Annotated in this window: 29 protein-coding genes and 16 tRNA genes; 15 read left to right on the top strand and 30 right to left on the bottom strand. The window is 38.7% G+C overall.

What is annotated here, in order from left to right:
• Nucleotides 1-29: 29 nt before the first annotated feature.
• From GQR45_RS19585 to GQR45_RS19635, 11 genes are all read right to left on the bottom strand, one after another.
• Nucleotides 30-1,270 (bottom strand): IS3 family transposase gene (locus GQR45_RS19585; protein ID WP_240920078.1). Its coding sequence is split into 2 segments (ribosomal slippage): nt 30-907 and nt 907-1,270, totalling 1,242 coding nucleotides; the frame shifts between segments, so codons are not numbered across the junction.
• 99 nt (nt 1,271-1,369) lie between these two features.
• Nucleotides 1,370-4,102 (bottom strand): poly(beta-D-mannuronate) lyase, encoded by a 2,733-nt coding sequence (locus GQR45_RS19590; RefSeq protein ID WP_165726817.1) that lies wholly within the window; start codon nt 4,100-4,102, stop codon nt 1,370-1,372.
• A 462-nt stretch (nt 4,103-4,564) separates the two neighbouring features.
• On the bottom strand, nt 4,565-5,527 hold the full coding sequence (locus GQR45_RS19595) for a class 1 fructose-bisphosphatase (protein ID WP_165726818.1): 963 nt from the start codon (nt 5,525-5,527) through the stop codon (nt 4,565-4,567).
• Entirely contained in the window at nt 5,524-6,606 is a 1,083-nt protein-coding gene (gene fbaA, locus GQR45_RS19600) for a class II fructose-bisphosphate aldolase (protein WP_007585332.1), read from the bottom strand. The genes GQR45_RS19595 and fbaA overlap by 4 nt, the downstream gene beginning before the upstream one ends.
• Nucleotides 6,607-6,620: 14 nt before the next feature.
• Nucleotides 6,621-7,238: a bifunctional 4-hydroxy-2-oxoglutarate aldolase/2-dehydro-3-deoxy-phosphogluconate aldolase gene (eda, locus tag GQR45_RS19605; protein ID WP_165726819.1), complete on the bottom strand. Its 618-nt coding sequence runs from the start codon at nt 7,236-7,238 to the stop codon at nt 6,621-6,623.
• Nucleotides 7,239-7,467: 229 nt separating this feature from the next.
• On the bottom strand, nt 7,468-8,400 hold the full coding sequence (locus GQR45_RS19610; protein ID WP_165726820.1) for a sugar kinase: 933 nt from the start codon (nt 8,398-8,400) through the stop codon (nt 7,468-7,470).
• A gap of 74 nt (nt 8,401-8,474) precedes the next feature.
• On the bottom strand, nt 8,475-9,782 hold the full coding sequence (locus GQR45_RS19615) for an MFS transporter (RefSeq protein ID WP_165726821.1): 1,308 nt from the start codon (nt 9,780-9,782) through the stop codon (nt 8,475-8,477).
• Nucleotides 9,783-9,784: 2 nt separating this feature from the next.
• Nucleotides 9,785-10,129, bottom strand: coding sequence for a cupin domain-containing protein (locus GQR45_RS19620; RefSeq protein WP_002962963.1), 345 nt, complete (start codon nt 10,127-10,129; stop codon nt 9,785-9,787).
• 5 nt (nt 10,130-10,134) lie between these two features.
• Nucleotides 10,135-12,345: a heparinase II/III family protein gene (locus GQR45_RS19625; protein WP_165726822.1), complete on the bottom strand. Its 2,211-nt coding sequence runs from the start codon at nt 12,343-12,345 to the stop codon at nt 10,135-10,137.
• A gap of 5 nt (nt 12,346-12,350) precedes the next feature.
• Nucleotides 12,351-14,609: a polysaccharide lyase 6 family protein gene (locus tag GQR45_RS19630; protein WP_165726823.1), complete on the bottom strand. Its 2,259-nt coding sequence runs from the start codon at nt 14,607-14,609 to the stop codon at nt 12,351-12,353.
• A gap of 148 nt (nt 14,610-14,757) precedes the next feature.
• On the bottom strand, nt 14,758-15,636 hold the full coding sequence (locus tag GQR45_RS19635; protein ID WP_007585320.1) for an NAD(P)-dependent oxidoreductase: 879 nt from the start codon (nt 15,634-15,636) through the stop codon (nt 14,758-14,760).
• A 647-nt stretch (nt 15,637-16,283) separates the two neighbouring features.
• On the opposite strand from GQR45_RS19635, the gene gloA reads away from it, so the two are divergent.
• Nucleotides 16,284-16,685, top strand: a complete 402-nt coding sequence (gloA, locus tag GQR45_RS19640; protein ID WP_165726824.1) for a lactoylglutathione lyase — start codon at nt 16,284-16,286, stop codon at nt 16,683-16,685.
• Nucleotides 16,686-16,969: 284 nt separating this feature from the next.
• Here the strand turns inward: gloA and GQR45_RS19645 are convergent, their stop codons facing one another.
• From GQR45_RS19645 to GQR45_RS19680, 8 genes are all read right to left on the bottom strand, one after another.
• Complete coding sequence (locus tag GQR45_RS19645; RefSeq protein ID WP_024591534.1) at nt 16,970-17,236, bottom strand: DksA/TraR family C4-type zinc finger protein; 267 nt, start codon at nt 17,234-17,236, stop codon at nt 16,970-16,972.
• A 249-nt stretch (nt 17,237-17,485) separates the two neighbouring features.
• Complete coding sequence (locus GQR45_RS19650) at nt 17,486-20,353, bottom strand: pitrilysin family protein (RefSeq protein ID WP_165726825.1); 2,868 nt, start codon at nt 20,351-20,353, stop codon at nt 17,486-17,488.
• Between the two features lie 282 nt (nt 20,354-20,635).
• Nucleotides 20,636-20,711, bottom strand: a tRNA-Glu gene (locus GQR45_RS19655).
• A 182-nt stretch (nt 20,712-20,893) separates the two neighbouring features.
• A tRNA-Glu gene (locus GQR45_RS19660) sits at nt 20,894-20,969 on the bottom strand.
• 182 nt (nt 20,970-21,151) lie between these two features.
• Nucleotides 21,152-21,227 (bottom strand) — tRNA-Glu (locus GQR45_RS19665).
• Nucleotides 21,228-21,320: 93 nt separating this feature from the next.
• Nucleotides 21,321-21,396 (bottom strand) — tRNA-Glu (locus tag GQR45_RS19670).
• 144 nt (nt 21,397-21,540) lie between these two features.
• Nucleotides 21,541-21,616, bottom strand: a tRNA-Glu gene (locus tag GQR45_RS19675).
• 37 nt (nt 21,617-21,653) lie between these two features.
• Nucleotides 21,654-21,729: transfer RNA gene (locus tag GQR45_RS19680), tRNA-Ala, on the bottom strand.
• 1,169 nt (nt 21,730-22,898) lie between these two features.
• Here GQR45_RS19680 and GQR45_RS19685 point away from each other — a divergent pair.
• From GQR45_RS19685 to GQR45_RS19735, 11 genes are all read left to right on the top strand, one after another.
• Nucleotides 22,899-22,974 (top strand) — tRNA-Val (locus tag GQR45_RS19685).
• Between the two features lie 152 nt (nt 22,975-23,126).
• Nucleotides 23,127-23,202, top strand: a tRNA-Val gene (locus GQR45_RS19690).
• Nucleotides 23,203-23,357: 155 nt separating this feature from the next.
• Nucleotides 23,358-23,433, top strand: a tRNA-Val gene (locus GQR45_RS19695).
• 153 nt (nt 23,434-23,586) lie between these two features.
• Nucleotides 23,587-23,662 (top strand) — tRNA-Val (locus GQR45_RS19700).
• Nucleotides 23,663-23,710: 48 nt separating this feature from the next.
• Nucleotides 23,711-23,786 (top strand) — tRNA-Val (locus tag GQR45_RS19705).
• A gap of 152 nt (nt 23,787-23,938) precedes the next feature.
• Nucleotides 23,939-24,014, top strand: a tRNA-Val gene (locus tag GQR45_RS19710).
• A gap of 62 nt (nt 24,015-24,076) precedes the next feature.
• Nucleotides 24,077-24,152 (top strand) — tRNA-Val (locus GQR45_RS19715).
• Nucleotides 24,153-24,285: 133 nt separating this feature from the next.
• A tRNA-Val gene (locus tag GQR45_RS19720) sits at nt 24,286-24,361 on the top strand.
• Between the two features lie 32 nt (nt 24,362-24,393).
• A tRNA-Val gene (locus GQR45_RS19725) sits at nt 24,394-24,469 on the top strand.
• A 62-nt stretch (nt 24,470-24,531) separates the two neighbouring features.
• Nucleotides 24,532-24,607: transfer RNA gene (locus GQR45_RS19730), tRNA-Val, on the top strand.
• A gap of 500 nt (nt 24,608-25,107) precedes the next feature.
• Entirely contained in the window at nt 25,108-26,754 is a 1,647-nt protein-coding gene (locus GQR45_RS19735) for a tetratricopeptide repeat-containing response regulator (protein WP_165726826.1), read from the top strand.
• A 4-nt stretch (nt 26,755-26,758) separates the two neighbouring features.
• Here the strand turns inward: GQR45_RS19735 and msrB are convergent, their stop codons facing one another.
• The 10 genes from msrB to GQR45_RS19785 all read right to left on the bottom strand — a co-directional run bounded on the left by msrB (nt 26,759) and on the right by GQR45_RS19785 (nt 38,654).
• Nucleotides 26,759-27,199, bottom strand: a complete 441-nt coding sequence (msrB, locus tag GQR45_RS19740) for a peptide-methionine (R)-S-oxide reductase MsrB (RefSeq protein WP_165726827.1) — start codon at nt 27,197-27,199, stop codon at nt 26,759-26,761.
• Nucleotides 27,200-27,346: 147 nt separating this feature from the next.
• The gene (locus GQR45_RS19745) at nt 27,347-27,787 is read right to left on the bottom strand and encodes a hypothetical protein (RefSeq protein WP_165726828.1); all 441 of its coding nucleotides are present in this window, start codon (nt 27,785-27,787) and stop codon (nt 27,347-27,349) included.
• Nucleotides 27,788-27,789: 2 nt separating this feature from the next.
• Complete coding sequence (locus GQR45_RS19750) at nt 27,790-28,308, bottom strand: DUF2919 domain-containing protein (RefSeq protein ID WP_007584017.1); 519 nt, start codon at nt 28,306-28,308, stop codon at nt 27,790-27,792.
• Nucleotides 28,309-28,318: 10 nt separating this feature from the next.
• The gene (gene ligA, locus GQR45_RS19755) at nt 28,319-30,337 is read right to left on the bottom strand and encodes an NAD-dependent DNA ligase LigA (RefSeq protein ID WP_165726829.1); all 2,019 of its coding nucleotides are present in this window, start codon (nt 30,335-30,337) and stop codon (nt 28,319-28,321) included.
• 80 nt (nt 30,338-30,417) lie between these two features.
• Nucleotides 30,418-31,185: a cell division protein ZipA gene (gene zipA, locus GQR45_RS19760; RefSeq protein WP_007584012.1), complete on the bottom strand. Its 768-nt coding sequence runs from the start codon at nt 31,183-31,185 to the stop codon at nt 30,418-30,420.
• A 74-nt stretch (nt 31,186-31,259) separates the two neighbouring features.
• Entirely contained in the window at nt 31,260-34,661 is a 3,402-nt protein-coding gene (locus tag GQR45_RS19765; protein WP_165726830.1) for an AAA family ATPase, read from the bottom strand.
• A 68-nt stretch (nt 34,662-34,729) separates the two neighbouring features.
• Nucleotides 34,730-35,461 carry an RNA methyltransferase gene (locus tag GQR45_RS19770; protein WP_165726831.1) on the bottom strand — a complete coding sequence of 244 codons (732 nt, stop codon included), beginning with the start codon at nt 35,459-35,461 and terminating at the stop codon, nt 34,730-34,732.
• A 76-nt stretch (nt 35,462-35,537) separates the two neighbouring features.
• On the bottom strand, nt 35,538-37,574 hold the full coding sequence (locus GQR45_RS19775; RefSeq protein ID WP_165726832.1) for an FUSC family protein: 2,037 nt from the start codon (nt 37,572-37,574) through the stop codon (nt 35,538-35,540).
• A gap of 10 nt (nt 37,575-37,584) precedes the next feature.
• Entirely contained in the window at nt 37,585-38,445 is an 861-nt protein-coding gene (locus tag GQR45_RS19780; protein ID WP_165726833.1) for an HlyD family secretion protein, read from the bottom strand.
• A 5-nt stretch (nt 38,446-38,450) separates the two neighbouring features.
• Entirely contained in the window at nt 38,451-38,654 is a 204-nt protein-coding gene (locus GQR45_RS19785) for a DUF1656 domain-containing protein (protein ID WP_008171772.1), read from the bottom strand.
• Nucleotides 38,655-39,048: 394 nt separating this feature from the next.
• Here GQR45_RS19785 and GQR45_RS19790 point away from each other — a divergent pair, with 394 nt between their 5' ends.
• Genes GQR45_RS19790 through GQR45_RS19800 form a run of 3 tightly spaced genes read left to right on the top strand, consistent with a single transcriptional unit; the run spans nt 39,049 to nt 41,575 of the window.
• Nucleotides 39,049-40,158, top strand: coding sequence for a YjgN family protein (locus tag GQR45_RS19790; protein ID WP_165726834.1), 1,110 nt, complete (start codon nt 39,049-39,051; stop codon nt 40,156-40,158).
• A gap of 9 nt (nt 40,159-40,167) precedes the next feature.
• Nucleotides 40,168-41,190 (top strand): M48 family metallopeptidase, encoded by a 1,023-nt coding sequence (locus GQR45_RS19795; protein ID WP_165726835.1) that lies wholly within the window; start codon nt 40,168-40,170, stop codon nt 41,188-41,190.
• A complete protein-coding gene (locus GQR45_RS19800) occupies nt 41,177-41,575 on the top strand; it encodes a DoxX-like family protein (protein WP_165726836.1) in 399 nt (132 codons plus the stop codon). The genes GQR45_RS19795 and GQR45_RS19800 overlap by 14 nt, the downstream gene beginning before the upstream one ends.
• Nucleotides 41,576-41,609: 34 nt before the next feature.
• Here the strand turns inward: GQR45_RS19800 and GQR45_RS19805 are convergent, their stop codons facing one another.
• Complete coding sequence (locus GQR45_RS19805) at nt 41,610-42,875, bottom strand: IS4 family transposase (protein ID WP_165726837.1); 1,266 nt, start codon at nt 42,873-42,875, stop codon at nt 41,610-41,612.
• Nucleotides 42,876-42,968 lie beyond the last annotated feature (93 nt).

Below are 42,968 nucleotides of genomic sequence, written 5' to 3' on the forward strand. Positions count from 1 at the left end.
ATGTCCCGTCCTAAAATACGTTGACGGTTTTAATTGAAGGCCAGTAGCTTTTGCTCCTGGCTTTTTTTGTGCACTTGGTTTGGTGTTTTCATTCCCAAACTCAAATGCGGCCTCATTTCATTGTATATTAATATTGATTCTTCGACGAGTTCACGTAGCTCTTTTAGATTTTGGCATTTATAGAGTAAGAACTCCTGCTTCAATATGCCGTTAATACGCTCCGCCAGTGCATTTTGATAGCAGTCATAGCCATCGGTCATTGATGGAATAATGCCATTTTCATTAAGCTTTATTTGATATACCTGCGAGCAATACTGCAACCCTCTATCTGAATGATGAATCGTACTACATTGATACTGACGATTATTGATTGTCATATCTAATGCCTTAACAACATCTGTCGCCTTCATTTCATCACTGAGTTCATAACCCATAATTTTGCGACTATACGCATCAGTTACTAGCGATAGATAGTGAACACCTTGCTCTGATTGAACATAGGTTATATCGCTTACAAAAACCTCTTCTGGCCGCGATGGTTGCACATCTTTTAGCAAGTTAGGATGCTTTTTCATCCAATGTTTACTAAAAGTAGTTTTAATGTAACTACGCTTAGGTTTAACCAATAAACGTTCATTTTTCAAATAACTAAAAAAAGCGTCTCGACCTAAACTTATGCCTCGCTCTATGAATTTTGGTTTAAGTAAAAAATACAACTTTCTTCCACCTAAGCGCGGCATAAAACGTCGTATTTCCAATACCATCGCTTTAACTGGTGCTAGTTCAATAGCACGCAGTTTAGCTCTGCTCTCTCGTTGATATATCGCTTGTCTCGTTATACCAAGCAGCATGCAAGCACGTTCTAAGCTAACTATTTTTTGCTTTTGAAGGCTTCTTGCTCCTTGGCAATATACTTTTTTCGAAGGCTTGTTCCATGCTCAGCGTCAAGGATATTAACCACTTCATTGAGTAACAGGTTACGTAAGTGCTCATCTTCAAGCTCTCGCTCGAGGCGTTTTATTTTTTGAGCGGGACTTTCTTTGGCTTTAGGTGATGTAGGCATAGTTATCTTAGGTGATTGAGTCCAATCCATCTTACCGTGTTTTCTTAACCAAGTAAGCACGGTAGAACGACCTTGTATGCCATAAATTTTTTGGGCTTGTTTATAAGTCATATCGCCTTTTTCTACAGCGTCGACAACTTGTAATTTAAAGCCTAATGAATAATCTCGTTGTGTTCGTTTGATCGGTGTATTATTTGACTTGGTCATAATAAATCCTAAATGTGTAAACACATTTCAGGACGAGACATAAATAATAAAAAAGCCCCAAATTTGGGGCTTTTAAAAGTTAACTGATTAATTGGTTATTTAATCGTTTTGTATTTTCCATGTAGATCCAACACCGACTTCAGATGACTGAATATAATGAAGACCTTTAGCACCCGCCTCTGCCTGAAGGCCTGCAGGGTCAGTTTCTAATAACGTACTTGTTGCTGTAACGTACTCAAGTACTTCTTTGCCATTAGTTGCTGGGTCTTGGTCAATTGCACCATCAGTATCGAATGCGCCATTACCGTTTAGCTTTCTAATTTCAACCCAGTCACCGCTTGCATCGCCTGATACTCGACTATCCATATAACCAAAGTTGTTACTTAGCACCGAACTATCATGATTAATTAAGTCACAGTCATATTCAAAAGCATGGTCACTATCAAGTGTATTTGGGTAAAATAGGCCTTGAGTTGTAGCACTGCTGTTTATTGTATCTGCGTCTGTTTGATCGCCTAAACCGTTTGCAATTAAATTTCCATTAAAGTTGATAACAAACGCATTTTTGGTTAGGCCGTATAGTACCGGTGCATTCGCTGCGGTTAACTCATCACAGTCACCAACAGGAGCGCGAGAACCAATTTCCGTACTAAATACAATAGGTTGCTGTGAGTTCAAAACCGTATTGTTTGTTACATTTAGTGTAAAGTCGCCAGCGCTATCAAGCACAGCTTGGTTACCAGAATTTGGCACACCGCCGTCAGCTTGCGAAAATGGGTTAGCTGTGAATACAATACCGCCTGCTTCTTTATTACCAGAACGAATACCTGCAATATAGTTGTTACTCACGGTGTGACCAAGTGGTGTAATCATCACGCCAGCAGGTCTATCGCTTGAGCTTGCAATATCTGTAGTACGAATAATAATGTTGTCTGTAACACTATTAAATCCACCATCTTCTAATGAAATACCACCATTAGGATTTACGATTGTATTGCCTTTGATGGTTGCACCAGAAGTTTGTACACGCATTAAACGACGACCCGTTACAAAGTTTTCTACGCGGTTATACTGAATAGTAAAGTTTGCGTTATCAGCTGCACCGCTACCCGTTGTACTACCTGCATTGATTAAGTATAAACTTGATTGATCAAAGTTTGGATTATCACTGTCACTAAATAAATTATATTGAATAACGTGATCAGAGCTTGATGATGATATTTTTATCACAGACCCTTTTTCTGCTACATTTCGATTAGAGAATGTATTTCGCTCAACCAACGCGCTTTGACCTTTTATCATCAGCCAATGGTATTCAGAGTTATTGAGTGTAGCTTCTTCTCCATCCATCGTGTTTTGCGAAAAAGTAAAGTTATCGCCTTCTGAGTAAATAACAGCACCTTCTTCGGCTTCACAAAATGCACCCGTTTTAGTATCTATATTCTTAAAGGTAAGCCCTGTTAATCCAGCGCCATCTACTCCAGCAGCTACATGCACACATACTTCACCGCTAAGTACAGGAGTTTGACCTTCTACAGCGCGAAGCGTTACTGCACTGGTTAATAAAATTGCGTCCATATCAGCATAAACACCGGTGTTTAAGCCAATAACATCACCATCAGCTAAACCACCACTTATAGCACCAAGGAGTGCTTCAGGGTTACTAACTAATTGTGTGTAAACCAATGTATCAAGTGAGTTTGTAACCTCACTCGCAAAACCATCGTTATCTGTATACGTAGCTTTTACCGACATTATTGAGCCAGCGTAAGCAGAAGGTGTAAATGTTTTACTATTACTGTCGGCTACTTCAACGCCATCAGCAGACCAAGTATAAGTAACGTTTGCCTCTTCAACACCGTTGTTATCAGTTATCTCAGCGGTTAACTCGCCACTTGTCAAATAAGGCGCTACGCCCATAATGGCGACGCTACCGGCTTCGTCAACCGCAACAGCAGAAACAGCAATTGTTTCCTCTGATGTATTATCCTCGATAAATCCATTATCATCTGTGTAAGCAACTTGAACACTTATCTTTTGACCTAAAAGTGATGCATCAACTGTAAAGGTGCTTTGTGTTGCGCCATCTATCTCTTGTGCGTCAGCAAGCCATTGGTAAGTAATATCTCCTGTTGCCCCGTCGGTATCAGCAACTTCTGCTGTTAATATATTACCAACGGTTGGCGTGCCACTAATTGTAACTTCGCCTTCTGAGTTTGTTCGTGCTACAACCTCTGTACCCGTTGAAGTCACAGACTCGTTAAACCCACGGCTATCTTCAAAAGATGCACTAACTGTTATAACTGTACCAAACTGTGCGTTTGTTAACGTGAGCGTTAAAAGTGCTTCATCTGCAATCTCTATGTCATCAGCAAACCATTTATAAGTTACTGTATCGCCATCAAAGCCATTTTCGTCAGCTACATTGGCTGTTAGTTGCGAACCAACTAGAGCGTCGCCCGTAATAGTTAAACTTGCAGGGAATGCGATTGCGGCAACATCTGCGGTTGGATCTGTAATATGCGATTCATTGATACCGCCATCATCGGTATAAAGCCCTTGAACTGTAATTGGTAACCCTATCTGATCGTCAGTCAGTGTAAACGAAGCGCTATTTGCACCTGTAATTGCCTCACCATCTGCATACCAATAGTAAGTCACGTCACCTGAGATACCATCAGGGTCACTAACTTCAGCTGTTAATGTTTGTCCGCTTGTAACAGTTCCACTAAGAGCAATAGAGCCCAAGTTGTTGTCATTGTTGTTTGAGTTTGTGTCACAACCAACTATTGCAGCTGCAATAGCGCATAGCGCAAAATGTTTTAATTTCATGGTGGCTCTATTCTCCAAATTTATGGTTTTAATATTTGGTTATCTATTGTGTGTGTTACCAAATAAATCATGCGTTTATTACCAAATTCATTTAAATTGCAAATAAATTGTTAACCAACTTGGTAATATAACCATAATAAAATAACTTTTTCCACTATATCCACCCAATTAAATAACAACAAATAAACATAAAGTTAACCCTGTACTGTTATCGCAGGTCAAAAATTGAATTCAATCATGCACAATTACTGCGAAAATACATAACCTTAGAGTAAAAAATTGGTTTTACATGGGGTTAAGTAAATCAGATTTATTTAATATATATGAAGTATTCTTATTTGAAGACTATAAGAAAATTAAGAAATGAAGTGAATTTGTATAAAAAGGATTATTTACAGAGAGAATGAAAAATAAGGGTAAAAAAGGGGCTATTTTCTTGCCCCTTTTTTATTAAGTACTGGTTTATAAAATAGCGTTATTATAAAACTCTACAGGCTCATTTGAGCCCAAAGCAACAGGCACACGTTGATGCAAGCTAGTTGGCGCAATATCTAAAATACGCGTTCCTCTAGAGGTTGCTTTACCACCTGCGTTTTCAACTAAAAGCGCTAACGGGTTTGCTTCATAAAGCAGTCTTATTTTTCCGTTATCGTTACCACTGCGTTTATCTTGCGGATACAAAAATAACCCGCCTCGGCATAATATACGATGAACGTCGCCTACCATCGCTGCATTCCAACGCATTGAGCTTTTTTCAAAGCTTTCACAGGTGTAAAGCAATTTATCAAAATACACTTGTGTCGGTTCGTCCCAATAACGGTAGTTAGCCATATTAACGGCAAATTCACGACTCAGCTCTGGCACACTTAACTGCTTATTTGTCAGTAGATAACCGCCATGCGTTGAGTCTAATGTATAACAACGCGTTGGACCGCCAGTACTCATTACAAGTAATGATGAAGGGCCGTATAACACATAGCCTGCACATACTTGATTTACACCAGGCTGACTAAATTGCTCGTCGCTGTCGAAGGCAACATCATCACGGGCTAAGTAAATAGTAAATATAGTGCCTATTTGCCCATTAACATCAATATTAGAAGAGCCATCTAGTGGGTCAAAAGCAACAATAAACTTACCTTCAGGATGGCCACCTACCGCATGATCTTCTTCCTCTGATGCAACTGATCGAACGCTGCTGTCGTCAAGTAGTATGTCTTTAAGTAGTTGGTTTGCAATTACATCTAGCTTTTTTTGAACTTCACCTTGGATGTTTTCATTCAATGTTGAACCTAAAACACCGGCTAATTCACCTTGGCTTACTCGAAAAGCAATTTCTTTACTGGTCGCTAAAATTGTGCGAATAAGTAAAATAAGATCGGTATCTACACCGTCTTCTTTTAATACTGTATTTAGTCTTTTCATGCGCTATACCTATTTACACAATTTAGATCGTCAAAGCATTGCTCTAGTCTTGCAACCATACTTTGCTCTGAATGACGCAACCATACGCGAGGGTCATAGTATTTTTTGTTTGGCTTATCATCCCCATCAGGGTTACCAATTTGCTCTTGTAGGTATGCTTGGTTATCTTTGTAGTAGTCTAAAATACCTGTCCAACACGCCCATTGCGTATCGGTATCAATATTCATTTTAACTACACCATAGGTTAAAGACTCTGCAATTTTATCGTACTCAGAACCACTACCACCATGAAATACAAAGTTAATTGAGTTGCTTGGTAGATTAAATTTTTCTGATACGTAAGCTTGTGAATCTTTTAAAATAGTTGGTGTAAGAACAACGTTTCCTGGCTTATATACACCGTGAACATTGCCAAAAGACGCTGCAATTATAAAGTTAGGGCTAATACGACTTAAACGTTCGTAAGCAAATGCAACATCTTCAGGCTGAGTGTATAAAGAAGAGCTGTCTAGGTGTGAGTTATCAACACCGTCCTCTTCGCCGCCCGTGCAGCCAAGCTCAATTTCAAGCGTCATACCTATTTTTGCCATACGCGTTAAGTAACGTTCACAAATTTCGATATTTTCTTCCAAAGGCTCTTCTGACAAATCAATCATATGCGAGCTAAACAGTGGTTTGCCAGTCAGTTCAAAGTGTCTTTCACCTTCATCAAGCAAACCATCAATCCAAGGTAGTAGCTTTTTAGCTGCGTGATCAGTATGAAGCATTACTGCTACTTCATAATGTGCTGCCACTGAATGTACATATCTTGCAGCACTTACCGCCCCAAGCACTGCTGATTGTTGCTCTGGTAAAGATAAGCTTTTACCACAAAAAAATTGAGCTCCACCATTAGAAAGCTGAATAATAACGGGCGAGTTTTTCTTTTTAGCAGCTTCTAGCGTCGCATTTATAGATGTTGTACTAACAACATTTACCGCTGGCAACGCATATTGATTAGTACGCGCATGTTCATACACAGCACTTACTTCATCGCCAACGATTACGCCTGGCAGTATTGTTGGGGCTAAATAATTCATTTATGAAATCCTTTCTATTTTAAAGCCTGGATACAAGAATCAGTAATTGCTTGCCAACTTTCTTGTTCAACCCACTCTTTTTTCGCTATCCAAGTACCGCCAACGGCGAATACATTATTTAAAGAAAGATAGTCCATTTTGTTACTTTCGCTAACGCCGCCTGTAGGGCAAAAGCTGACTGCTCTAAATACTGACGACACAGCTGATACAAAAGGAGCGCCACCGGCAAGCGATGCTGGGAATAATTTTTGCTCTTCAAAGCCATATTCAAGCGCCATTAAAATATCACCGGTGTTTGATACACCAGGAAGTACCGGCACATTACATTTAGCAAGAGCAGTAAGTAGCGCAGGAGACACCGCTGGCGTTACAATAAAGTCAGAACCCGCTTCAAGTGCTTGCTCTAAAATGTCAGTATTTATGACTGTACCCGCACCGACTTTTAGCTCTGGCACTTGTGCCTTAATAGCTTTTAATGCTTCTAAAGAAGCCTCTGTTCTTAGTACTACTTCAACTAAAGTAAGGCCAGCGTTAGCCATAGCTTTCGCTATTTGAACACCTTGCTCTGGCGTATCAGCTTGAATTATAGGTAGCAGTGTTTGTCCTGACATAAGTTCAGAAAAGCGAGTCATAACGTTGTTCCTTTATAAAAAGTAATGCGGCCGAGGTATGGCGGCCTTTAATGTTTAATTATTTTGTTATACCAATTGCATTAAATTAATGAGCTATTATAGCGACAAGAAAATAGCTCAATAACAAGGCTAAAATTATGATACATAGTTGTTCTATATAAATAATTTTTAACGTAGTTAGTGAGTTATTTAATACGCTAAGGTGATCATGTTTTTAATAAAATTGGTATCAGATACCAGCTTCAACCATTGCTAGCTGAAATATATCTTTTGGAGCAATAGCGCCTGGCTGTTGTATAACCGCACCGGCGGCTTTTGCAGCAAGTTGTACAGCACTTGAAATTGATTTATCAGATAAACGAGCACCTAAATAAACACCGTTAAAGGCATCGCCTGCTGATGTTGTATCTACAACGTTTTTGACCGGTACAATAGTGTGGCTTTGAAGCGTATCGCCCTCTTTTGTCACTACCGATTCAGGGCCATTTTTAACAACAATTTCTTCAATTTGGTAAGGTTTTAAATATTCAACAACCGCTTCTACGCTATGAACGTCATAAAGTGTTGTTAAATCTTCAACGCCAGGTAGGGTAATATCTGCAAGCGTAAAGGCTAAATGATATTGCTCTTTAGTTTCCTCTACACTATTCCACAAACGCGCTCTGTAGTTAGGATCAAAAACTATTTTTACCCCAGCATCTTTGAGCTGCTCTACAACTTTCCAAAAATGCTCACGTGCACTTTCTTCAATTATTGCTAATGAAATTCCTGAAAAGAAAAACATATCACCTTGGCTAAGCTGCTCGAGTGCATCAGCATCTAAAAAATCGACAACCTTTTTAGCTGCAGAATCATTACGCCAATAAATAAAGCTACGCTCACCATGCTCATCGGTTTCTATGTAATACATGCCAGGTACTTTGGTATCGTGAGCAAATACGAGTTGTGTATTTATTTGTTCACTTTCAAAGCGTTCTAGCATTTTTTTACTTAAATTATCTTGACCTAAAGCCGTAACAACCGAAGTAGTAACCTGCGGGAAGCAACGTTTTAAATACACTGCAGAATTATAAACATCGCCTGCAAATGATTGGTGTAGTGTGGCTGCGCTCATAGCTCTAAGCTCGACCATGCATTCACCGATAAAGTAAATATTTTTCATCTTGGAAGTTACCCTATGTAGTTAACTGCTATGCGCTTATACAAAACATGTTGGCATAGCAGTTATTATCTAGATTATTGAGGCTTTTTAAGAGGTTCTATTTTTGGAATTAAAATCCAAACAGCTGCCATTGCTATAATGGCTAAAGAAGCACCAATAACAAATGCTGGCGTATAATTACCATCAGCAGTAAGAATAGGCACAAGCGATGTAAGGCCTACAGCACCAAGTTTTGCCGCCATACCAGAGAAACCTGATAATGTACCTACAGCTTTTTTGCCTAACAAATCACTTGGTAGTGTTTGCACGTTACCAATTGCAGTTTGAAAACCAAATAATATAACAGCCATAATTAGTACCGCTGTCGTTGGTCCGCCTGGATTTGCCATTGCAAGTAATGCAGGTAACATAATTAAACAGCCCAGCGTTATAGTTAGCTTACGTGTTTTATCTGTATTCCAACCGGCTTTGAGTCGGTTTTGAGCTAATAAGCCACCAAACCAAGCACCAAACATAGCGCCAACATAAGGTACCCAACCATATATACCAATAGACTTAACATCCATGCCGTATACTTCGTTTAGGTAAATAGGTATCCAAAAAACAAATAACCACCAAATAGGGTCAATCGCAGCAGAGGCAATAATTACACCCCAGCTTTGCTTACGAGAAAGTAACTCAGCAGTTGAAGGGTTATATTCTTCTTCTTCTTCGCCTGTTACATCGCCATTATCATCAACACGTCTTTGACCTGTTAAGATATATTCACGCTCTTCGGCAGTAAGCCAAGGATGAGAGCTAGGCGGCGCTTTAACCAAAATTAACCAAGGCACTAACCAAAGAAAACCTAATACGCCCACAAAAACAAACACCATTTGCCAGCTAAAGTAGATAGTTAAATAAGCAATTAAAGGAATAGCAATAATACCGCCAATAGCAGCGCCAGAGTTAAAAATACCCTGTGCTAAGGCACGCTCTTTAGTAGGAAACCATTCAGCATTACCTTTAGCTGCGCCCGGCCAGTTACCGGCTTCTGCTACACCTAAGATTGCGCGAAAAATACTAAGGCTAAGTACACCTTGTGCAAATGCATGTGCAACGGTTGCAATAGACCAAACACCTATCGATAAAACAAAACCGAAGCGTGTGCCTACCCAGTCAAATATTTTACCAAATATGGCTTGACCAAATGCATAAGCAAATACAAACACAATTGAAATATTAGCGTATATTTGTTTGCGTTCTAGCGCTGATTCATCAGGAAATAAATCTTCAACAATGTCCGGCCAAAGCACACTAAGTGCTTGACGGTCGATATAGTTAATAATGGTAGCTAGCGCAATTAGCGCTATAACCCACCAACGTAAGCCTTTAAGTTGCATAATTAATCCTCAAGAAAGTCTTCACGCGCTGGGCTAAAAGTATCAATCAGGATTCCGCCTGTTGGGCAGGTAGCTCCATGATCAGCAAATGGTGGGATTAAGCAGCTATCACCCGGTTTTAAGATTTTAGTTACGCCATCAATGTTAAAGTGGAACTCACCTTCAACAACATACGTTACTTGAGAATGTCTGTGAGCATGGTTATAACCAATAGCCCCTTTCTCAAACCAAATTTTAACAGCCATTAGCTCTTCGTTATAACCTAGCATTTGACGTTTTAGACCATTTCCTAAATCTTCAATTTCGGTCTCGTTGCCAAATGAAAAGTTTGCGCTTTGCTTTTGCATCCTATTTACTCCTGATTATTGTTCATCATATAAACGCCTAATCGGCCATTTAAAGTGAACTCTTTATTTTGATAATTGAATGTATTTTTAGCTGAGGTTGGTGCTTTATTAATAGCCACTAAATATGACTTGCCTTTAATATCAAGTTCAACAAGTGTTAAATCGCCCTGCTGACTATATTCAAGCTTTGTAACTCTACTAACAGCTTCTAACGTATATTCTTTACTTGGATTGTATTCACCGTGAGGCTCTAATACAGATATAAATTTATGATGCTTTTGACCCTCAACACGACGAATAAAACCGTTTTCGTTGCGTAAGTTAAAATCAGGGTCGTTTGCGCCTATTTGAGTAAACAAAAAAGACTCATCACCTTTAACCAAACTCGTTTGCGTATAAAAGCGACCATTTTCGTTTAACCACGTTACTTTAGCTAAACCACTTTGAGGTTGCGCTTGAGCTTTAAGCCATAGATGCTGGTAGCCATTTTTAGTACCTAATGCAGACAGTTGTGTTGCATTTGCTTTTAGCTCAAAGCTGGTATCTATAAGCTGACCTTTATAATGCAAAGGCAAATCAAGCTGATGTGCTTTATTTGCTGCAACATCAAATATATCAAGTGCAACTGTGCTTTGTAGTTCAGGTAAGTTAATAAGTGCAAGCGTACGCTCAAGATCAACGCCTATATAAGCTGTGCTTATTTCGCCGCTTGAAACCGTGCCGTATTGATTCGTTTCGAAAAAGTTAAGTGTAGGGTAATTACTATTTCCTACTTCAACATTTGCATTAAAATGCGTTGTTTCGTCAACCACTACCGTATTGTGCGCAACAGTGTGTTTAGCGTAAGTTTCGTTTTCAGGTAAATAACGACCGCCGTATTTAGCTTCTACATTTAAAAAACGTGCAGCGCCATAATCAGAGACAATTTCATTACCGTGGTCGTAAAACTGCCATGTTAGTTTATCAAAATGACCGTGACCTAAGCCTTGTGCAGCAGGTTTAAATAGCAGTGCTTGATCGCCACCTACCTGCGTTCTCATTACAACTAGAGCACCTTGTTTACCGTCATTACCATCGCCGAAGGCAACAGATTTAAACGAATAAGGTTTTGCCATGTTGTTATCAAGTGCTTGAGCTACTTTTAGTCCATCACCAGAGAGAATTATTTGGTCTTGTTGCTTAGCAATATCTAAATAACCCGCATCGTTGGTTAAGCCATATGCTGCCGTTACACCATTAACTAACTCAATGGTATCGATACCTTTACTTTTTATTGCATCGTTAATTGGGAAAAACAAACCGTTGTAGCTAAGTTGAATCGTCGTATCAATCGCTTTTAATAATATGCCATCGCGATATTCAAAGATTTTTCGTTGTGGTTCGTTGTTTTCAATCGCTTTAGCAAACGTAACAAAGGGTAATAGTGCAAAGCGTTGATAGTAAGGACCTTCGTTATAGTAACCTTGTGGTGAAAACAGCATCTCTAGCTGCTTAATAAAGCCACCTTTACCCGACTTTTCTAAATCGTATAATGATTTTTCTACCCACTCAGGTTCACCTAATACATACCCAGCCATGCCAACACCCGCTGTTGCCCATGTTCCATGGTTATGTACTTTATTAAATGTAGAGGGTTGGCCTACTGATGTGAACAACGAAACAGGACGTAGTAAGTCATCCTCGATTGTTTTAATGTTATCGGCATTTAACGAGTCATGAATTAGATCATAAGCTTGTATTGTGTACACAAGCCACATTGCTTCATTAAGACTTTGCCAAAAAAACTTACCTGGATTTTGCGAGTCCATTTTACGTTTTGGATGCAGACCAAGCGTTGGATATAATTTTGCATACTCAAGCAACATATCACGCACGTAATTTGCATATTTATCATCTTGGCTTAGTTGATAAATGATGCCTGCGTTATACATAAGCTGATAATTTTTTTTGTGGCGTTCATGTGTATAACCACCACCACCATCTTTTGGTACAGGTACCGCAATTGGTTGAGCTATTTGTTCGTCTACTTGCGCTTTTAATAGCTCAAACGCAGTAGAAAATTTACCTTCGCTGCCTATTGCTTGGCGCATATGACTTACGTCATCAGTAGTAATTACTAAGTTTGGGTGCGCTGCATGCGCACCCAATGATGTAAGTAATGTAAGTGCTGCTACAGCCGCTATTTTAAAACCTGTTTGGCATTTTAATAAGTACATAGTATTTACCCTGCCTTATTTAAAATGTTGTTATTTTTTAATACTGCTGTATGTGGGCCTTTAACTCTTAGTTCTTTAACACTTGGTGCTTTGGTTGCATCAAATGTATTGTCTGAGATTTCAGTTTTAGGCTCGCCTACTGTGTGCTCTGCAACAATAGGAGCAGATTTAACAAATTTATTATCTTTGATATTAGTAACCTGAACACCGTGAACATAAATGCTCGCTTGCTCTTTGTTACGCTTACCAAGGCCAACGTTATTAAGCGTGTTATTTGTCATTTCAAAATGAGGGCCAAATGTACTTTCATCAGTACCACCACGGTAAAGCTTAAGTACACCACCTTGCACATCATTAAATGTATTATTATTTACAATAACGTATTCCGCGTTATAGACACCTAAGTCTTCAATTTCAGTATTTAGACGTAAAATGTCACCGGTTACTGTATTAAAGGTATTACCTGTAATAATAATTTCGTCAGCCATTGCACCTTTACCAGTGATAAAGAAATGGAATGAATGATTAATATCTAAAGCATTTAACACTGAGTTGGTCATTACAAAGCGGTAATTATCAACCATACCCCATTTTTGCGTACGAACAATGCTGTTACCTATTGCATCTGGCGCGTTTTCACCTGAAATAGATAAACCATCTAGTTTTAAGCTGCCGCCATCATGTATTTCAAACAAGGTAGAGCGTTGAAAAGTAAGTTTAGACTTTGTGTTCTGCTTTGCTTTAATTGTCAACGTTTTATCAATTTTAACCAGTTTAGAAACATCATACTGGCCAGGCGCTAGTTCTAGAACATCGCCCGACTCTGCATTATCAATAGCGTCTAGTAATGCACTTACATCAGCTTTAACAGAATGTGTCTTACCAGAATCAAACTCAACAAGTGCTGGTACTTTTGCATACCAGCTAACACCGGTATCTTCTTTTTTAAGTACTTTTAAGTCGCGTTTTGCACCTACATTTAAACTTTTAGATGTTGGGTAAAGTAGACCATTACTTGCTTTTTTAAGCGTGATTTTTTCTTTTTTTACACCGTACGTTAACTCAGAAAGTACTTTTGTATCAGCAATGTTGTTACTTAGTACCAGCCCGCTTACATCATCAAATGTTGTAAATGGCTGTTCACCATCTTGATTTATGATTAAGTTGTTTTTCATTACGCTATCTTTAGGTGCAGCGCTACGCTCAGCATCGCTACCAGCGGCAAGTTGAATATGACGCACATTTATAAATGTGTTGTTTTCAATTGTCGTATTTTCAACTTGGTGATAACGATTTATAGATGAATTTGGTACGCCGTTCATCACAGTAAAGCCACTGCCAAAACGATACCCTGTTAGACCTTGTAGGTAGTTATTTCTTACAATTTGGTCTTTATTGATAACGCGAATACCACCTGTGTGGTCAACACCATTACCAATAAAAATATTTTCTTCTATAAGGTTACCGTTACCATGGCGCAGCGTTAATGTACCGCGCGCTTCATAAAATACGTTATTACGAAGAATGTTTTTGCCTGACTTAACCGAAACAATTTCTACTTCACCATTGGTGCGTTCAAAATAGTTATTTTCTACCAATGTATGTGAATCAGTTAATGAGTAATGGCTGGTGCCAATACGAAGGGTTTCACCACCGTTTGAACCAAAAGTTGGACGGTAGCCAAAATAGTTGTTGTCTATGCGGTGATAGTTTTCCTGACTTGCTTGAGTGTTTAAACGAACAGCAACTGTCACACCTTTATTTCGTTTGCCAACTAAATGACTATGATCAAAGCGGTTATGTTGTCCATATAATGCAACCCAATAATCAGACTCTCGTTTGTCTGGATTACTGTAATTATCGATTACTGTTTGAGTAACTCGTGAATTGTAGGCTAATTCATTTTTATTTTTACGAAACTCTATTACAGCTGAGCTCGGTGTGTAGCCGTCTTTAAATACTAAACCTGAGGCTTCAAGGTATTTACCTGCAAGTCTTAGGTTCGATTGACCCGATAAAATTACTTTACCGTTAGTTTCAGCGGTCAATAAAATAGGAGAGTTTTTTGTACCTTGGCCTTCAAGTAGGATTTCGAAGTCAGACCAAGTACCATTTTTAAGTACTACTTTGTCGCCAGCAACTAGATTAGCTGCGATATCATTAAAAGCTTGTTTACTTTCTACAAAATAATCTTTGGCCGCTATTTGTGTGGATATGCAACCGATGAGAACTAGACTAAGCTTTATTGTGTTAATCAAACGCATAGTTAACTCTTTTTCGTTGTGACTGAAAGTAGTGCTTCATCAGAATTTAAAAAAGCTGACATTGCACAAAGACTTTAGTCAATTGGTGTCATGTGTGTTAAAGCGCCTTAAGCCAAAAGCTTAAAGCGCTCAATAAGGTCGAGAAGTATTACTTTTCTAGCTTTTTGAAGTAATCAAAAATTTCAGGAACGTTACCTTGACCCATACCAGCGTCAAACGCTGCTTGTAGGTTAGCTGATGAACCTTCAGCGATTTTTGATTCAGTACCTAGGTCTTCTACCATTTGTAGGAAGTAGCCTAAATCTTTGTTTGCATTAGCAATCGAGAAACCAAGGTCGCTAACATTATCAACTGCATAGTTTTTACAAAATTGCATAAACGGTGAATTAGATGGACCAGTCGACATGATGTCAAAAAGTTGTTGACGGTCAACACCAGCAAGCTCTGCAACTGCAAATGCTTGTGACATAGCACATACTGTAGTCATGCCCATGAAGTTGTTGATAAGCTTAGTTGTATGACCTGCACCTAGCTCGCCAAGATGGAAAACGTTTTCACCTTGATCTTCTAGTACTGGTTTAACTTTATTGAATGTATCAATATCGCCTGCAGCCATGATGTTTAAAAGGCCGTCTTTAGCATGTGCTGGTGTACGACCAAGAGGAGCATCAATCATGCCTGCGCCTTTAGCTGCTAAATCAGCACCAATTTTTTTAGTAGATGATGGAATAGAAGTACCAAAATCAACTAGTACTGCACCTTCTTTAATACCCGCTAGGATACCGTCTTCTGCATAAATGATTTTTTCTACAACGGCAGAAGTTGTAAGACAAAACATAACAATATCTGAACCTTCAGCTAGCTCTTTAGCAGTGCTTGCTGTTTTTGCGCCTCTAGCGACACATGCTGCAACCGCATCTTTGCTAAGGTCCATAACAATTAGCTCATAGCCTTTGTTTTGTAAATTTTCGGCCATGTTGCCGCCCATTAAGCCTAAGCCGATGAAACCGATGACTGGTTTTGACATGAATAACTCCTAAATATGTGGCGCATACTTTTATAAGAACAAGTAAAATCTACTTTAAAATACGCTGTGTCTTTGTTTCAATTTGTAGAGTAACTTTAAGCTTGAGTTATTTATAAATTAACCTGTGCAAAACGTAACTCTGATTAATTACCAATACATTGTATTCACTCAAACCAAGCAACTTACCAATTGGTATGCAAAAACTGTATTACCATACGCCTTTTTTGTCAACCAATAAGTTAACCAAGTAAATCCCATATTTTTACAAATTACATACAAATGAATTTAATATCAATTAAAAACAAACAGTTAGATATCAAAAACCCAATCAGGCATAGGTTAACTTTTGTTGAACAATCAGTAACTTTTTTTATACTAATAGGTTGACCAATAATTGAGTGTTCTTTATTTAAATATGCAAAATTCAATAAAATGGTTCATTAATTGGTAATTTACAATTGATGTTATTGGTAAAATTATAAGGATCATACGTCAACAGCTTCCAACTCTAAATGGTATTGAGGTTGTGATTTGTACGTAACGCCTACATATATGGCTAATACATATAAAAACCACAAAATGCGCTTAATAATAGCGCTTAGTTAAAAATATACTGAACTTTGAAAAATCACTAAAGGAACTGAATAATGCGTTTATTACATACTATGCTGCGTGTTGCGGATTTAGATAAATCAATTGCTTTTTATACTGAAGTATTAGGTATGAAAGAATTACGCAGAGCTGATAACAGTGAATACAGATACACTCTTGCTTTTATTGGATATGGCGAGGAAGCAGATAATACAGTATTAGAGTTAACTTATAACTGGGACGAAGATAGCTACGACCTGGGTAATGGATATGGTCATATTGCCATTGAGTTTGATGATATTTACAAGGCCTGTGCTGATATTAGAGCAGTCGGTGGTAATGTTAGTCGTGAACCTGGATCAGTAAAAGGCGGCACTACTGAAATTGCTTTTGTAAAAGACCCTGATGGCTATGCAATTGAGCTAATTCAGAAAAAAGATGACATAAGTAAATTTTAAATTACCTACCAACTAATTCAAGTTATAACAATTTGCTTAATGCCAATCTGCTTATATATGGAGTCTATTTAACGTTAAGAAAATTACGCTAGGACTAGGCAAAAATTTTTGTATCTAGTTGTTCTAAATAAAAAATTTTTAACGACGTTATAGTGCAATTTAATTCGTTAAATTGATCAAAGATTTATGCTGGTTGGTATAACTATGGAGGGGTTTAATTTTATAAATTGTTCAAATATTTATGCAGATTGGTATTAAGTAAAAAGGTGCTTTTCAGCACCTTTTTAACGCAACTGACTATCTTTACTGCCACGTCTATTAAACGATTTAGCGCTAGCATCATTACCTTCTATTGCAGCTTGACATGCAACACAGTAGCGCACTCCTGGTAACGCGAGTCTTCGTGCTTGTGGGATTTTCTCATCGCACTCATCACATAGCTCTGCACTTGCGCCAGATATTAAATTGCTTCTTGCATACTGTACGGCGTCATTAACACTCGCATCAATTTGATCTTGAATTGCACCGTCTCGTGCCCATCCACTTGCCATAAATCCTCCTAATAAAGTTGGATGTTTAAATTCATGCTACCAAATCGAATCTTTATAAGTACTGAATAAAAGAGCTAGGAATGTGATGCCCTTTGAAGGTTTAAGCTACGAAACTATATTTTATATCTGGTGGAAAGATGCTGTAGTTGCTCCTTGTAATCTACTTCACAAAAAGTTCAACACTCTACAATTAGGCAAAAAAAAGCAGCTAAAAAAGCTGCTTTATAATTCCAATGATTTATTTAAATATTAAAGGCTGTAGTCAACAACCTTCATACCTAATTTTTCGAGCTCTGGACGAAGTGTTTTAGCATCACCCACTACTAAATAAATCATGTCTTTAGTATTTAAGTGTTTTTTAGCTAAGGCGTTAACTTCTTCTTTGCTAATATTGCTAACAATCTCATTTCTTTCTTTTACAAAGCTAGGTTTTAAATCGAACTCTAATATTTGTGCTAAAAAGCCAAGTTTTGCATTAGGCGTTTCGTATTTAAGCGCATCTTTTTGATTGATAGCCTTACGCATAAACATAAGCTCTTCGTCAGTGACACCGTTTTGAGCATAGTTATTAAGCTCATTAGTAAACTCTGTAATAGACGCTGCAGTAGAGTCGGCTCTCACCGCTGCAGAAGCGGTAAAGCCACCTGATGTTTTATCACCCCAGAAACGAGAGCGAGCACCGTAAGTGTAGCCTTTATCTTCTCGTAAATTTAAATTGATACGGCTGTTAAACGTGCCACCAAGTGCAAAGTTCATCAAGTTAGCTTTAAAGAACTCACCTGTAATATCTTCAACCATATCGCGTTTACCAATACGAATTTCTGATTGAGGAGCGTCTGGTTTATCAACCAAATAAATTACATTAGTTTCTACTTTAGGTTCACTGAAATCAACCGCTACTAAGCTCGATTTACCTTTCCAATTTGTAAGTGTAGCTTTAACTTTTGGTTCAATTGTTGACTCTTTTAAATCAGAAACAATAATTACTTGAGCGCCCTGCGGTTTAAAGTTTGCGCTATAAAAAGCTTTAACGTCAGCAAGTGTAATAGCCTCTATACTATTAAGCGTTCCAGTACTTGGAAGTGCAGCTATATTGTTGCCATATAGTAATTTACTATATGTATTAGATGCTAAATACCCAGCATCCTTCATTGAATGTTGAATATTTTGAATGATTTGCTTTTTATTACGCTCAAAGTCATCTGCATTAAATGCTGGTTTAAATAACTTTTCTTCGACAAGCTTTAGCGTTGCATCTACATTCTTGGTTAAGCTAGAAACATACACATTTGTATGTGTTTTATCTGAGTAGATACTTACCTGGCTACCTAGTTTTTCAAGCGCGTTACTCATCTGCTCTGTAGTGTAGTTTTGCGTTGACTCGCTCATTAACGATGCAGTTATTGATGATAAACCCACTTTACTAGCTTGCTCACTGTACAGGCCACCCGGAACTTTAATGAAAATAGCGGTAGTTGGCGTTTCTGTACTTTGAGTACCTAATATTTTAATACCGTTTTCGGTCTTAGTTTGCCAAAGAGTAGGAACATCAACAGCAGGATTTGCGCCGGCCTCTGGATGAGCACTTCGATCAAATGTATCAACAGCTCTTCGTGCCACTAAATCATCAGCTGAAGTTGTAGATGGACCTCCAAAATCATGCGATTTAGGCGTAAAGTTGTCTGGAGCAGCTATAAGTTGAGTTTGCCCTTCTGGTACAACACTCATAATAACGGCAGATTTACCTTTGATATATTGATTAAAAACACGCATAACATCAGCTTTTGTAACTTTGTTATAACGTGCAATCTCATCTTTAGCTGAATTTGGGTTACCTGTAAACGTTTCTGACGCGGCTAGTTGAGAGACTTTTCCTGATACGCTTTGCAGACCAAAAATTGCACCAGATTCTATTTTAGCTTTTACTTTATCTAAATCATCATGTGTAACGCCACGCTCTTCAAATTCAACAAATGAATCACGAATGATTTTTTCCATATCAGCTAACGTTTTCCCTGCTGTAGGATTTGGTAAAGCATAAAGACTAATTGAACACGCTAACTCTTGGCATGGATGATTTGCACTTGCTTGAACAGCAAGTTGAGTTTTAACTAAGTTTTTGTATAGTAGTGAATTATTACCACCACCCAATATTTCAGCAAGTATATCAAGAGGTGCTTCATCTTCAGAGCGAGCGTAAGTAGTTGGGAAACTCATACTTAATAAAGGTAAATGTACCTTATCTTCCATTGAAATATATCTATCAGCATCTAGTGTTACAGCTGTTTTTTCTACTGTAGGGATTTCAGGGCCTTTTGGAATTGGTGCAAAGTATTTAGTAACTAATGGCAGTATTTCATTAGCGTTGATATCGCCACCAATAGTAAGCGTTGCATTATTAGGACCATACCACTTTAAAAAGAATGCTTTTAAATCATTTACATTTACGCGATTAAGATCGTCCATAAAACCAATTACTGGCCATGAATATGGATGACCATCTGGATACATCGCTTGAGCAACACGTTCACCTAAACGACCATAAGGGCGATTATCAACACGTTGGCCGCGCTCATTTTTTACTGTTTCGCGTTGTACTTCAAATTTTTCTTGGGTTACAGCATCGAGTAAAAAGCCCATTCGATCAGCTTCTAGCCACAACATTTTTTCTAATTGATTTACAGGTACTGTTTCAAAATAATTTGTTCTATCTGAGTTAGTTGTACCATTTAAAGTACCGCCTGCTTCAGATATTATTTTAAAATGTTCCTCATCAGCAACATTCTCTGAACCTTGAAACATCATATGCTCAAAAAAGTGAGCAAAGCCTGACTTACCCAACTCTTCGCGAGCAGAACCAACGTGGTATGTTACATCAACGTGTACTAAGGGATCTGAATGATCCTCATGCACAATTACAGTTAAACCGTTATCTAGTTTATATTTTTTATACGGTATGTTGATTTCACCTGCATTAGATTTCACTGACTCAATAAGTGTAACGCCAGGAATTGATGTTTCTGTAACAATATTTTTATCAACAGCTTGAGTTGAGCTATTACATGCAGCCAACCCTGATGCAAGTAAAACAGCAAGTGCAATTTTTGTGAGTTTCATTTTTTAGTCCATATTTAAATTAACTCAATGAGTTTAAAGACTAATTAAAAGTACAACAAGGAATATGGAGCGATTATGGGTTTGGTTTTGTAACAAAGTGTAAATAGATTGATATAAAAATGAAGTGTGAAATGACGGTGTTAATTTGTGGTTTTATTCTAATAACACTGCACTTCCCTATCTAAGTAGTAAATGACATAGCTAAGAGATTGATACTCTTAATAACATCGTGCATATAGAGTGTTATGTAACACTGCTTTATACAATACTTAAAATAGTAAGTGGCGTCCCCAAGGGGATTCGAACCCCTGTTACCGCCGTGAAAGGGCGGTGTCCTAGGCCTCTAGACGATGGGGACACATAAATGTGTCACTAGGACAACTGAATTTTTAGACTCGTTTCAGGCGAGCTTTCTTAATAACACTTCACTTTCCTATTAAAAATAAGTAAGTGGCGTCCCCAAGAGATTAGTACTCTTGATAACGTCGTGCATAGAGAGTGCGGTGTCACACTGCTTTACACAATACTTAAAATAGTAAGTGGCGTCCCCAAGGGGATTCGAACCCCTGTTACCGCCGTGAAAGGGCGGTGTCCTAGGCCTCTAGACGATGGGGACACATAAATGTGTCACTAGGACAACTGAACTTTTAGACTCGTTTCAGACGAGCTTTCTTAATAACACTTCACTTCCCTATTAAAAATAAGTAAGTGGCGTCCCCAAGAGATTAGTACTCTTGATAACGTCGTGCATAGAGAGTGCGGTGTCACACTGCTTTACACAATACTTAAAATAGTAAGTGGCGTCCCCAAGGGGATTCGAACCCCTGTTACCGCCGTGAAAGGGCGGTGTCCTAGGCCTCTAGACGATGGGGACACATAAATGTGTCACTAGGACAACTGAATTTTTAGACTCGTTTCAGGCGAGCTTTCTTAATAACACTTCACTTTCCTATTAAAAATAAGTAAGTGGCGTCCCCAAGGGGATTCGAACCCCTGTTACCGCCGTGAAAGGGCGGTGTCCTAGGCCTCTAGACGATGGGGACACATAAATGTGTCACTAGGACAGTTGATAAGTTTAACTCACATCATGAGCTTTAAGGTAATTGCGTTTAATACAAGTAAAGACTCGAGCTTTAATTGTGACGCTATTTTCTCGGTAAAACCGCCTTTAACTAATAAAAGTTAAGTGGCGTCCCCAAGGGGATTCGAACCCCTGTTACCGCCGTGAAAGGGCGGTGTCCTAGGCCTCTAGACGATGGGGACACAGAAAACTGCTACCCTAGGACAAAACACTAATTTTTGGTGGAGCCATGCGGGATCGAACCGCAGACCTCTTCACTGCCAGCGAAGCGCTCTCCCAGCTGAGCTATGGCCCCAACTTAATCAATACCCGCCGTGATAAACACATCGTGTATCGCTTAGTGCGGGGCGCATTCTATGCACCACCCAAAATAAAGTCAACAGTTTTTTACCTAGCTTTATTTAAATGGTTTAATTTTCAACAAACTGGCTATCAAGCGTGCTAAAAAATACAATTTGAATAAGATTCTAGCCCTACTGCTTATAATAACATCACTATATCGCAGCGAATACTTAACAACACCCTACTCCCCTATTTAATGCAACAAAATTGCATCAAAGCAAAGGTATACATTTATATGCAAATTGAACTTATCTAAAAACTACCAATTAAGGCCCCGCCAATCGCCTTAATCTTTTAAAAGTTACAATTGCTTATAATAACCAAAACTTAAATGTGGATTTGAGAGTGCCCACTGCCTTTACTTGCTTAATAACCAGCGTAACTCGTACTCAAAAACTCGATTATTGTTTGAAGAACATTTTTTAAAGAGCATTGTAGCTTCGTAATGCTATGTACAAAACTTTAGGGCGTGTTGATCTTTGGTGGGTGAATTTGCAGCAGTATGTTTGGTTTTTAGGCAAGGCAGAGCCTATGTAGTTTGGTTATTACCCATGAATAGGCGATAACGCCGCATAAAGTCCAAACATGCGCTGCCCTTTGGGTTCAATCCTCAAAGGTCAACACGCACTAGTTATATGTGATCTATTTAGTCTTAATCCGAAGGCTATTAGTGAAGTATGAGTATTTACGATTTGGCTAGGTTGGCTTATAAAAATAAAGTAAGTACAAAAATAGAGTTTAGAATGCTGAAAATAGCATTTGTTTTGGGGAGTTTAGATTAAATTCATTTTTAAAGGACCGCTCTATTCACTAAATAACTCGCCCTAATATTAATCCATCTTGCTCATAATCATAAAAACGACTCCAGTAAAAAAAACAATAAGTATCGTGAAGCTAAATTTAAGATTAATAAAATACAATTCCCTACTCACTTTTAGGAGCTTATTAGGTGCTTAATTGAACTGCAATATCAAATTTGATGATAAAATAGACTTCAACCATATCCTATTGTTTATAAAACCTTCATTCAGCACATTTTTATCATTCAAGTGTTGACACATTTCCAACTCTATCTATAATAGCGCCCCACAACAACGCAGCAATGCAATGTTGTTTAGATGTGGGTGATTAGCTCAGTTGGGAGAGCATCGCCCTTACAAGGCGAGGGTCACTGGTTCAAGTCCAGTATCACCCACCACTTTTTAATTAAAGTGTTCACATCTAAATTCTATATGGGTCCTAAGCTCAATTAGAAAATAGAGAGCATTACCGCTACTTACAAGTAACGGCGATGTTCACTGGTTAAAGTCCAGTACTATTTTTTTAATAGTAGCGTTTTAATTTATATGTGGGTGATTAGCTCAGTTGGGAGAGCATCGCCCTTACAAGGCGAGGGTCACTGGTTCAAGTCCAGTATCACCCACCACATATAAAACCTATTATATAATAGTCGTGTTTTAAAATTGTAATATGGGTCGTTAGCTCAGTTACAAGAAAAGAGAGCATCACCGCATTTTATAAAAGATGGCGAAGTTCACTGGTTAAAGTCCAGTACTATCTATATGTAGTAGCATGTAATATGGGTCGTTAGCTCAGTTGGGAGAGCATCGCCCTTACAAGGCGAGGGTCACTGGTTCAAGTCCAGTACGACCCACCATTCTTAGAATGGTGCATATTACAAGAAAATCTAAATGGGTCGTTAGCTCAGTTAGAAAAAAGAGAACATTACCGCTATTTACAAGTAACGGCGAGGTTCACTGGTTAAAGTCCAGTACTATTTATTTCAATAGTAGCGTTTTAATTTATATGTGGGTGATTAGCTCAGTTGGGAGAGCATCGCCCTTACAAGGCGAGGGTCACTGGTTCAAGTCCAGTATCACCCACCACATATAAACCTATTATTATATCAATAGTCGCGTTTTAAAATTTAATATGGGTCGTTAGCTCAGTTGGGAGAGCATCGCCCTTACAAGGCGAGGGTCACTGGTTCAAGTCCAGTACCACCCACCACTTTTTAATTAAAGTGTTCACATCTAAATTCTATATGGGTCCTAAGCTCAATTAGAAAATAGAGAGCATTACCGCTACTTACAAGTAACGGCGATGTTCACTGGTTAAAGTCCAGTACTATTTTTTTAATAGTAGCGTTTTAATTTATATGTGGGTGATTAGCTCAGTTGGGAGAGCATCGCCCTTACAAGGCGAGGGTCACTGGTTCAAGTCCAGTATCACCCACCAAATTACATCAAGTGGTTAATTTGATAATAAAGAATTAAATAACAGGCATACCTATTATATGTGGGTGATTAGCTCAGTTGGGAGAGCATCGCCCTTACAAGGCGAGGGTCACTGGTTCAAGTCCAGTATCACCCACCACATATAAATACCATCAGACAACCTCTCTANGAGCATCGCCCTTACAAGGCGAGGGTCACTGGTTCAAGTCCAGTATCACCCACCACATATAAACCTATTATTATATCAATAGTCGCGTTTTAAAATTTAATATGGGTCGTTAGCTCAGTTGGGAGAGCATCGCCCTTACAAGGCGAGGGTCACTGGTTCAAGTCCAGTACGACCCACCATTCCTAGAATGGTGAATATTAAAATGTAATTTGGGTGATTAGCTCAGTTGGGAGAGCATCGCCCTTACAAGGCGAGGGTCACTGGTTCAAGTCCAGTATCACCCACCAAATTACATCAAGTGGTTAATTTGATAATAAAGAATTAAATAACAGGCATACCTATTATATGTGGGTGATTAGCTCAGTTGGGAGAGCATCGCCCTTACAAGGCGAGGGTCACTGGTTCAAGTCCAGTATCACCCACCACATATAAATACCATCAGACAACCTCTCTAGTAATAACTCTTTCTTCGCGTATTAAATACATTTAAGAACTTTATAAAAACTCAATATATAAATCGTATGTAATTAACTTAGCCGTAAGAAAAAGAGCATCGCCACCCTTTACAAATAATGGCGAGGGTCACTGGTATCAAGCCAAGTAATCAGACAACTCTTTAAATGACAACTTCTCTAGTAATAACTCTTTTCCCATATTAAATACGTTTAATTCCTCTTTTTACCTTAAATACATTTCATATTTTTATTAAAATCTAAATTTCCATATCAAAGCACTCATCAAATATAGCGTTATCAATTTTACTTATTTAGTTTTTAATTATGTTATTCGGCTCAGTACCTTCGTAGTTAGATAAACGTATTAGGCAAAGTTAAATACCTAATAAATACAGCTATCATTTAAATTCCCTTGTAAGGAGTTAAACTGTTGATTATAGTCTGTGTTAAATACAATTACGCTTAAGCCAATGCCAACTAAGATTTATTCAAAAGCCAAAATACTTATAGTAGAGGAGCAGCCACTTGCTCAAAGCTATATGAAACAATCGTTAGAAAGGCTTGGCTTTCGACAGTTGCGCTTTGCTGATCATGCAAATTCTGCAAAAGAGCAGTGTTTAAGTGAAGAATTTGATCTAATCGTTTGCTCATTCAACTTAAATAAACACCAAGATGGCTACCAGCTTTATGAAGAGCTACGTGTAAAGCAACTCATAAAAAGCTCGACTGGCTTTATTTTTATCTCAGCAGAAACAAGTGGCTCACTCGTTCATAGTGTTCTTGAGCTGCAACCAGATGACTTTTTAGTTAAACCTTTTACAGTACAAGAGCTTAAAATACGTATTGAACGAATCTTAAAGCGTAAACACGACTTACAAACAGTGTATTCATTAATTGATGATGGTAACGATTCAAAAGCTATTAAGTTTATTGATACCGCTCTGGATAAAAAAAATAATAATTACAGCCCTATCCTACTTCGCTTAAAAGGTGATGCCTTACTTCGCTTAAAGCGCGCTCAAGATGCGAAAGACTTTTTTAAGTCTGTTCTCGACATTCAAAAATTTGCTTGGGCAAAAGTAGGCTTAGTAGAAGCACTTATAGCGAATAACGAACATATTTTGGCGCAGCGAATGCTCAAAACAATGTTAGAGCGCCAAGAAACTCGTTTAGTAGCCCTTGATTTGTTGGGCAGATTAGAAATAAAGCTAAATCAGTTTGAGCTAGCACAAAGCTTTTTAAGCCAAGCTGCAGAAATTGCACCGCGAAATATTACACGCCAAAAATCGCTAAGTAATGTGTCGCTAATTAATCACGACTACGAAAAAAGCTATTTAACTCAAAAAGATATAGCCACCTTTGCAAAACACTCAATACACGACCACCCCGATGTATATTTGAATGCAGCACGTGCAGGTATCGACTTTGCGCTAACGACTGATCAAACCGATCAAATTCAACGAATTTCTAGGCAAACCAATCAGTACATTAATGATTTAAAAAAACAGTTTCCTAATAATACAAATCAAGCTCAAATTGATGTACTTAATGCACGACTCCATTACTTAAAAGACGAGCATCAAAAAGCGAAAAAGCTAATTGAACAACTTGATGATGACGATACTCATATCCGATCGGTTGATGGCGCACTTGATAAAGCAAAAGCATTTCATGAACTGGGGTTTCATCAAAAGGCGCAAACCTTATTCACACAAATAATTAGCCACTGTGAAAGACATCCCGCAGTTAGCGACACAACTTACTTACGTTATATTCAGCAGCAGCAAAGTGAGCGACGCGATATTAAAATGGGTCCAAAAGAGCTTAATAATCATGCTGTTAGTCAATTTAATAAAGGCCAATTAAATACTGCGTTGGAAGCTTTTACACAAGCGTTTAGAGTCATGCCTCGTAATCAAAGTATCGCACTTAATTTATTACAGTGCCTATTTGATTCAACTAAGCAATCTGGCAGCTCATTTAATATGGATCTTGCTAGAAGGTGCTACGCCCTTCTTGATAAAACTAAATTACAAGCAGATCAGGCGCAGCGTTTAGATAAGATTTTGCACATAGCAAAAGAAATGAATTTAGATATTCAAAGCGCTAGTAAATAAAATATTAGAGCCTTTTCATTGATGCGGCATTAACGCAATAACGTAAACCCGTTGGTAATGGACCATCTGGAAAAATATGACCTAAGTGCGAATCGCACACGTTACAAACCACCTCTATGCGCTCCATACCATGACTTGTATCGCTTACATAGCCAATCGCTTCAATTGTCGCAGGTTGCGTAAATGACGGCCAACCAGTACCACTATCAAACTTCTCATCAGCATCAAACAATAGATTATCACAGCAAATACACACATACTTTCCAGGTTCGAGTAATGTACAACTACCCGAGCTACCTGGGCGCTCTGTTCCCTTTTTACGTGTTACGTAATATTCATCTTCTGATAGTTGCATCCGCCACTGCTCGTCAGTTTTGACTACTTTTTTACTTGGGGTAGGATTGCCATTGGTGGCAAAGTTAATAACATCATTCCACTTCAACATAATAGCCTCATTGAATAGTTGATTAGCTATACTTTATAAAGTCATAAAAAGTACGGCTAATTGTTACGTTATTTAATACACTAAAGATCAGCTAAGGAGTGTTGACCGTTTAAGACTAAAACTCGTTCAATCTTAAAGGTAATTTTCTTAGCTAAAGGTAATGGTTTGCTTTTCTGAATCGCTAAGTATTCGTTTAATAAAACTATCTAGCTCTGCTTTTTTTACAGGTAAACTAACACTCATTTGGCGCTCGTTATTACTGTAAATTATTAGCTCATCATCCTTTGTCGTTATACGTTCAATACTCTCAATAACTAACCAATCTGGACCGTGCTTTTTATCAAAAAATCCCATCAAACTAAAAAGTAATAAGTGTTGGGCGTCTCGCTGAATAAAATCCTCTAACCTGTTTCTTGATTTAAATAAAGTCGTTAACCTATAAACGCTTGAGCAAAAAACAAATACCCATAACCCAAATAACACTTTAAACCACATAAACTCTAAAAGCTCAGTGCTAATCATTAAAATAATAAGCACAAAGCCTATTATCGATATAGCTATCGCTATTTTTTTATTTACGGCGTCCACAACTAATCCCTTTTAAGTCGCTTTTTTTCTTCTGATGCCTTTTCTGTCGGCTCAGGCCAATCATTAAAGAAAACAGTTAAATAGCGGCTTTTCACCAAATACCATAATACCCATAAAACAATCATCATTTGTACTGCTAAAAATGATGAAAATCGATAATGGCTATGCGCTGCTTGAACACTTAACCATGTTAAATCAACAACTGCACATAAAATAAGAGGCCAGCGCATATGTCGCCATATTCTTGCTAACCTGTTGCTTGCACTGTGTGAATCTCGTGGTCTGCGTAAACAAAATAAAATAGTCGGTATTATTGCAATACTTCCAATCGTTATTGCGATAAAAAAATCATTTTTATTTTTAAAAAATAACGACATTAAATCTAGTTCAGGCCTGCGGCTTAAAGCCGCAATAACCCAAATAAAATAACTGCGTAATAGCACAAGCACACTTAAATGAAATGCAATAGGCGTACGGTAACTTCCGTACTTATCCCAGTATTCTGGCCCATATCGGCTCATTGTCATTTTCCTAACCGTTATGCTTTATAAGCAACTCAATTAATTCATCTTCAGTTAGTATGTCTATGCCTAGGTCTTGTGCTTTTGTTAGTTTTGAACCTGCTTTTTCACCCGCCACTAACGCATCTGTTTTAGCCGATACGCTACCAGACACCTTGGCACCAAGTTGTTGTAATCGTGCTTTTGCATCATTGCGATTAAGTGTATTAAGCGTACCTGTAAGTACATATGTAAGCCCAGCGAGCGGCTGTTCTTCCTCAGAAGGTGCGCTCAACGCTGGCCAGTTTACACCTTGATCTATCAGCGCATTAACAACTGCTAAATTATGCTCTTCATCAAAAAAGCCACGAACATGAGCAGCGACTATTTCGCCTACATCACTTACTTGCGTTAAACTATCAATGCTGGCATTTATTACATTTTCAAGGGTTAGAAAGTGATTAGCTAAATTTTGTGCTGTCGCCTCCCCGGCTTCTCGAATACCTAATGAATATAAAAACTTAGCAAGCGTAGTGCCTTTAGCCTCTTCAAGTGCTGTTACTAAGTTTTTAGCTGACTTAGGTCCCATACGTTCAAGTGACTCAAAATGCCCCTGTTTTAAAATAAACAAATCAGCAGGCGTTTTTATAAGTTCTCTATCGACTAACTGATCAACAATCTTATCACCAAGACCATCTATATCCAGCGCTTTGCGCGAAGCAAAGTGCTTAATAGCTTGCTTACGCTGTGCAGGACATACAAGTCCACCCGTACAACGGGCTACAGCTTCGCCTTCAACCTTTTCAACATGAGAATCACAGATTGGGCAAGTCGTCGGGAATTCGATATCTCTGGCATCATCAGGTCTGCGCTCAAGTACAACTTGAGTTATTTGTGGGATTACGTCTCCAGCACGGCGAATAATAACTGTATCGCCTACTTTTACGCCTAAACGTGCAACTTCATCACTGTTATGAAGCGTTGCATTTGATACGGTAACGCCACCCACAAACACAGGCTTTAAACGTGCAACAGGTGTAATGGCGCCAGTACGACCGACTTGAAAATCAACATCAAGTAGTTGGGTTATTTCCTCTTGCGCCGGAAACTTATACGCAATAGCCCAACGAGGAGCACGTGCCACAAAGCCTAAACGCTCTTGTAAGGTCTTTTTATTTATTTTTATTACTACGCCATCAATTTCATATTTAAGCTCACCACGACGCGTTAAAATATCGCTGTAATACTCAAGCGCGGCTTTTGGACCTTCAACTAATTTTGTTTCTGGGCACAAAGGTAGCCCCCAATCAGTCAGCTTTTCTAATTGCTGATAGTGCTCCTCAGGAATGCTGCCATCAGCAACAAGCCCGGTGCTGTACGCATAAAACATGAGTGGGCGTTTAGCGGTAATTTTAGAGTCGAGTTGACGCAAACTCCCCGCGGCTGCATTACGCGGGTTAACAAATACTTTTTCACCGCGTTTTTGCGCTTCAGTATTCAATTTCTCAAAGCCAGCGCTGTCCATAAATACTTCGCCGCGAACTTCAAGCTCTTTTGGGTAATCACCACGTAGCTTGAGCGGTACATTACGAATGGTTTTAACATTTTGAGTAATGTTTTCACCGGTAAAACCATCACCTCGAGTAGCCGCTTGTACAAGCACACCATCGCGATAAATAATTGATACAGCTAAACCATCAAGTTTTGGTTCACAACAAAAAGTAAGCTCATCAGTACTCATTAAACGCTCTTTTATACGGCGATTAAACGCAGTGAATTCTTCTTCACTAAAGGCGTTATCAAGTGAGAGCATGGGTACTTGGTGCGCTACTTGTTCAAATTTACTAAGTGCTGCACCGCCTACTTTTTGTGTAGGTGAGTCGGCGGTTAAAAATTCAGGATGCTCGGTTTCAAGTGCGCTTAGTTCGCGTAATAACCTATCGTATTCAGAATCAGGAATACTGGGGGTGTCGAGCACATAATAATTATAATTGTGTTGCTCTAATGTAGTACGAAGATGATTAACTTGCTCACTAATGCTGCTAGACATTTAAACCTCAATAAACATAAAAAAAGCCACTTTGACGATTCACCGTCCAGTGGCTTATAAAAATATAATGTATGCGTTATTTACGCTGAAAAAGAACGAACCTGCTCAACATATTGTCTTACGCGATCTACTGTCATTTCATTTCGCTCAGCATCTAAAATTTGCGCACCAAATTCATCCGCTAACTTTTTAGCTGCGCTGTGCAACATATTAAATGCAGCTAGACCATCGCCGTCGCACGGTAACGTCATAAATAAGCTTACCCCTGCGGTACTAAACTGTTCCATATTATCAATATCAAACGTACCTGGGTTGTACATATTTACTAATCTAAATAAAACAGGGCCTTGACCAGCCGGATCTAAGTGGCGATTAAAAAAGCCTTCCTCAGAATATTTAAAACCTAAAGTGTTAACTGCTGGCAATAATTTACTGCCCTGCATACTAAGCTCTTCCGGCATTTGAATATGTACAATAACAAAGTCAGACATTTGGGCAGGTGCTTCTTCCGCGCTTTGCTCTTTTGCTTCTAGGTCATCAACTATTTCTAGGTCATCTTCAATCGGCACTTCTGGCACGCTTGTATCTATTTGCGGCTCATTTGCATCAAAGTTAAGCTCGCCAAACTGTGGCTCATCACGTTCGTTTTGCATTGGCTCTTTTGGTTCAGCCTCAGTTCGGAACGGTTTAGATGAAGCTGATGCGCTTTCTTGTAATGGTTCAACCCGCTCGTTATCAGATACTTCTGGGCGGTCTTTTTTTCTCACAGACCACAATCCATGTATTAATAAACCACCAATGACAACTACACTGATAATGATTAAAACCCATCTTAATTGTTCGGCCATCCCCTCACCTTTTATTATTTGATATGCCTAAAACCTGTATATTAATTAAAAAATAATACACTTGTTATAAAAATTTATGCATGTGCAAGTTGCACAGCCTGCTCTATATCTACAGCAACCATACGCGATACGCCAGGTTCTGCCATAGTAACACCTGTTAATCTACCAGCCATTTCCATCGCAATTTTATTATGACTAATATAAATAAACTGCACTGATTGTGACATTTCTTCAACCAAACGGCAAAAACGCACAACGTTGGCATCATCTAATGGTGCATCTACTTCGTCCAGCATACAGAAAGGAGCTGGATTGAGCCTGAATATAGAAAACACTAATGATAATGCGGTCAGCGCTTTTTCTCCACCACTTAACAAATGAATTGTTGAATTTTTCTTACCCGGTGGTCGTGCCATTATACTAACACCACTTTCGAGTAAATCGTCACTGGTTAATTCTAAATACGCACTACCACCACCAAAAACTTTAGGAAATAGCTCTGCAAAGTCTTCGTTAACTTGATCGAACGTCGCTTTAAAGCGTGTTTTGGTCTCACTATCAATTTTACGAATTGCACCTTCAAGGGTACTTAACGCTTTTGTTAAATCATCTAATTGACTATCAAGATAATCACTACGAGCTTTAGCTAAATCAAACTCTTCTATTGCCGCTAAGTTTACTGCACCTAATTTATCTAACTGATTAGTAAATCCGGTTAACTGATTTTGCGCTGCACTTAAATTCAATGAATCAGGTAATTCATCAAGTATTGCTTTTAAGCTTTGCTTTAGCTCTTCTAATGGTTCGAGCGCAACTTGCGCTTTTATTAGTAAGCTTTGCTCTTCAATTGTTAGCTTTTGATGCTGCTCTTGCAAGCCCACCAGCTCACCTTGTGAGTTTTTAAGACTTGCTTGCTTGGTGTTTAAACTTTCTTTAGCGTGAGATAATTCTTTTTGTAGCACTACTAGTGCCTGCTCGCCTTTTTGATGCTGCGCTAAAAACTGCGTTATTTTATCGCTAAGCTCTTGCTCTGGGATCAGCAGCTCTTCTATTTCATTGAGTAGTTCTTGCGCACCTTCAGATGCACTAACGTGCTCCTGCTCTGCATGGCTCAATTTGGTTTGGCTTAACTGCCATTCACTGCGTGCCTTTTGCTCTGAGAGCGTTGCCTTATGCGCTTGCGTTTTATATTGCTCAAGCATGCTTAATGCTTCGCTATAACTTTTATCACTTTGTGAGCGCAGGCTATTTGCAGCGTCTACCTCATCCGCTAAGTTAAGTTGCTGCTCATTTAACACTTCAAATTGCTCTGTTTGCTCATCAAGCACGTTATTTAATTGCAAAAGCGCAGTGGTTAATTGCTGTTTTTGTTGCTGTAGCTTTTCTAGTTGAAGCTTAAAGTGCGCTACTTGCTGTTTGAGCATATCGCTGCGTGTACCGGCTACTGCTATATTTTGCGCAAGCTCATGTATGGCTTCTTTTAGCTCGCTTTGCTCGTTAATTAACTTTACTTGCTCGGCTGTATGTTCATCACGAGTGTGTGTTACTTGTTTTAGCTCATCCTCGGCATCAATTAACTGCTGAGCTTTATCCTGCAATTGCTTATGTTTTAAAAGTAATGAGTTTTCGGCATTTCGATCGGCACTTACATGCCAGTTACGACCATATAAAGCACCGTTTTTATCCATAACGGCTGTATAATAAGCATCTTTTAACAGCGTTAGATCACCGCTCTCGCTATAAGCAATGCGCGTTAAATGATCTGGGTACACGCCGCTTGTTATGAATGCCGCTAAGCTATTTTCAGCAATGTGCTTACCACTAATTGGCCACACACTATTATCAGCTTGCTGCTCACTTACATTTAAGTGCTCTAGTGATTTAAGTGCTTGCTCTATTAAGGGCTCAAAGCCTTCTTTAACACTTAGCTGATTAAACAAACCATTAGTACTTTCACTTTCTTCATCAAGCCCTAATGTACTTTTAAGCCCTGTTATACTGGCTTTTAACTCATTTATTGTTTGAGTAAGCGTCGAATATTGCTTTTGTGAGTTATTAACACGCTCATTTTGCACTTCAAGCTGAGCACTGCACTGCGTGTGCGCTGTTTGTTTAGCGGCAAGTTCTTGGGTTAATGTTTGTGTTTGCTGTGTTTGCTGCGTTAATTGTTGTTCTACATCGCTACTTTGTAAGTCAGTAAGCTGCGCATTTAACTGATCAATTTGCTCGTTAACGTGGCTTATTTGCTGCTGAGTTTGTTTAATGTGACTGCTATGCAGTTGCGCATTATTATTAAGTTGCTGCTGTTGCTCACACAAAGTTTGCCAGTGTGTATTGTGGCGCTGCTTCAGCGCTAATAATTCCTCAAGCTCATGCGTTAACTTCCTAACTTGCTCTTCGCACATTAACGCGTTTTCACTTGCCTCTTGCAGGGTTTCATTTAGTTGCTCGCACACAATTTGCTGCTGCGTTTTAACTTCAGTGCTATGGGTTTGGCGTTGCTGTAATTTAATTAAATTTTGTTTAAGCGTTTGAGTTTGTTGCTTTACATTTATTTGCTGTTGCTCAGCGCGGGTAAGCTCGGTGTGTATTACATGTTGCTGATGCTGTGCATCGCTTAGTTTATCTTGCTGAGCTTGTACTTGCCCTTCTAAGCTTGCAAGTACATCGTCATGCCCTGAGTTAGCGGTTTTAAAAAAAGAAATTTGATCATTCAGTTTTTTAATTAGAGTACTTTTTTCAAGTTGCTGCTGATGTAACTTTTGCCATTTTAAAACCGCTATTTGCCCTTTTAGCGTTCGCTCTTGCGCTTTTAACTCTCGGTATTTTTTTGCATCAACCGACTGCACAGCCAATTTATCTAACTGGCTTTGCAGCTCTTTACGCACATCTAACAAACGTTCAAGGTTTTCGCGGGTGCTTTTAATGCGTGTTTGTGTTTCGCGGCGGCGCTCTTTGTATTTAGAAACACCAGCGGCTTCTTCTAAAAATACACGTAATTCTTGTGGTTTACTTTCTATTAAGCGCGAGATCATCCCTTGCTCAATAATCGCGTAACTACGCGGACCAAGACCTGTACCTAAAAATATATCGGTAATATCACGCTTACGGCATTTACTGCCATTTAAAAAGTACAGCGATAGCCCGTCGCGCGTTACTAAGCGTTTAATTGCAATTTGGTTTCGATCAGCAAATGTATTTGAAGGACTACCTTTATCGTTATCAAAAACAAGCTCTACAGAAGCTTGTGATATGGCTTTACGATTAGTTGAGCCATTAAAAATAACGTCGGTCATGGCATCGCCACGCAGGTTTTTAGCAGAGCTTTCACCTAGCACCCATCGTACTGCATCAATAACGTTAGATTTGCCACAGCCATTAGGGCCTACAACACACGTCATTTGATCAGGAAATGGAATTTTAGTGGGCTCTACAAACGATTTAAAGCCCGCTAATTTAATAGTGCTTAAGCGCATCTTATTGTTATTACCAATTTATTATTGTTATTTGTCATAAACAATTTAACCCATAATTTACTAATAGATTAAGCTTGTCGTTTAAAGTTATCTAAAATAATACCGGTCGCCATTGCAACATTAAGTGACTCTGCTCCACCAAAAGCGGGAATGGTGATTTTATTGGTCACTAACTTTGCACATGTCTCGCGTATACCATGCGACTCACTGCCCATTAGCAAAACGCCTGAGCCCGTAAATTGGGTTTTATGTACACTTTGTCCATCTAAAAAAGCACCGTAAACAGGTAAATTTAAAGACTGTAAGTAATCAGGTAAATCTACTTGGCTTACCGATACCCTTACAAATGAGCCCATTGTGGCGCTAATTGTTTTAGGGTTGTAAGCGTCTGCGCTGTCGGTGCTAGTTACTATATGTTTAATACCGTACCAATCAGCTACTCTAATTATTGTGCCTAAGTTACCAGGGTCTGATACGCCATCAAGCGCGAGTATTAAGCCATTTGCTTGTGGTAAAGCTGCCTTTGGCATATTAACAATAGCAATGGCTGCATTATTGCTAACTAGCGTGCTCGCTTTAGTGAGGGTCTCTTCATCCGCTTCAATAAAATTAGCGTCCTGATACTCACCTTGGTACGCATTTATAAATTCGTTTGTAGCAAAAATATTAACCGCATTTAATGGGCTGTTTAATAACTCAAGTACGTTTTTTTCACCCTGTACAAGGTATTGATTATATTGCTTTCGGTACTTTTTTTGGCCAAGTTGGCGAATAAGTTTGAGTTGGTTTTTTGAAATCATAACAGCCCCATAAAATTATCCAGCAAGTATAACAGATTTCGTTATAACATCTGAACTCGAAAAGCAGCGAATAGGGCTAATTTATCTTACTCGCACTTCTTTCAAAGGTCAGATTAATGCGAATAAACATCCCTTTTATTGCCTCTAATTGGTTTGAATCACCAACAGATGCGGCTAATTCATTATAAAGATTATCAGACGCTTGCTTAAAGTTTTCATCAAACTTACCTTTGGTAGCCAGCATAAATGCATCAGCCAACGTGCGTTGCCACTCATTTAAGTATTTTAGCTTTGTGTCACCAGCAAGGTTTTCGCAAATTGAGTTTAATCGCACTGAAGCATGCCCTAAGTTTAGACCGGTTAGTGCAAGGTCAGTAATAGCGCGTGAGTGTGAGCCCTGATCGTAATTAGTTAAGCGTATTAACCTATCTGCCATGCGGCGGTTGTACCAAATACTCGGAGTTTGATGGGTATTTATTTCGAGTAAATCTTTATAGGTAGCCTTAAAAACACGATGAACAAGTAACTGAACACTTGGTCCTGTAAATAACTGAAAAATCCAAAATAAAATACTCACGCCAGCAAAAATAGCGATTGCAGAGCTGAGTGTATAATCAATTGAAAATGCTAGGCTCATATCCATGCTGGGTCTAACCAAAATAGTAAATGGAATACAAAACCCTAAGCCGTATGGCAGCGTTTGTTGATCAGCGAGTAACAGCAAACCTAAAAAATACGGACCAGCTAATACAAGCAATAATATTTCTAATTGCCCTCCACTTTGCGACAGTAAATTTAACGCATAAAAAATAGTTACAAAAGTAGCAACAATTATACCTGCCAATAAACGTTTAATTACAACCTGTAAAATAGCCAAGGGTATTCGCGCCAGCATTATCGAAAATATGACCGGTAATATCATAATTAATAATGCAGCTGAAGAACCTGTATTAATCCAAATAAATGCGCCGATAGAAAACACCAAAGCAGTTCTAAATCCAACTATAATGCCAGCTAATGGGTCACGATATGTAAGCATACTGGGTGCATTTAATAATGTTTTATCGCGTTGTTCTAAAGCTCTGTATGCGCGTAGTAAAATTGTTAAGTCGGCTGCCACTTCTAAGCTCACATTGAGCATGTGAGATTCAAATGGCGAATCACACACCGTATTTGCTCTATAGTCGGTTAGCTCTTTACGCAGCGTTTTAACTTGTTCGGCGCAGTAATCAAAATCGTCAGATTCTTTAATTTGCGCGAATACGTGTTTAAGTTTACTTATTAATTTGTCTAATGTGGGAGTAATAAGGTCTGCGTGGTTTCGTTGCAGGCGACCAATTATTTGAATTGAAGCCAGTAAAGAAAGTACTTTTTGCGACAATTGATTTGCAGCACGTGAGCGCCCTGGACCTTTTGGCCCTTCGTACCTTACTGCGCTAGAGTCTTCGTTTATTGATCCTAATGTTGCCATAATGCCATCTATTTGCTGATGGCGATTTTCGTGCGAGCCTTTAGAATCAAGCTCAGTTACTAAATAATCTAACGTTTGGTTTATAACCGACCGCGCTTGTACTTGCAGTAAGTGTTTAACTTTTACAGGCCAAAACAAATGGCTCACAAGGCCTGCACATATTGAGCCTATTACTATTTCACTCACGCGCGCTTGTGCAATATCAAATATGCTTTGGCTGCTCACCATTGCCGGAGTAACCATGACTAAAAGTACAATAATAGCGGCTGTTACACCTGCCATAGCAAACGCATAAACAAAGTTTGCTTGGCGTACCATTGCCGATAACGCAGAGTTTACTCCCAACCATAATGCAAGTGCACCGAGCGCTAAATAAGGGTAAAGAATTAGCTGAGTTAAAAGCAATATGCCAAATAAACCACCCACTATGGTGCCTATTATTTGGCAAATTGCTTTTTCAATAACTAATCCGCTTTGCGGGCGTAATTGCAAAAATATAGCCGAGACTAACGCCCAATAAGGTCTTTCAAGATTAAGCCACATAGCAATAGTAAGCGCCATTACCATGGCTATAACGCCCTTAGTCGCAAAAATAATTGCCTGTTTTTTAGGAAAAAACAAATTTTGTAATACAACGCCCACTGTCTTCCCCTTAACGTGTAGCGAGATGTATTGTGGCGGTCATTCCTGCGCTTAACTGTGTATCTTCGGGCAATGAATCTAACTTAATATCAACAGGAATACGTTGCGATAAACGTACCCAATTAAATGTTTGTTGCACTTGCGGTAAAAGTTGTCCGTTACTTTGTGTATTCGTATTTGCAATTGCTTTACCTACACTCACTACATGCCCTGTTAATTGCTTACCACCACTTAAAAGCGCTATTTTAGCTTTTTGATCAGGATAAATAAGCGGTATTTTACTCTCTTCAAAGTAACCCGTTACGTAAAACGAATCTAACCGCACGATAGCAAACACAGGGGTGCCTTGAGCTACATAGTTACCTTGGCGTAAATTCAGATTAATTATTTGCCCCGATGCAGGTGCAACTATTTGCGTTCTATCAACATTTAATTGCGCAATTGTTTGCTCTGTTTTAGCTAAGTTATAATTTGCTTCGGCAATTTTGGTGTTGATACGTGTTGATTCTAGTGTTTCTTCACTTATTGCTTGTTGGGTACTTAGCTCAACACGCCTTTCGTATTTATGTTTAGCAAGTTCCCATGTATATAGCGCATTTTCTGTATTGGCTTTACTTTTATCAAGCGCTGCTTGGTAACGCTTTTGATCAACATTAAAAAGAACTTCGCCTTTTTGTACGTTTTGACCATCTTTAATATTTAAAGTTGTGACCCAACCCGAAACGTCTGGAGCAACTGTAACTATGTCTGCTCGAATGCGACCGTCGCGCGTCCAAGGAGTATGCATGTAGTCAGTCCATACCCAACGCCCAGCAAAAACCGCAGCTATAACAACCAAGATAGTAAAAGTAATACGCAGATATTTAATCATTCAATTTATCTTCCACTTAGTAAATAGACGGCCAGTGCCAAGTAACAAACAAATAGTGACACTTCAAACCAAGCCACTTTCCAAATACGGTCATGCCAATCTAGTCGATGCAAAGCAAAACGAGTCAGCGCTGTTAAAATAAACGCAATTGGGAAGTAAACAATCAGCGGGCTAAACTCTAATCCCCCTAACACGACTGCTTGAAACATAATAAATATCCTAATGTTATTTAAAGCGGTGATAAAAGCTGTAAAACCTAAATAAATTTACATCCTCACTACTCTTACAATCTATTATTTTGGCATATAAATCAATTAGCTTAATTGTACGTAGGTGTGCTTAATACATAATTAATGCCATTACATTTAAGCAGCATTAACTATGTATAGTAGCTAAATCGCATATTAAAAAGCTAAAGTTCCCAGTTACCAGCCAAATAAATAAAACCAGCGAGGTTTATTTATAAAAAAGTATTAGAGTATTTAACTCAATACTTAAAACGCCTATTTATAGCTGTTTACAGAAGGGTGAGATAATTATAAACATTGAATTTTGCACTAAAAATGGGTAAATTAACAAAAAAACAACATGGATATAATTTTAATGGAATCAATACACCCTACCCCATCTGAAACAACCCCACCAATAAATGAGCCTGCTGAACCAATTTTTAGCGGAAAAGTGCAGTTTAGTGGTAAAGGCGGTGAGTTTTTTGGAATTTGGATTGTAAATATATTACTTAGCGTTATTACGCTTGGCATATACTCAGCGTGGGCTAAAGTACGTACGCATCGCTATTTTTACGGCCACACCCGCATAGATGGTCATAGTTTTGACTACTTAGCAACGCCAATACAAATTTTAAAAGGTCGGATTTTAGCGGTTATTGTATTTTTTATTTATACATTCTCTATTAGCTTTATGCCTATTTTAGGCCTATTTATTGCTCTTGGTTTTATCTTTTTAATGCCATGGATTATTAACCAAGGTTTACGTTTTAATCTGCGTATGACCCGCCATCGTAATGTTCGCTTTGCTTTTAAAGGCAGCTATGGCGAAGCCTTTGTTAACTTTATACTATTACCTATTGCCAGCATATTTACGCTTTATTTATTAATGCCTTACGTTATAAAACGTATTGACAGCTATATCCATAGCAATATTAGTTACGGTGACAAACCGCTTACTGTAAATCTAAAAGGCGAAACCTATTACTTAACAGCGCTTATTTGCTTTGTAGTGAGCTCTATCACCATGGTGGTATTTATGGGGATTTTAGGATTATTTGGCCTCAATTTATTAGATGTTGAAAATCAACAAAATTTAGAAAACTCTGCTGCTATGGTTATGCTTCCTATCTTTATGATGATTGCCTATGTGCTAATGATTGCCATTGTTTCTGCTGTATGGCACGCCGCTATTAGAAATCACATTTTTGATAACAGTCATTTTGAAGGCATTGCTACATTTAAATCAGAGCTAAAACCAATTCCTTTCGCTGTTTTACTACTCACTAACATGTTGGCTATTGTATTTTCTTTAGGGCTTGCATACCCATGGACAAAAGTACGTACATCAAAAATGCTCGCTGATGTAACTAACGTCACTATTTATCCTGGTGCATTAAACCTAATTGATACCGCGCAAGAACAGCAATCATCATTTGCTGAAGAAGCTGCAAACGTATTTGATATTGACCTTTCTCTAACTTAAGAGCTCACTATGCATGTAAAGGGACATTTTTTCCCCATCGCATCGAGTAACTATCAAATGTGTGTTGCCACTATTAGCGACACACACATTGAAGTTATTAACGATGAACACGTTATAGCTCGCCACGCAATCTCAAGTCTTAAATTAAGCTCGGGGATGGCAGGACTTGCCGACGAACTAAATTTTGAAGATGGCAGTCGTTTTATTCCTCAAGATGTAAGTTACAGATGGCCATTTAAAGAAAATAACCATCACATAATGGAGCGCCTTGAAAAAAGTAAATGGGCAATTTTAGCCGCAGTCATATTTACACCGCTTTTTATGTGGTTAGTACTTTATAAAGCGGTACCGGCCATTGCTGTTTACAGTGTTGATACCCTGCCACGTAATGTTGTGGAACAAATGGGGGAGCAAAGCTTTACACTAATTAAAAAGATTGCGCTTGACCCAAGTGAGCTGCCCGCAGAGCAGCAAACTAAAGTACAAGCACATTTTACAAGTATGCTTAATGCGTTATCGCTTGATCAATCGGTTTATAGATTATCATTTTATAAATCAGACAGCTTTGGTGCTAACGCGTTTGCACTACCCCATGGCCGTATCGTGGTCACAGATGATTTAGCAAATTTACTTGTCGATAAACCCAATGCACTAAAAGCGGTATTGCTACACGAAATGGGCCATGTAGTCCACCAGCATAGCGTACGTATTACAGCACAATCTGCCGCAAGTACAATTGTGTTAGCGGTTGTATTTGGTGATTTAGAAGGTGTTGCCGAAGTAGCGTTAGGTACCGGTGCATCGTTTGCTCAGCAAGGATTTTCACGTGATATGGAACGCGAGGCAGATACGTTTGCGCTGACTCAATTAGAGTCGCTTGGGTATTCGAGTAATGACTTTGCTGATGCAATAGAAGCTCTACAAGAAAGCCATACCAGCGAAAACGAGCACCTCGAAAAAGTAAATGACTTTTTGGAGTACTTATCTAGCCACCCAAGTGCACAAGAGCGTATTGACAATGCTAGGAAATAATCGCGGTTATATTCAACTTGCTCGCTACATAGTGAGTTTAAGTTGGATATATCATGGCTTTTTTCCAAAGCTTTATCATATTGCACCACTTGAAAAATTAATGACTGGCAGTGCTGATTTTTCAGCAGAAGTGTCTGACTTAATTACACGTTCGGCGGGTGTTGGCGAAATTATATTTGGATTGTGTTTATTTGTGTTTTATAAAAATAAACACTTAGTAATTTTAAATATTTTAGCGTTAATTGGCCTTCTACTCGCTGTAGTTGCAGTGCAGCCACAATTACTTATTGAAGCATTTAACCCTGTAACTACTAACCTGCCTCTTGTTGGGCTAAGCGTTATTTGGTTAAAGGAAATTAAGCTGCTGAATAATCGATACCTCTAAGTAAAAAAAGGGTATGCAAGCGCATTAATGCCGTTCACTTAAGGTGAACGGCTTTTTTATTTCTAGCGTACCGCTGTGGTCTTGGATTGACTGAACGAGGAAAACTTCGCCCCCTTCGTGGCTCTAGAATGAGGCTTTCTGCCATCGCATAAAAGTATTTTAATTGACGTGGTATGGCTCCAGGTGTTGAATAAGGTAATCCAACAAGCAACCTCATTATTTGAGCTAAACTACCATTGAAACTCAGTTGGTACGGTAAATAATCACCTTTTAATGTGTGGCACATTTTTACCATCTGATATCGCACCATATTATAAGTAAGCAACACTCCCCACAGCTCTTGCTTTACAAGCGCTGGTAAGCGACTTCTTAATGTTAATCGATTGCCCAGCATATATTGCTTTTGTTCCCGATAACCAAGCTCTATCTCCCAGCGGTGACTGTACAAATCGCCTATATCGGCTGACGGATATCGCATCGGATCTGTCATCGATGTCATCACACTGTATGATTTACCCTTTATTTTTCGAGTCACTAACCTCGCTATTAAGGTGTCAGGCAGCGTTGGCCACATCTTTCTTGCTCTTGGGTTGCTGCTAAGTTGGACTAATTTATCATTACGCCCTAATGTTTGAATAACCTCATATTGCACATTTTTTTTCAGGGGGATTAGCCAGTGGCGTTCACTGCCAGTCGTTTGCCATTTATGTAAAAGCCCTAAAGAATAGAAACCTTTGTCGAATAAAGTGAGACTGTTATCGGGGGTGGTTTCTATAAGCTTTTCAGCCAGCACCATTTCATTGACCTTGTAATCATCAAAAGCACTCCCCGTGATTATGTGGCTGCTTAGCTCCATTTGACACACCATTCTGACCTGTGGGTATTGTGTATTGGTCGGTTTTGTAAAGGCTTCATTGTTTTGGGGTGAGTCATCCGTACGCCAAACAACACCATCGACACCAAGCAAGGTAAGCCCATTCCAATGAGGATGATTAGCGCCATTATTCCAATGCCTTTGGGTGCATTCAAATAAGGCTTTCATGGCGGCTTCACCTAGGTTTTTACGACACTGAGTTAAAGCACTTGGCGCAACAAATGGCTTACCCTCGCGGTCAACAATGTCGAGCATATTAACGACATCGGCCATCGATTCTAGGGTTAGTTTTCTTTTTCGTAGTGTAACGGTTTCGGTCAGTGCATAGGCTTCTTCGATAAGAGATAAAGGGAGTAAATCTACGAGTGTTTCAACGTCATTAGGTTTGATGTTGTTAATAATATCGAGAGCATTAGAAAGTTGCATAAAAAAATCCGAATTCTACAAAAGAATTCGGATTCTTACATACCTAGAAGATCGTTCAAGTGCTATTAACTAATTCTTAAATGATCGGCATTA

Source organism: Pseudoalteromonas sp. SA25 (assembly GCF_011378705.1).
Taxonomy (GTDB): domain Bacteria; phylum Pseudomonadota; class Gammaproteobacteria; order Enterobacterales; family Alteromonadaceae; genus Pseudoalteromonas; species Pseudoalteromonas arctica.

Excerpts from the sequence above, each read along its gene's own strand:
- GQR45_RS19590 (WP_165726817.1), bottom strand. The coding sequence starts at position 4,102 with ATGAAATTAAAACATTTTGCGCTATGCGCTATTGCAGCTGCAATAGTT.
- GQR45_RS19595 (WP_165726818.1), bottom strand. The coding sequence starts at position 5,527 with ATGAAAAGACTAAATACAGTATTAAAAGAAGACGGTGTAGATACCGAT.
- fbaA (WP_007585332.1), bottom strand. The coding sequence starts at position 6,606 with ATGAATTATTTAGCCCCAACAATACTGCCAGGCGTAATCGTTGGCGAT.
- eda (WP_165726819.1), bottom strand. The coding sequence starts at position 7,238 with ATGACTCGCTTTTCTGAACTTATGTCAGGACAAACACTGCTACCTATA.
- GQR45_RS19610 (WP_165726820.1), bottom strand. The coding sequence starts at position 8,400 with ATGAAAAATATTTACTTTATCGGTGAATGCATGGTCGAGCTTAGAGCT.
- GQR45_RS19615 (WP_165726821.1), bottom strand. The coding sequence starts at position 9,782 with ATGCAACTTAAAGGCTTACGTTGGTGGGTTATAGCGCTAATTGCGCTA.
- GQR45_RS19620 (WP_002962963.1), bottom strand. The coding sequence starts at position 10,129 with ATGCAAAAGCAAAGCGCAAACTTTTCATTTGGCAACGAGACCGAAATT.
- GQR45_RS19625 (WP_165726822.1), bottom strand. The coding sequence starts at position 12,345 with ATGTACTTATTAAAATGCCAAACAGGTTTTAAAATAGCGGCTGTAGCA.
- GQR45_RS19630 (WP_165726823.1), bottom strand. The coding sequence starts at position 14,609 with ATGCGTTTGATTAACACAATAAAGCTTAGTCTAGTTCTCATCGGTTGC.
- GQR45_RS19635 (WP_007585320.1), bottom strand. The coding sequence starts at position 15,636 with ATGTCAAAACCAGTCATCGGTTTCATCGGCTTAGGCTTAATGGGCGGC.
- gloA (WP_165726824.1), top strand. The coding sequence starts at position 16,284 with ATGCGTTTATTACATACTATGCTGCGTGTTGCGGATTTAGATAAATCA.
- GQR45_RS19645 (WP_024591534.1), bottom strand. The coding sequence starts at position 17,236 with ATGGCAAGTGGATGGGCACGAGACGGTGCAATTCAAGATCAAATTGAT.
- GQR45_RS19650 (WP_165726825.1), bottom strand. The coding sequence starts at position 20,353 with ATGAAACTCACAAAAATTGCACTTGCTGTTTTACTTGCATCAGGGTTG.
- GQR45_RS19735 (WP_165726826.1), top strand. The coding sequence starts at position 25,108 with ATGCCAACTAAGATTTATTCAAAAGCCAAAATACTTATAGTAGAGGAG.
- msrB (WP_165726827.1), bottom strand. The coding sequence starts at position 27,199 with ATGTTGAAGTGGAATGATGTTATTAACTTTGCCACCAATGGCAATCCT.
- GQR45_RS19750 (WP_007584017.1), bottom strand. The coding sequence starts at position 28,308 with ATGAGCCGATATGGGCCAGAATACTGGGATAAGTACGGAAGTTACCGT.
- ligA (WP_165726829.1), bottom strand. The coding sequence starts at position 30,337 with ATGTCTAGCAGCATTAGTGAGCAAGTTAATCATCTTCGTACTACATTA.
- zipA (WP_007584012.1), bottom strand. The coding sequence starts at position 31,185 with ATGGCCGAACAATTAAGATGGGTTTTAATCATTATCAGTGTAGTTGTC.
- GQR45_RS19765 (WP_165726830.1), bottom strand. The coding sequence starts at position 34,661 with ATGCGCTTAAGCACTATTAAATTAGCGGGCTTTAAATCGTTTGTAGAG.
- GQR45_RS19770 (WP_165726831.1), bottom strand. The coding sequence starts at position 35,461 with ATGATTTCAAAAAACCAACTCAAACTTATTCGCCAACTTGGCCAAAAA.
- GQR45_RS19780 (WP_165726833.1), bottom strand. The coding sequence starts at position 38,445 with ATGATTAAATATCTGCGTATTACTTTTACTATCTTGGTTGTTATAGCT.
- GQR45_RS19785 (WP_008171772.1), bottom strand. The coding sequence starts at position 38,654 with ATGTTTCAAGCAGTCGTGTTAGGGGGATTAGAGTTTAGCCCGCTGATT.
- GQR45_RS19790 (WP_165726834.1), top strand. The coding sequence starts at position 39,049 with ATGGAATCAATACACCCTACCCCATCTGAAACAACCCCACCAATAAAT.
- GQR45_RS19795 (WP_165726835.1), top strand. The coding sequence starts at position 40,168 with ATGCATGTAAAGGGACATTTTTTCCCCATCGCATCGAGTAACTATCAA.
- GQR45_RS19800 (WP_165726836.1), top strand. The coding sequence starts at position 41,177 with ATGCTAGGAAATAATCGCGGTTATATTCAACTTGCTCGCTACATAGTG.
- GQR45_RS19805 (WP_165726837.1), bottom strand. The coding sequence starts at position 42,875 with ATGCAACTTTCTAATGCTCTCGATATTATTAACAACATCAAACCTAAT.